General features: G+C 30.3%; 66 protein-coding genes and 2 pseudogenes. 45 read left to right on the plus strand and 23 right to left on the minus strand.

The window, feature by feature from the left end:
* Positions 1-146 precede the first annotated feature (146 nt).
* Entirely contained in the window at positions 147-335 is a 189-nt protein-coding gene (locus tag G9F71_RS26690) for a hypothetical protein (RefSeq protein WP_207712091.1), read from the plus strand.
* Positions 336-936: 601 nt separating this feature from the next.
* On the opposite strand, the gene G9F71_RS26695 is transcribed toward G9F71_RS26690, so the two are convergent.
* Entirely contained in the window at positions 937-1,542 is a 606-nt protein-coding gene (locus G9F71_RS26695) for a hypothetical protein (RefSeq protein ID WP_164952224.1), read from the minus strand.
* A gap of 1,599 nt (positions 1,543-3,141) precedes the next feature.
* Here G9F71_RS26695 and G9F71_RS26700 point away from each other — a divergent pair.
* The 4 genes and pseudogenes from G9F71_RS26700 (at position 3,142) to G9F71_RS26715 (ending at position 6,186) form a co-directional block, all read left to right on the plus strand.
* A complete protein-coding gene (locus G9F71_RS26700) occupies positions 3,142-4,095 on the plus strand; it encodes an Ig-like domain-containing protein (RefSeq protein WP_164952223.1) in 954 nt (317 codons plus the stop codon).
* Between the two features lie 493 nt (positions 4,096-4,588).
* A pseudogene (locus G9F71_RS26705) lies at positions 4,589-4,948 on the plus strand (SAM-dependent methyltransferase); the annotation flags it as partial.
* A gap of 130 nt (positions 4,949-5,078) precedes the next feature.
* On the plus strand, positions 5,079-5,288 hold the full coding sequence (locus tag G9F71_RS26710; protein WP_164952222.1) for a hypothetical protein: 210 nt from the start codon (positions 5,079-5,081) through the stop codon (positions 5,286-5,288).
* Positions 5,289-5,445: 157 nt separating this feature from the next.
* Positions 5,446-6,186, plus strand: coding sequence for a hypothetical protein (locus G9F71_RS26715; protein WP_164952221.1), 741 nt, complete (start codon positions 5,446-5,448; stop codon positions 6,184-6,186).
* Between the two features lie 381 nt (positions 6,187-6,567).
* Here the strand turns inward: G9F71_RS26715 and G9F71_RS26720 are convergent, their stop codons facing one another.
* Positions 6,568-6,786 (minus strand): hypothetical protein, encoded by a 219-nt coding sequence (locus G9F71_RS26720; protein ID WP_164952220.1) that lies wholly within the window; start codon positions 6,784-6,786, stop codon positions 6,568-6,570.
* A gap of 531 nt (positions 6,787-7,317) precedes the next feature.
* On the opposite strand from G9F71_RS26720, the gene tenpIN reads away from it, so the two are divergent.
* Positions 7,318-7,749 (plus strand): type III toxin-antitoxin system TenpIN family toxin, encoded by a 432-nt coding sequence (tenpIN, locus tag G9F71_RS26725; protein ID WP_164952219.1) that lies wholly within the window; start codon positions 7,318-7,320, stop codon positions 7,747-7,749.
* Positions 7,750-8,090: 341 nt separating this feature from the next.
* On the opposite strand, the gene G9F71_RS26730 is transcribed toward tenpIN, so the two are convergent.
* Entirely contained in the window at positions 8,091-8,594 is a 504-nt protein-coding gene (locus tag G9F71_RS26730; RefSeq protein WP_164952218.1) for a GNAT family N-acetyltransferase, read from the minus strand.
* A 327-nt stretch (positions 8,595-8,921) separates the two neighbouring features.
* On the opposite strand from G9F71_RS26730, the gene G9F71_RS26735 reads away from it, so the two are divergent.
* From G9F71_RS26735 to G9F71_RS26750, 4 genes are all read left to right on the plus strand, one after another.
* Entirely contained in the window at positions 8,922-9,071 is a 150-nt protein-coding gene (locus tag G9F71_RS26735) for a hypothetical protein (RefSeq protein WP_164952217.1), read from the plus strand.
* A 335-nt stretch (positions 9,072-9,406) separates the two neighbouring features.
* On the plus strand, positions 9,407-10,846 hold the full coding sequence (locus G9F71_RS26740) for a DNA-binding response regulator (RefSeq protein ID WP_164952216.1): 1,440 nt from the start codon (positions 9,407-9,409) through the stop codon (positions 10,844-10,846).
* Between the two features lie 371 nt (positions 10,847-11,217).
* Entirely contained in the window at positions 11,218-11,487 is a 270-nt protein-coding gene (locus G9F71_RS26745) for a TPR end-of-group domain-containing protein (RefSeq protein ID WP_164952215.1), read from the plus strand.
* A gap of 57 nt (positions 11,488-11,544) precedes the next feature.
* Positions 11,545-12,372 carry a polysaccharide deacetylase family protein gene (locus tag G9F71_RS26750; RefSeq protein ID WP_164952214.1) on the plus strand — a complete coding sequence of 276 codons (828 nt, stop codon included), beginning with the start codon at positions 11,545-11,547 and terminating at the stop codon, positions 12,370-12,372.
* A 120-nt stretch (positions 12,373-12,492) separates the two neighbouring features.
* Here G9F71_RS26750 and G9F71_RS26755 read toward each other — a convergent pair whose 3' ends face one another.
* From G9F71_RS26755 to G9F71_RS26770, 4 genes are all read right to left on the minus strand, one after another.
* Positions 12,493-15,078 carry an ABC transporter permease gene (locus G9F71_RS26755; RefSeq protein ID WP_164952213.1) on the minus strand — a complete coding sequence of 862 codons (2,586 nt, stop codon included), beginning with the start codon at positions 15,076-15,078 and terminating at the stop codon, positions 12,493-12,495.
* Positions 15,075-15,758 carry an ABC transporter ATP-binding protein gene (locus G9F71_RS26760; RefSeq protein ID WP_164952212.1) on the minus strand — a complete coding sequence of 228 codons (684 nt, stop codon included), beginning with the start codon at positions 15,756-15,758 and terminating at the stop codon, positions 15,075-15,077. The genes G9F71_RS26755 and G9F71_RS26760 overlap by 4 nt, the downstream gene beginning before the upstream one ends.
* Before the next feature lie 82 nt (positions 15,759-15,840).
* Positions 15,841-16,830, minus strand: coding sequence for a sensor histidine kinase (locus G9F71_RS26765; protein WP_164952211.1), 990 nt, complete (start codon positions 16,828-16,830; stop codon positions 15,841-15,843).
* On the minus strand, positions 16,817-17,503 hold the full coding sequence (locus G9F71_RS26770; protein ID WP_164952210.1) for a response regulator transcription factor: 687 nt from the start codon (positions 17,501-17,503) through the stop codon (positions 16,817-16,819). The genes G9F71_RS26765 and G9F71_RS26770 overlap by 14 nt, the downstream gene beginning before the upstream one ends.
* Positions 17,504-17,681: 178 nt before the next feature.
* Here G9F71_RS26770 and G9F71_RS26775 point away from each other — a divergent pair, with 178 nt between their 5' ends.
* A complete protein-coding gene (locus G9F71_RS26775) occupies positions 17,682-17,906 on the plus strand; it encodes a TetR-like C-terminal domain-containing protein (RefSeq protein WP_224626970.1) in 225 nt (74 codons plus the stop codon).
* Between the two features lie 109 nt (positions 17,907-18,015).
* Positions 18,016-18,294, plus strand: a complete 279-nt coding sequence (locus G9F71_RS26780) for a hypothetical protein (protein WP_164952208.1) — start codon at positions 18,016-18,018, stop codon at positions 18,292-18,294.
* 106 nt (positions 18,295-18,400) lie between these two features.
* Here the strand turns inward: G9F71_RS26780 and G9F71_RS26785 are convergent, their stop codons facing one another.
* Positions 18,401-18,859 (minus strand): stage III sporulation protein AH, encoded by a 459-nt coding sequence (locus tag G9F71_RS26785; RefSeq protein WP_187353511.1) that lies wholly within the window; start codon positions 18,857-18,859, stop codon positions 18,401-18,403.
* A 245-nt stretch (positions 18,860-19,104) separates the two neighbouring features.
* Between G9F71_RS26785 and G9F71_RS26790 the strand changes: the two genes are divergently transcribed.
* From G9F71_RS26790 to G9F71_RS26805, 4 genes are all read left to right on the plus strand, one after another.
* On the plus strand, positions 19,105-19,896 hold the full coding sequence (locus G9F71_RS26790) for a ParA family protein (RefSeq protein WP_185732853.1): 792 nt from the start codon (positions 19,105-19,107) through the stop codon (positions 19,894-19,896).
* Entirely contained in the window at positions 19,896-20,183 is a 288-nt protein-coding gene (locus tag G9F71_RS26795; RefSeq protein WP_164952484.1) for a hypothetical protein, read from the plus strand. The genes G9F71_RS26790 and G9F71_RS26795 overlap by 1 nt, the downstream gene beginning before the upstream one ends.
* 705 nt (positions 20,184-20,888) lie before the next feature.
* On the plus strand, positions 20,889-21,887 hold the full coding sequence (locus G9F71_RS26800) for a replication initiation protein (protein WP_164952483.1): 999 nt from the start codon (positions 20,889-20,891) through the stop codon (positions 21,885-21,887).
* Between the two features lie 167 nt (positions 21,888-22,054).
* Complete coding sequence (locus G9F71_RS26805; RefSeq protein ID WP_207712095.1) at positions 22,055-22,726, plus strand: hypothetical protein; 672 nt, start codon at positions 22,055-22,057, stop codon at positions 22,724-22,726.
* Between the two features lie 217 nt (positions 22,727-22,943).
* Here the strand turns inward: G9F71_RS26805 and G9F71_RS26810 are convergent, their stop codons facing one another.
* Complete coding sequence (locus G9F71_RS26810) at positions 22,944-23,345, minus strand: hypothetical protein (RefSeq protein ID WP_164952481.1); 402 nt, start codon at positions 23,343-23,345, stop codon at positions 22,944-22,946.
* Between the two features lie 126 nt (positions 23,346-23,471).
* Here G9F71_RS26810 and G9F71_RS26815 point away from each other — a divergent pair, with 126 nt between their 5' ends.
* Positions 23,472-23,777: a hypothetical protein gene (locus tag G9F71_RS26815; RefSeq protein ID WP_164952480.1), complete on the plus strand. Its 306-nt coding sequence runs from the start codon at positions 23,472-23,474 to the stop codon at positions 23,775-23,777.
* A gap of 118 nt (positions 23,778-23,895) precedes the next feature.
* Here the strand turns inward: G9F71_RS26815 and G9F71_RS26820 are convergent, their stop codons facing one another.
* Positions 23,896-24,585 carry a hypothetical protein gene (locus tag G9F71_RS26820; RefSeq protein WP_164952479.1) on the minus strand — a complete coding sequence of 230 codons (690 nt, stop codon included), beginning with the start codon at positions 24,583-24,585 and terminating at the stop codon, positions 23,896-23,898.
* 279 nt (positions 24,586-24,864) lie between these two features.
* Between G9F71_RS26820 and G9F71_RS26825 the strand changes: the two genes are divergently transcribed.
* Positions 24,865-25,077 carry a helix-turn-helix transcriptional regulator gene (locus G9F71_RS26825; protein ID WP_164947343.1) on the plus strand — a complete coding sequence of 71 codons (213 nt, stop codon included), beginning with the start codon at positions 24,865-24,867 and terminating at the stop codon, positions 25,075-25,077.
* A gap of 1 nt (position 25,078) precedes the next feature.
* A complete protein-coding gene (locus G9F71_RS27690) occupies positions 25,079-25,822 on the plus strand; it encodes a hypothetical protein (RefSeq protein ID WP_318011127.1) in 744 nt (247 codons plus the stop codon).
* 358 nt (positions 25,823-26,180) lie between these two features.
* On the opposite strand, the gene G9F71_RS26835 is transcribed toward G9F71_RS27690, so the two are convergent.
* The 4 genes from G9F71_RS26835 to G9F71_RS26850 form a co-directional block, all read right to left on the minus strand.
* Positions 26,181-27,023: a hypothetical protein gene (locus G9F71_RS26835; RefSeq protein ID WP_164952478.1), complete on the minus strand. Its 843-nt coding sequence runs from the start codon at positions 27,021-27,023 to the stop codon at positions 26,181-26,183.
* A 259-nt stretch (positions 27,024-27,282) separates the two neighbouring features.
* Positions 27,283-27,477, minus strand: a complete 195-nt coding sequence (locus G9F71_RS26840; RefSeq protein ID WP_164947344.1) for a hypothetical protein — start codon at positions 27,475-27,477, stop codon at positions 27,283-27,285.
* A 208-nt stretch (positions 27,478-27,685) separates the two neighbouring features.
* Positions 27,686-29,278, minus strand: coding sequence for an ATPase (locus tag G9F71_RS26845; protein ID WP_164952477.1), 1,593 nt, complete (start codon positions 29,276-29,278; stop codon positions 27,686-27,688).
* The gene (locus G9F71_RS26850; protein WP_164947346.1) at positions 29,268-30,446 is read right to left on the minus strand and encodes an ATP-binding protein; all 1,179 of its coding nucleotides are present in this window, start codon (positions 30,444-30,446) and stop codon (positions 29,268-29,270) included. Before G9F71_RS26850 ends, G9F71_RS26845 begins: the two co-directional genes overlap by 11 nt.
* Positions 30,447-31,874: 1,428 nt before the next feature.
* On the opposite strand from G9F71_RS26850, the gene G9F71_RS26855 reads away from it, so the two are divergent.
* The 4 genes from G9F71_RS26855 (at position 31,875) to G9F71_RS26865 (ending at position 34,278) form a co-directional block, all read left to right on the plus strand.
* A complete protein-coding gene (locus G9F71_RS26855; RefSeq protein ID WP_164952476.1) occupies positions 31,875-32,084 on the plus strand; it encodes a hypothetical protein in 210 nt (69 codons plus the stop codon).
* Between the two features lie 190 nt (positions 32,085-32,274).
* Positions 32,275-33,228: a lysine exporter LysO family protein gene (locus G9F71_RS26860; RefSeq protein WP_224626953.1), complete on the plus strand. Its 954-nt coding sequence runs from the start codon at positions 32,275-32,277 to the stop codon at positions 33,226-33,228.
* 339 nt (positions 33,229-33,567) lie between these two features.
* A complete protein-coding gene (locus G9F71_RS27835) occupies positions 33,568-33,732 on the plus strand; it encodes a glucosaminidase domain-containing protein (protein ID WP_411956146.1) in 165 nt (54 codons plus the stop codon).
* A 387-nt stretch (positions 33,733-34,119) separates the two neighbouring features.
* Entirely contained in the window at positions 34,120-34,278 is a 159-nt protein-coding gene (locus G9F71_RS26865) for a hypothetical protein (protein WP_164952537.1), read from the plus strand.
* A gap of 233 nt (positions 34,279-34,511) precedes the next feature.
* On the opposite strand, the gene G9F71_RS26870 is transcribed toward G9F71_RS26865, so the two are convergent.
* Complete coding sequence (locus G9F71_RS26870) at positions 34,512-35,543, minus strand: replication initiation protein (RefSeq protein WP_164952538.1); 1,032 nt, start codon at positions 35,541-35,543, stop codon at positions 34,512-34,514.
* Between the two features lie 575 nt (positions 35,544-36,118).
* Between G9F71_RS26870 and G9F71_RS26875 the strand changes: the two genes are divergently transcribed.
* On the plus strand, positions 36,119-36,688 hold the full coding sequence (locus G9F71_RS26875; protein ID WP_224626956.1) for a ParA family protein: 570 nt from the start codon (positions 36,119-36,121) through the stop codon (positions 36,686-36,688).
* Complete coding sequence (locus tag G9F71_RS26880) at positions 36,688-36,975, plus strand: hypothetical protein (RefSeq protein ID WP_224626959.1); 288 nt, start codon at positions 36,688-36,690, stop codon at positions 36,973-36,975. Before G9F71_RS26875 ends, G9F71_RS26880 begins: the two co-directional genes overlap by 1 nt.
* 271 nt (positions 36,976-37,246) lie before the next feature.
* Here G9F71_RS26880 and G9F71_RS27500 read toward each other — a convergent pair whose 3' ends face one another.
* On the minus strand, positions 37,247-37,369 hold the full coding sequence (locus G9F71_RS27500) for a hypothetical protein (protein ID WP_258881217.1): 123 nt from the start codon (positions 37,367-37,369) through the stop codon (positions 37,247-37,249).
* Between the two features lie 505 nt (positions 37,370-37,874).
* Positions 37,875-37,985 carry a BhlA/UviB family holin-like peptide gene (locus G9F71_RS27840; RefSeq protein WP_164952345.1) on the minus strand — a complete coding sequence of 37 codons (111 nt, stop codon included), beginning with the start codon at positions 37,983-37,985 and terminating at the stop codon, positions 37,875-37,877.
* On the opposite strand from G9F71_RS27840, the pseudogene G9F71_RS26890 reads away from it, so the two are divergent.
* From G9F71_RS26890 to G9F71_RS26905, 4 genes and pseudogenes are all read left to right on the plus strand, one after another.
* Positions 37,975-38,229 (plus strand): annotated as a pseudogene (locus tag G9F71_RS26890) (IS1595 family transposase); the annotation flags it as partial. The gene G9F71_RS27840 and the pseudogene G9F71_RS26890 sit on opposite strands and share 11 nt — an antisense overlap.
* 166 nt (positions 38,230-38,395) lie before the next feature.
* The gene (locus G9F71_RS26895) at positions 38,396-38,689 is read left to right on the plus strand and encodes a hypothetical protein (protein WP_164952346.1); all 294 of its coding nucleotides are present in this window, start codon (positions 38,396-38,398) and stop codon (positions 38,687-38,689) included.
* A complete protein-coding gene (locus tag G9F71_RS26900; protein ID WP_164952347.1) occupies positions 38,686-39,090 on the plus strand; it encodes a hypothetical protein in 405 nt (134 codons plus the stop codon). Before G9F71_RS26895 ends, G9F71_RS26900 begins: the two co-directional genes overlap by 4 nt.
* A gap of 131 nt (positions 39,091-39,221) precedes the next feature.
* Positions 39,222-39,371, plus strand: a complete 150-nt coding sequence (locus tag G9F71_RS26905; RefSeq protein WP_224626961.1) for a peptidoglycan-binding domain-containing protein — start codon at positions 39,222-39,224, stop codon at positions 39,369-39,371.
* Between the two features lie 67 nt (positions 39,372-39,438).
* Here the strand turns inward: G9F71_RS26905 and G9F71_RS26910 are convergent, their stop codons facing one another.
* Complete coding sequence (locus tag G9F71_RS26910) at positions 39,439-40,077, minus strand: hypothetical protein (protein ID WP_164952348.1); 639 nt, start codon at positions 40,075-40,077, stop codon at positions 39,439-39,441.
* Between the two features lie 547 nt (positions 40,078-40,624).
* Between G9F71_RS26910 and G9F71_RS26915 the strand changes: the two genes are divergently transcribed.
* Together G9F71_RS26915 and G9F71_RS26920 are read left to right on the plus strand one after the other, a co-directional pair.
* Positions 40,625-40,888, plus strand: a complete 264-nt coding sequence (locus tag G9F71_RS26915; protein WP_164952349.1) for a hypothetical protein — start codon at positions 40,625-40,627, stop codon at positions 40,886-40,888.
* 281 nt (positions 40,889-41,169) lie between these two features.
* Complete coding sequence (locus G9F71_RS26920) at positions 41,170-41,628, plus strand: GNAT family N-acetyltransferase (RefSeq protein ID WP_164952350.1); 459 nt, start codon at positions 41,170-41,172, stop codon at positions 41,626-41,628.
* A gap of 588 nt (positions 41,629-42,216) precedes the next feature.
* Here G9F71_RS26920 and G9F71_RS26925 read toward each other — a convergent pair.
* Entirely contained in the window at positions 42,217-42,384 is a 168-nt protein-coding gene (locus G9F71_RS26925; protein ID WP_164952351.1) for a hypothetical protein, read from the minus strand.
* Between the two features lie 75 nt (positions 42,385-42,459).
* Positions 42,460-42,711, minus strand: a complete 252-nt coding sequence (locus G9F71_RS26930) for a hypothetical protein (RefSeq protein WP_224626965.1) — start codon at positions 42,709-42,711, stop codon at positions 42,460-42,462.
* A 442-nt stretch (positions 42,712-43,153) separates the two neighbouring features.
* Between G9F71_RS26930 and G9F71_RS26935 the strand changes: the two genes are divergently transcribed.
* The 3 genes from G9F71_RS26935 to G9F71_RS26945 all read left to right on the plus strand — a co-directional run bounded on the left by G9F71_RS26935 (position 43,154) and on the right by G9F71_RS26945 (position 46,166).
* Positions 43,154-43,639 (plus strand): MarR family transcriptional regulator, encoded by a 486-nt coding sequence (locus G9F71_RS26935; RefSeq protein ID WP_164952352.1) that lies wholly within the window; start codon positions 43,154-43,156, stop codon positions 43,637-43,639.
* 161 nt (positions 43,640-43,800) lie between these two features.
* Positions 43,801-44,985, plus strand: coding sequence for an MFS transporter (locus G9F71_RS26940; RefSeq protein WP_164952353.1), 1,185 nt, complete (start codon positions 43,801-43,803; stop codon positions 44,983-44,985).
* Positions 44,986-45,308: 323 nt separating this feature from the next.
* Positions 45,309-46,166, plus strand: a complete 858-nt coding sequence (locus G9F71_RS26945) for an AraC family transcriptional regulator (RefSeq protein WP_164952364.1) — start codon at positions 45,309-45,311, stop codon at positions 46,164-46,166.
* A gap of 150 nt (positions 46,167-46,316) precedes the next feature.
* Here G9F71_RS26945 and G9F71_RS26950 read toward each other — a convergent pair whose 3' ends face one another.
* The gene (locus tag G9F71_RS26950; RefSeq protein ID WP_164952354.1) at positions 46,317-46,802 is read right to left on the minus strand and encodes a DUF3888 domain-containing protein; all 486 of its coding nucleotides are present in this window, start codon (positions 46,800-46,802) and stop codon (positions 46,317-46,319) included.
* A 331-nt stretch (positions 46,803-47,133) separates the two neighbouring features.
* Here G9F71_RS26950 and G9F71_RS26955 point away from each other — a divergent pair, with 331 nt between their 5' ends.
* The 3 genes from G9F71_RS26955 (at position 47,134) to G9F71_RS26960 (ending at position 49,413) form a co-directional block, all read left to right on the plus strand.
* The gene (locus G9F71_RS26955; RefSeq protein WP_164952355.1) at positions 47,134-47,739 is read left to right on the plus strand and encodes a type IV toxin-antitoxin system AbiEi family antitoxin domain-containing protein; all 606 of its coding nucleotides are present in this window, start codon (positions 47,134-47,136) and stop codon (positions 47,737-47,739) included.
* Positions 47,736-47,867 carry a hypothetical protein gene (locus G9F71_RS27505; RefSeq protein ID WP_258881182.1) on the plus strand — a complete coding sequence of 44 codons (132 nt, stop codon included), beginning with the start codon at positions 47,736-47,738 and terminating at the stop codon, positions 47,865-47,867. Before G9F71_RS26955 ends, G9F71_RS27505 begins: the two co-directional genes overlap by 4 nt.
* A 403-nt stretch (positions 47,868-48,270) precedes the next feature.
* Positions 48,271-49,413 (plus strand): Fic family protein, encoded by a 1,143-nt coding sequence (locus G9F71_RS26960; RefSeq protein WP_164952356.1) that lies wholly within the window; start codon positions 48,271-48,273, stop codon positions 49,411-49,413.
* 510 nt (positions 49,414-49,923) lie between these two features.
* Here the strand turns inward: G9F71_RS26960 and G9F71_RS26965 are convergent.
* On the minus strand, positions 49,924-50,532 hold the full coding sequence (locus G9F71_RS26965; RefSeq protein ID WP_164952357.1) for a tyrosine-type recombinase/integrase: 609 nt from the start codon (positions 50,530-50,532) through the stop codon (positions 49,924-49,926).
* A gap of 450 nt (positions 50,533-50,982) precedes the next feature.
* On the opposite strand from G9F71_RS26965, the gene G9F71_RS26970 reads away from it, so the two are divergent.
* From G9F71_RS26970 to G9F71_RS26990, 5 genes are all read left to right on the plus strand, one after another.
* Positions 50,983-51,525 carry a sigma-70 family RNA polymerase sigma factor gene (locus tag G9F71_RS26970; protein WP_318011128.1) on the plus strand — a complete coding sequence of 181 codons (543 nt, stop codon included), beginning with the start codon at positions 50,983-50,985 and terminating at the stop codon, positions 51,523-51,525.
* 66 nt (positions 51,526-51,591) lie between these two features.
* A complete protein-coding gene (locus G9F71_RS26975) occupies positions 51,592-51,753 on the plus strand; it encodes a YvrJ family protein (RefSeq protein ID WP_164952358.1) in 162 nt (53 codons plus the stop codon).
* A gap of 381 nt (positions 51,754-52,134) precedes the next feature.
* Positions 52,135-53,163 carry a replication initiation protein gene (locus tag G9F71_RS26980; protein WP_164952359.1) on the plus strand — a complete coding sequence of 343 codons (1,029 nt, stop codon included), beginning with the start codon at positions 52,135-52,137 and terminating at the stop codon, positions 53,161-53,163.
* Positions 53,164-53,320: 157 nt separating this feature from the next.
* Complete coding sequence (locus G9F71_RS26985; protein WP_164952360.1) at positions 53,321-53,545, plus strand: DUF1659 domain-containing protein; 225 nt, start codon at positions 53,321-53,323, stop codon at positions 53,543-53,545.
* A gap of 70 nt (positions 53,546-53,615) precedes the next feature.
* Entirely contained in the window at positions 53,616-53,852 is a 237-nt protein-coding gene (locus G9F71_RS26990) for a DUF2922 domain-containing protein (RefSeq protein ID WP_164952361.1), read from the plus strand.
* A gap of 35 nt (positions 53,853-53,887) precedes the next feature.
* On the opposite strand, the gene G9F71_RS26995 is transcribed toward G9F71_RS26990, so the two are convergent.
* A complete protein-coding gene (locus G9F71_RS26995; RefSeq protein ID WP_164952362.1) occupies positions 53,888-54,751 on the minus strand; it encodes a glucosaminidase domain-containing protein in 864 nt (287 codons plus the stop codon).
* A 297-nt stretch (positions 54,752-55,048) separates the two neighbouring features.
* On the opposite strand from G9F71_RS26995, the gene G9F71_RS27000 reads away from it, so the two are divergent.
* The 3 genes from G9F71_RS27000 to G9F71_RS27010 all read left to right on the plus strand — a co-directional run bounded on the left by G9F71_RS27000 (position 55,049) and on the right by G9F71_RS27010 (position 57,645).
* Positions 55,049-55,714, plus strand: coding sequence for a class I SAM-dependent methyltransferase (locus G9F71_RS27000; RefSeq protein ID WP_164952363.1), 666 nt, complete (start codon positions 55,049-55,051; stop codon positions 55,712-55,714).
* Positions 55,715-55,813: 99 nt separating this feature from the next.
* Positions 55,814-56,416 (plus strand): YdcF family protein, encoded by a 603-nt coding sequence (locus G9F71_RS27005; RefSeq protein WP_202018026.1) that lies wholly within the window; start codon positions 55,814-55,816, stop codon positions 56,414-56,416.
* Positions 56,417-57,342: 926 nt separating this feature from the next.
* The gene (locus tag G9F71_RS27010) at positions 57,343-57,645 is read left to right on the plus strand and encodes a hypothetical protein (protein WP_164952433.1); all 303 of its coding nucleotides are present in this window, start codon (positions 57,343-57,345) and stop codon (positions 57,643-57,645) included.
* Positions 57,646-57,671: the final 26 nt, after the last annotated feature.

Raw genomic sequence — 57,671 nt, forward strand, 5'->3', positions numbered from 1 at the left:
GAACTATTGAACGATGCCGCGTTAGCTCTACTATGGAGATTCAATCATTCACCTCTTTCTGAAATTAGCTTTAACATTAAGATTATTAACTATAATTTCCACAATTGTATCAATAATTCTTAGAATTTTATATTCTCTTCTAAAAATTGGAATATATTTTAGAAAATAAAGAGTTTGATAAGGATTTTCATGAAGAAATATTTTGTATAAACCATGAGGTAGCAAAAAATGCACTGAAAATAAGTTCTCCTGCAATAATCAATATAATTAAAAAATTAGCGAGTAAATGTAAGATAATCAAAATTAAGAGAGGTATTTGGAAAATAAAAACTTAAACAAAGTAATTGATACATAATAGTAGGTTATTTTAATAAAAAAGTTTTTCTTCATAATGTTATATAGTACGTCATAACAGCCATAAGAAAGTAGTTCATCAAAAATGGAACTACTTTCTTATGGCTGTTTTTTACACGAATCGTTGCCGTACACCAACATTAAAATCATAGAATTTAAGTTCATGAATAATCCGGGATTACTTTTTCGATAGTTCCATTTTTAAGTTCATCGCTAGAGCTAAAATATTAAGTAGCAATTTACTAAGCTCTTGGAGTTGCACCTGAAATCTAGCAATATCCGCTTCAATTTTAGTTGTTAAGGTTTTTTAATCATGCCATTTAGATATTTGATTCTCATATAAACATATAAAATCTAATTGTTCTGTAAATACCTTAATAACTCTTTCTACTATTTCATCATTCAAAACATATGGTTTAGATTAACATGTAATAATATATTCAAAATCTTAATCACTTAACTAAATTTAACTAAATGCTTAACAACATATATAACTCAAGGCTCCATTCAAAATATGAATGTAATCTTTTATCTGAAATTGCATATTCAGTTGTGACGCAAAATAAGAAGATTCCGAATCAGTTAATTCTCTTCAATATCACCTAAAAGTAAATTTACATCTTGTTCTAAATCACTTTTTTCTAACTTTATTGCACCGTCATTTAGTTCCTTCAAAGTCGGGTATGTTGTTTGGTAATTTAAATAATATTTAAGTTTGAGAAAACTACTGATGGGAAAATCCTGCAAATACCAAGTATTTTTATATCCTACAAAACCATGCTTTTTTAATAACTGTTCCAATGATTTAATAACTTCATTTAAAAAGTCTAAAAGATTGCACGTTACATCAAATCCTATTTTCCCTTTATCAGCAAATTCATCTTCAAACTCATCTTCAAATTCCTCAATAACAATCTTCAATTTCAAGTCATCTGTTAACTCTAAAGTCCATTTATCAGCTGCTGGCTCCAGATACCATTTAAATGCAATCATAGATTTTAATTCATCTTCAGGAACGCAACTTGGTATTATGCTTAATAGACCTTCCAGCAAATCTTTTAATGGATCTGATAAGCAACTTGGAACTGAAAAATATTTTCTGTCGTCAACTTCTATCTCCATCTCTGCCCAACCTAATCCTAGCTCGAAGCTATGTTGTGCTAACCCCTTCCCTCCAACTGCTTTCACAGATTTCTATGGTACTATGAGTTAGTCGGACTTCCTATAATACATTTGTTCGTCTTGCTCGTTCCCTTGCTTGATTTCGCATACTGATTTCTCAGACATTATAGGACCTCAGCTGTTCTAATAACATACTTATCGTCAGACTCGCCAAGCACTCAGACCCCGGAAGAGTTATATACCTCTTACCATTACGATGTATATAATGCTGTCTGCTACAATAAACACAGTATCGACCTCTTCATTTTGATAATCATTTCGTGGCTCAATAACTTCACTTTCGTTTCGGCTCGTTTGTTCCCCGCCCTACGCTTAAACCTAATGTTACCACTTCGGCTCCAAGGACTAGGTACAGGTGGTTGGTTAGACCTTTCCTGATAGGGTTTCCCTACTGTATGTTAATAACTTACTAATGAAAATAGAATTACTTCCACTTCCAAGAGGAAACATCACGCATTTGCGTGCTGCTTCGCAGCTCGCACATTTATTTAATTATATCATTATTACTTAAAATTGTAGTACAAAAAATGTATGTATGATATTACTCAAAAGATTACAATCGGTTAGAATGTAATATAACTTATGTACTCATAAGCAGGAGCAATCAAAGGCTAGTTCACATCAGATTTTCTCCTTCATACTTCATGCGAAAATCTGATGTGGCACAAGCGCTTTCACTGCTCCTGGTCCAAAAGGAAGCTTTGGACAATCTTACTCACTGCAAGTAAATAAAATATTCTATTTAGCTAACGCAACATGTATCTTTCTATTTAGACTTAGTAGCAGTCAGTAAACTTGTCCAAAGCAAAGAAATTAACTCCCCTTTCCCCAGGGGTAACAAAACCTGCGGCATTGCCGCAGGTTTTGTTTTCTTCTTCGTCATACTACTATCTTAAAAAACTAAATACTTTTTTCATGTACCTTGGGGTTAGCTATGTGTTTAAATTAATTTATTAACATTAAATAACTTACATAATATTTTTATTAAATATTATATTAAGTAAGTTTAGTTTTCAGATAATTACTTCACCCCTATAGCTAGCATACTGATTTTTGATAGTACAAACTCTTTTTCTTTCCTCGGAAATAAAGATGGTCTAGTAGTTGTCTAAAGTGTATAGGTTTCCTGCGCCAGCTAACGGTTTTCTCATAAAATAGCTACTCGTAGGTTTTGGGACAATTATTAAATTTTTGATTTGCTATTTTAATGAAAACGCGAGCTTTATTATGGAAATGTTCTAAGGTTTTTACCGCAAGTGGTCCTTATCTAGAGCCATCAAGGAAATGGCAAGCAATTCAAGTATATAAAATAATTTGTTTTTTTTGAATTAAAATTACTTTAATAAAAAATGATATAATACCAAAGGGAGATGATGGAATTGAAGAAAATAACAAAAAATAAAATATTATCATTATTAGTATTATTTTTATTCCTAGCAACTACAATACAATTTAAAAGTACATTATATTGATGTTGGTCAAGCTGATTCAATAAATGTAATCTACCTAAATAATTATTGTAAAAATATATTAAAGTTATTTTAAATATACGCAATGTAGGAATACGATCTAGTAGAGTATAAGAAGAATAGGAGGTATTTTATTATGAAAATTAAGAAAGTAGCAATCATATTTATTTGTCTCTTAGTGTTTGGTGCATTTAATAGTAATGTTTATGCAGCAGCTAAGAAGACAAGTCCACAAATTAAGTCTATAGCTAATCTAGAGGTTACACTTACTCAAACAGATTCATTTAACTTACCTATAGCATTAAAATCTAAAATGAGTAATGGTAGCAATAAAAGTGTTCCTGTGACATGGGACAAGAAGGTTGATTATAACAAGATAGGAATACAACGGTTTAATGGTACTGTGAAGGGCTACAAAAACAAGGTGCTATTAACGTTAAACATTAAAGATGAAGCAAATTTGGATAAGATAAAGGAAATGAGTTTGTATACATTTGAATTAAAAGATGAAAATGATGAGCTTTATAATGTTTATGTTTATCAAGTTAACAGTAAAAATCAGATAGCTTCATTTGAAGGTGGAACTGTATGGGCTGGAGCTAGTGAAGGTGATGTTCTTTATAGTGGAAATGTGAAAATAGCATTTTCAAAGGCTGATAGTAAATACGCTAAAGTTATTCAGCCTTCATCTAAATATGCAGATGGAACATACCCTCAAACTATTAATGCAAGTAGAGAATTAATTAAGAAGATAGAAAATCAATATGAGGGTGAGCCTGATCTTTTATTAATAGGTGATATATTATGTTCTAATGCATCGGGGATAAATATTTATTATATAAACAATGGAGTTTTAAAACAAATTCAAGGACAACTAAGTACTTGTAATGCATATGATCTATTTTTCAGGCAAGTTGATACCAACATATTTGAAAGGTCTGCCTACGACAACACCGAAGGCTATTTTTATATTATGAAAAATAAATTTGATTTTAATACTGGAGCAATTATGGATATAAGTGAGGACAAAATGACAATTGAAGAATACAGAAAGTATGTAAAAAATATAAATACTAATGAGATAAATTAAAACATATCAATATTTGATCTCTCATGGGCATTCCTCTGGGGTTAAGGAAGCCATAGCCCATCCTTTAACCTTCGTACCTCAGCTAAAAGTCTAGTCTACAGCTAACTAATTGAAAATGGGATGCTCCGCCCCAAACCCAGGAAGTAGGTCTCTGAGGGGCTTTGAAGCCTCGCTTCGCTTGGGCGGTAACATACATCTTTTATATAGGCTTAGTTTCAGTCAGTAAACTTGTCCAAAGCAAAGAAATTAATGCCCCCTTCCCCCAAGGGTAACAAGTCCTGCTGCAATGCAGCAGGACTTGTTTTTGGCTTCCACACACTTTAATTTTAAAAAACTTAATATTTTTTTTGGATATCTTTGTATTGATTACATTTTATAATAATTTTATAGTTATAGTTATAGTTATAGTTATAGTTATAGTTATAGTTATAGTTAGATTTTAATAATTAGTAAATACATAATATACTTATATACCTAGTATTATGAAGATAATACCTTTGATTCAATAATTTTATTTGCAGTATTAACTTGTATAGTTGATGATAAAGAACAAGTTTTTCTTATGGATGAAATTAAAAGAGTATTGATGCCCAATGGGATATTATATATAAATGATTTCTTGTTAAATACAGACGAAAGAAATGTAAAGAGATATAAAATATATGAAGATAAATATAACAAATATGGTGTCTTTGAATTGCCAGAGGGAGTTGTACTTAGACATCATGATTTAAGTTGGATAGAATCAATTACCTTAGACTTTAATAATATAAAGGTAGAGACAGTTACACATACAACGATGAATGGTAATAAATCAAATGGATTTTTTTACTTGGGTAAGAATGTTAAATAGTGAAATTACGTCACAATTTTCTTAAAGGGTTCACTATTCATGTCTTTAAGTGTATTCTTACCTTGTAAGAAAGAATGAATTAGTTATAACTATGTGAAGGTTGTTTATATAACTGGAAGTTGAGGATGGTATGATGAAAAGGAAAGAAATAATTGAAATATTAAAACAGATAAACCATTTAATAATAGAAAATAATGGACCGACTTCGATTTTTATTGCTGGTAAAAATAGTAAAAAGGTAAATATATCTGCTTTGTCAGTAGATAAGGATTTTATTATTGTTACAACGGGGAAATACCTGTTTAAGCGTAAATACCGAATTAACAGAAACGAACTATAAGCATTCCATGTACCAGATGAAATTAATAGGCTGTTGTGTTTAATCCACATTTTCCATAAGTTACGTCAAAACCGTAATTTGTTGCGTATTAAATTAAGTATAGCAAATTTAAAATAACTAATACTATTCTTAAACAAATAAGAATAGTAGGTGATATATGAATAAAAAATCAGCATTATTCCAGATTTCACTTGTATTTTTATTAATCTTTTCTATATTTAGTGGTGTTAATGTGAGAGCATACGACAATCCCACACAAAACTGTGACAGTGATTTCTGGGATAATATATATAATGTAGATGAAAAAAAACTTGTTGCTGAAATATCAAATTCTAATATTAAACTTTACTATGTTAATGATGATAAGGATTTTGGGATGTATGAGGGTTTTATATTGCAAATAAATGGTGGAAAAAAATATTTCAGATGGGAAAATGTAAATAACAACACTACCTATGCACCTCAATTAACACTTGCTGATTTAGACAAAGATGGAAAGAAAGAAATTATTGTTCAGTTATGCAAAGGATATGGTACTGGCGTGTATGATGGAGAAGTTCATGTAATTAGGCAGGAATTTTTTGATGAAGTATTAGTTGAAAATCCTATCATTATTCTTCATAAGAATAAAATAACATTAAGGGAATTTCCAGAACATTTTGAAGTAACCTTGAAGCATAAAAAGATTACGATAAATAAGAAGGGAAGATTGACACCGCCTTATTCAAAAATTGGCATAGGATGTGGTAATGATAATACAAGGTATGAAGTTAAAAACAATACTTTATTTGCAATAGTACCATTGGGAATTGGAGTTACAAGTGCTGGTGAATTTGTAGTTAAGTATAAATTTAAAGATGCTATATTACAAATGGAAAGTATAGATTTTTTTGATTAAAAAGATAATATATGTTTATACAAAACTTCGCAACATTCATATATTGTTCAACAACTAAAGCCACGTATTGGAATTAATATCCATCACGTGGCCGGTTTTTACACGTATGTCGCCTGTACCCGTACATTAGGCATTTATAGTTATTTTTTATTTAGAAACCTTAATTTACTTTTGTAATACCTTTGTCCATTGCCTACATGGGGTAGTAGCCGCGAAACGGGGATTTTATACGTTAATACATATATTACCAAAACACCGATATATTCAAAGAATTTTTTGAATATATCGGTGTTTTAATTACTTTAAAATATATTTTAAACATATTCCTTAAAAATGAAAAATGTAGGATTTGAATCATACTATAAGGATATTTTGTACCGATTAAATATTTTCTTTAGAATTGTTGTCTTTATTTTTATGTGATTTATAGTTTGAAATACCACTACTACAAAAAATGATAATAACAGAAACTAATATAATCCCCTCAGTCCAACTTGGCATTCCTTTAATTCTTGCATATACAAAGGTTATTAAAGCAATAATAATTGTAAATACAGAAATAATTAGTCCTACTTTTGAACTCTTCATATTATCTTTCATTTTAATCCCTCCTTGTACACAAATATATAAATAACCCTCATTACACAGTTAAATACAACAACTACAACCTATTTATAAGTATATCATTATAATGAATATAATTCTAAATTTTATAAATTATTGTAATATATCCCTAGCTGCAAGGTGTGACATAGCGTTAATAAAAGAAAAATATAAAATTTCAAATAGCAAAGGTAAAAAAGCAGCCTAAAATTAATAATTTCACACCAAAAAACATTCATACCAAATTAAAAAAAGTTGTACTTTTTTTAATGAAAATGATATACTATAATAGTAACAGAATAGTAATAGCTTTAATTGTTAATAATATTAAAGAAGATTTGCTCATACAGAGCGTGAGCAGTTTAAAATAAAAAAAGCTCAATTAAAGAAGATTTGCTCATACAGAGCGTGAGCAGTTTAAAATAAAGAAAGCTCAATTAAAAGAAGATTTAACAAGTTTAAAATAAAAAAAAGATTCAAAATTAGCGCCTTTATATAAAGGCGCTAATTTTATTATGGGGGATAAATGTGGATTTTATATATTTAACTAAACAATTTTATTTAGATTACACGCACTGCACAGAAATTGAGCGGAAACTAGAAAGACCATATATTATGTTTAAAATTAAAATAGATGAAATAGAATTTGCAATTCCATTGAGATCAAATATAAATCATAAACATGTTTACTGGACAGATGAAATAAACAATTGTGGTTTAGATTTTTCTAAAACGATTATAATAACTGATTCTAATTACATAAACACATCAACGGTTCCGCATATAAGGCAAAACGAATATGATTGTTTAATAGGAAAAGGATATATAATTAAAAATCAACTTAAAGCTTATATTAGAATTTATAAAAAAGCATTGAAACATACTCATATCTATAAAAATGCTATTCTGTGTGATTATTCTACTTTGCAATACTTTCATGAAGAACTTAATATAAACTAGGGACAAGTTTATATTATAAAGACCCTATTTTTAAATTAATTTAACGAGAAAAAATTGCTAATGTTGCATTAACGTGAGCATTTTTTTAAATTTTCTTCCTACGTTCTATTAATATGATAAAAGTTTTCCTATATAGGGGGTACAGGTAGTAACGGAACCAAAAACGGCTATGAGCGTGTAAAAAAATGGATTTTAAATTTAAATACCTGTTTATCATCAATCTTAAGAAAAAGAAAAAAGGCATTGCTGCCTTTTGGATTGTTGAACAATATATGAAAATTCCGAAATTATAATTATGTTGTTACTCTTAAATCAGTATTTTATTATTTGTCATTAGATGTTCAAATAATATATTTATATAAGTTTTCATTTTCCTCTTCATCAAAAATAGTCCCTAATAATTTACCATTATTCTTTTCAATAATTTTTCTCGAAAATTCATTATCTATGTTACAAGTAACCATTACCTCTTTTATACCAATTTTTTCTGCTTCAACTAATGCTAATTTTAAAATTTGAGTACCATAACCTTTATTTCTATAACCTGGTGATATATCATAACCTATATGCCCATCTGTACCTACATCTTTATGCCTAACTCTTACTATTCCTACAACTTCATTATTATCAATTAACCAAAGTGTTGAGGTTATAACCCATCCTTGCGGTAAATCTATTCCTTTAGAATAATTGTGTAAGTCGTTTAAATATTCATCAAAATTTTCCATTCCTTTTTTATATTTAGTAAAATAATAATTATCATCTGCATTTTTATATGCTATAACATAATCTTCAAAACTCTTTTTATATTCTTTGCTTGGCATAGATAAAAATAAATCTTTCATAAGTTGCACTCCTTTTTTACATATACTGGTTTGCCATAAGTTACCAATTCGATTTAACTCATAAGAAAAGTATAAATTTAAATTTAAGTAGACACAATGGAAAGAAAAATTATAACTATTCTTTCCACTGTATATTAAGTATTTGCACGTTTGATATAAATAGAAAAGATTATATAGAAACAACTAAAGGTACAGGAATAGCATATAATAGATCTACTTTTTTATATGATATTCTTGAAAAAGTAGCGGAAAAAGAGGAGAAAAAATCTAGTAACACCAGTTAAAGAGCATGACAATAATACGTCGGTAGTACTTAAAACAGAAGTTATGGAAGCAGTAAAAACTACTATAAAAATGGAGTATCCTGAAATTGAAGAAATGATTCGATGGTACAAAAATCAAAAGGGGAATGAAAATATAGAAGATGATTTTACGGAAGAAAAAACGACTATATATTATAAAAACTTGAAATTATAGGTAATCCATAGTAAAATTAAAACAGATAAAATTACAATAAACAAAATAAAATTACAAATATTTACAAACAGAAAACGATCAGGGTTTATATATATCCAAAAAATAAAACAACTCTTGAATATCAAAAGTTTGGACGACTTAATTCAAGAGTTTCAATAAATACTGATATTTTCCTCAAATAAGAGAATTATATCTTTAAATATTTTATTTAATTTATATACTTAGTTTAATATATCTGTTAACAATAGTCAAGATATGTGTAAGCTAAATAAAATATTTAATTGGTATAATGAGCACTCTTTATTTGGGTTACTAAAAATAGGAGGGCTTTTTTTATGCTGGCCGAAGAAAATCAGATTGATGACTTAAGTGAGATTATAAGAAATTTAACTATAGTACCAATAGAAACTGTAATCAATAGTTCGGAAGTATCAAGGGCACAAATGCAAATAGATCTTTTACATAGAAATGATGATGGATACATAACTATAGCCATTAAAAAGGGTAGTCTATGGAAGCAGCATCACTATAAAGTGGACGAGCTTAAAGAAAATATAGGTAAGGTTGTAGGTATAACTGATGCAAATATATATTTAAGTCCCAATAGTTTTTATAAACCTATGAGACGGATAGAAAACATAAGAAAACTAAATTCATTATTTATAGATTTAGATTATTACACAATGGAAGAATGCAAAGGGTTGAGTGCAGAACAAATTTTATGGCTACTAGAGAAGGATTATTTTAAAAAATCTGTTCCACCACCTAGTTTTATAGTTATTTCAGGTCAAGGCATGGTTATTTATTGGCTTATAGAGCCGTTGCCGTATATGGCTCTTCCCCTTTGGAATGCAACGCAAAAATTTTTTTTAGAAAAGTTAAAGGAAATAGGTGCTGATGCTAAATCAATTGATGCAGCTAGAGTATCGAGACTCTCGGGAACTATTAATCAAAAAAATGGACAAGCAACTGAAATATTAGTTTTTAATGAGGATAGATACGTACTTCGCGATATTCAAGAACTTTATCTTCCAGAACTAAATGATTATGTTAAAAATCCAAATGTAAAGAAACCTAGAAGAAAATCAAAGGTTCTAAAATTATATAATCTTTATAGTCTTCACCATGCAAGACTCATGGATTTAGTAGAGCTTCAGACTTTTAGAAAAGGATATTGTAGAGACGCTCAAGGGAGCTTAGTAGAAAAGGGTCAAAGAGAACTTATGTGTTTTTTATATAGATACTTGGCTTGTTGTTTTACGAGTGACCTTAACAAGGCTTTAGAGGACACTTTAGAGTTTAACAAGGGATTTATATGCCCACTACCTGAAAATGAGGTTAGAAGTCAAACCTCGCAGGCGGAAAAGGCATATAAGGAGTGGCTGGAGAATGTATTTGATAATAAAGAAAAAGAAGATTTAGAGCAATTAAAAATTGCGATTAAAGATGATGAAAAGACAAAGGAAAATAGGTCTGGATATAAATATAAGGGTTACAACTATAAAAATACAACGCTTATAGGGCTATTAAAAATTATTGAAGAAGAGATGAGACTTCTTAAGACTATTATTAATACGAAGGAAATTAAGAGAAGAAATAATCAGAATCATAAGGTTAAGAGAAGAGATGAAGATGGGTTAACTAGCAGAGGAAAGGCTAAATCAGAAAAAGTAAAGGCAATAAAAGAACTAAAATTAAAAGGATTAACATGTAGGGAAATAGCAGTGCAAATTAAGGTTAATTTAAGCACGGTGAGCAGGTATTTAAAGGAATAAATTCCAATTATTTTGTATGCATGAAACGTCCGATAAGATTATGGGTGTAACCTGGTTCCTTTTTTTTTAGCCTTAAACTTATGGAATTTAATGTTTTGTTTTTATAAAAATGAGAAAAGGGTAACAAAACCACACCTTCTCAGACTATTGCTTTTTTACGTTTAAAACAGTACAAATTAGGGTATGACCTGTTTTTTGCGAATAAATATGCAGCTGCAATAGCAGCGGAAAATCAAGTAATAAAGCAGGATCTCTCATTTTATAAAGCATATGCAGTAAAAGGTATCGCATTAGCATATAGTAAAGACTATAAAGGTGCATTAGCACAGATTAATCATTCTTTACAGTTAAAGCCTACTTATGGGTATGCAATGTTCAATAAAGCCTTAACTTACGAATTATTCGGCTATTACGACGATGCTATTGTATGGTATAAAAAAGATTTACAAGTAGAAAAGAACTTTGAATGGAGCTATTATGGTATAGCAAGTATTTATGGAAGAAAAGGCGATGTTACTAATACTGTAAAGTATCTAAAATTAGCCATTCATATTAACCCAAATGTTAAAACTATAGCAAAAAGTGAATCAGATTTTAACAATGTAAAACAATATGTAACTTTTAAGCAGCTATTAAAATAGCAAATTTTATGCGTTCCACATGACAAAGGTTTATTAAAATAAACGGAGGTAAAATCAATGAAAAACACAAAATTAAAACTATTAACCGTGGCAATATCCGCTATTACAATCTTAACACTTTTGACAACACCTAACATAACCGTGTCTAATTCTAAGTCAACAAAGCAAGGTGTAAATACTACAAATATTAAATTATTTTCGACTGCGGTAGCAACACCAAAAATTCCTGTGTTAATGTATCACTCAGTTACAACAGATAAATCCAATAAAAATGAACTCAAAATAAACCAATCAACATTAAAAGCCCAGTTAGAGTATCTAAAAGTTAATCATTATAATACAATATCACTTGACCAGTTATACAGTCATATGTATAACCACACAGCATTACCAACAAAACCAGTTATACTGACATTTGATGATGGTTATGCTGATAACTATACTCTAGCTTACCCATTACTGAAAGCGAATAACCAAAAAGCTACTGTATTCATGATAGCCAGTAGCTTAAACAGTCCAAACTTTTTAACTTCAGAACAACTTAAGATAATGGATAAAAACAACTTTGCAGTAGAAAGCCATACAACTAATCATGATAACTTATCAAAATTAACATATGCAAAGCAGGTAGCTACATTGAAAACATCCAGAACTATACTAGAAAATTTACTTCAAAAGAAAGTTACGTACGTAGCATACCCAGGTGGAAAATATAACAGTTCAACTTTAGATGCATGTAAAGCATCAGGATTTAATCTAGGAATTAGCACTGACAATGGATTTACGGGTTTAACTGACTCTCGATATACTGTTAACAGAATTTATGTTAATGCATTTTATAGCATGGAAACATTCAAGTACAAATTAACAGTTCCTATGAAATAGAGGTATGGCCAAGGAAATGGACTAGCCAAGGATGGCTTGTCAATTTCCTTGAGGACCCCAGCAAATATCACTTGAACTAGATGTTTTTTTATTTTCTATCAAGTCAATATCGGTTTTGAATTAATTCATGTCATCCCGAAGCGCATCAATAATATTTTCTTTTTTTATCTTGCGAGTGGAATACAGCATTGTAATGAATACTACAAAGAGCACGCTAAGCACGCTGATTGCCATACTGCCCCATGGGAACGTAAACCCGATGTCCGCCCCGCCTCCAACCATCCCTTTGTAAATCAGCCAAGAAGAGATTGCCGCTATGGGAAGCCCGAAGAGCAACGCCTTAATGCCATAAAAGGCACATTCGAAATTCATCATCTTTTGGAAATCACGGTCAGACATCCCCATAGAGCGTAGCATGGCAAGCTCTCGCCGACGCAGCTTGATATTCGTTGAAATCGTGTTGAACACATTGGCAACCGCAATCAGCGAAATCATAATGATAAAAGTATAAGCGAACACGTTGGCAATGAATATCATATTGCGGCTCTCATCAAGCATTTTATGAAAATTGTACAGGGTATACTTGGATTTAATTCCCGCACCCTTAATCATCGCTTCCATTTTAGTCGCCGACTGCGAGGGATTCTTTGACCTAAAGGTCAATCCCTTAATAACCACATGGGTATCGTGGGTTTCAAACTTCTCTTTGAGCGAATAGGGGACCATCACCCTAAAAAAGAAGGGATTCTTCGACCCGGAGTTTCCTAGAACCTGTAGTGTATCAGGCGGCACGGTACTTACAAACTTAATGCTTACGTTTCGCCCCTGCTTTATCTTCGGCTTGCCATTTGTTTCGGGAGCGATGGTAAAATTCATGGAAGAACTCTTGAACATATCAATAATCTTGTCAACCTTCTCCTCCCGATTGTCTTTCATGTGGCTTGTCATTTTGGCAACGGCGATCATTTTCGCATTTTGCCCGGTATATTCCTCTGCGGGAAGGCCTAAGCCTTTGATAATATTCAGATAGGCGCTGTCATCAAGAAACTGGATTTCCATTGGCAGATTAACTGTTTCGCCTGGCAAATGTGAACCCGCGTATTTCCGGTAATAGTCTGAAAGATCGCTTGCTTTGGCAGCGCATGAATACTTCATAAGCGCTTGATACGAGCTTTCGTAAACACCGCCTGAGGTTTTTAGTTTGTCGTAAAGCTGCAACATTTTGCTATCCTCCATGTCCTGCGTGGCAAAACCGATGTCATAGGTAGTAGACTCTACTGCCCGCTCCGACATCTGTTTCAAATCCGTTACAAAAGCACTGGTGGATATAAACAGCACTACACTCAAAACAAGTGATAGCACAATGCTACGATAGCGTTTCTTGTTTCTTTTAAAGTTCTTTAACGCAAGAGTTCCCTCCAAACCGTAAATACGCTGCGCCAGTTTTGACGTTTTCACGGCTTTGGATTCAATTTTGACCTCGCTTGTCTGGCGAATACTCTCCATAACGGGTGTGCTTGCAGCCTTCCTGGCCGGGATATAGGCCGAAATCAGAATCGTAACCATGCTGACCGCCGCCGCAACCAGAATTACGGGGATGGACACTGTCAATGTTAAAGGTACGTTGCTATACATAACGCTGCCGAAATTCCCGGCCACAACGGAAATCACAAGCCCGATACTGCCTATGCCAACGATAACGCCAATAGGTATGCCCACCGCACCAATGCAAAGTCCTTCAAACAGCACCGAATTTCGCAGCTGCCTCGCGGTGGCTCCCACCGACGAGAGAAGCCCGAACTGGTGTGTGCGTTCGTTCATCGATATGTTGAAGGAATTATAAATCAGAAAAATCGAGCCTATCATTATCAAGGCAATTAAAATGCCGCCAATCGAGTATAGAATCGTGTTGAACAACTTATTCTCCGAAAGACCCATAAAGCGCAACACATTATCGTTAAAGATATAGCTATGGCTTTGGGCTGTGCTGCTTGCGTAAGTGTGAACCACACGCGGGTTTTTAAGCGTTACAAATAGGTTTAAGCTGTCCGCTTTGTCTTGTGCATCTGCTTTCGTTATCAAGGTATATCCCGGCGCGGAAGATTCATCAAAACCGGGTTTTTCGCAGATTCCGACAACCTTGTAGGTTTTCTTGGCTTTTGGCATAAGCGTTTCTTTTCCGGAAATGTAAGGGTTCTGTTGACCGAGATTCTTGCTTCCCTCCATGCGGCTGCCTATAGCAAGTGAAAGCGTGTCACCTGCCGCGAATTGAACGCCGCCGTTTGCTTCGACGCTCAGCGGAACAAGAATCTCCCCACTGTTTTTCGGCAATCTACCTGAAACCAGGGTTATGGGCAAGGTATCAAAAGCATTCTTGCTAAATCCGGCTATAAATAGATACGGCCTTTTGGGGTTTTTCCCCACATCAAGTTTTGCGTAGCCGATATTTTCAAATGTTGCGGTGTTGTAAACTTCATTGTCACGAGTTCGTTCCTCTGCGAAAGAGGAATTAACGTTCAAATACTCCACGTGCCAACCGCCGTATGTCTGAGCCGCGCCTTTTGCCATATAGCTTAGCATGGAAACACCCAAGGTAGCGACTGCCGTAATCATGGCGGCGGACAGGATAACTCCGATAACCGTTACAATCGTTCGTGTTTGGCTTTTTTTCATGCCTTGTAGGGTAACTTTATTGAAAATATTCATGGCTGCGTCCTCTCGTCTCGCACTACTTTGCCGTCTGATATGCCGATAATGCGGTCTGCTTGCAGGGCGATACTTTCGTCATGGGTGACGAGGAGCAGAGTCTGACTGTATTTTTTATTGCTTGCTTTCAGTAGCTTTATAATTTCATGTCCATTTCGGCTGTCCAAACTGCCCGTGGGTTCGTCGGCAAGCATAACCGCCGGGGCATTCATCAAAGCGCGTCCTATGGAAACGCGCTGTTGCTGACCACCCGAAAGCTGATTGGGTAAATGTGTTTTTCGGTCTTTTAGCCCAAGCAGTTCGAGCAGGTCATTCAGCCGTTCCTCGTTGACCTTCCGCTTGTCCATCAGTATAGGCAAGGTGATGTTTTCCACCACATTCAGAGTGGGAATGAGGTTGTGAAACTGGTAAATCAGCCCAACCTGCCGCCTGCGGAAAATGGCGAGTTTTTCATTGTTTTGGGCATATACATCCTGCCCGTCCAAATACACCCTTCCGCTTGTCGGCACGTCTACGCCGCCGATGATATGAAGCAATGTGGATTTGCCGGAGCCGGAGGAGCCGATGATTGCGGTAAACTCTCCCTTTTCGATTGTAAGCGAAACATGGTCAAGTGCGGTAACTTGGTTTTCGCCCTTGCCGTAGACCTTACATAGATTTTCAATTTTTAAAAATTCCATTATGTGAGTCTCCTTTCTCATGGTTTACCCATATAATAGCACCTTCAACTTACATCTGTGTGACTTTCAGGTGAGAGATTAGTCACTTTGGGAAACGAATGGCAAATATCGCGCCGCCCTGCGAGTGATTTTTTGCGGTAATCGTCCCTCCCTGCCGTGTTATAATCATCTTGCAAAGAGAAAGTCCAATCCCGTATCCTGTAGCGTTTGGGTTTTTCCCACGATAAAACCTGTCAAACAGGCAGGATAAATCTTCTTTTTCAAAGCCCGCGCCGCTGTCGTGGATGGCAATCTCGGTAAACAGTGGGTTGTCCGTGCAGACAATCTCAATCTTCCCGTTCTCGCCTGCGCTCTCCATGCAATTTTTGAGGATGTTTTGAATTGCTTCCGAAAGCCAACCTGAATCGCCCTGAATGATTATCCCTTTTGGCACGTCTATTTGCAAAACAATATCATGCAGTTCCATTGGGATTAGAAACGGGCGAAGTGCGGTGCATATCAAGTTGTTGACATCTATCTGCTCGCTTTTAAACACCACAATGCCTGCGTCCAGGCGAGATAATTTCAACAGGGAAGTAAGCAGCCAATCCATCTGTACAAACAATTCCTTTGTTTCCCGCACAAATGCTTTCCGCTGGTTTTCGCCTGGGTTATTCTCTAACAATGACAGAATAAGGTTCACGGATGTGAGAGGGGTTCGGAGTTGGTGGGCTATGTCAGCCAGCGAACTTGCAAGATGTTCTTTTTCTTTTTTCAGTGCGTCGTTTTGCTCTCGAATACGCAGCGTCATTTTTGTTATTTCGCTTTGCAAAATAGAAAGTTCGCCCTCGTCCGATTCACCAATATACAGATGGTCAGCGTTATGAAGCACAAGATCGATTTGATCTGAAATTTGCGCAATGCTTTTATATCTGGCTTTGGTAAACGCAAAAAACGCTGTTCCAAAGGCGGCGGCAGAAGAAATGGCAAGGATTCCAGCCAACCTATTGATTGCAAATCCCAGCGTTACAGTGGTGCCAGCTATTAAGGAGAACAAAATGGCAAACTGCCGAAACTCTTTATTCCGAAGCATACCCGTCCCCCAATCTATATCCCGTCCCGCGAACGGTCAGAATGATTTGCGGATTTACTGGGGTGCTTTCTATCTTATCCCGCAGGCGTTTGATGTACACGGTCAATGTATTGTCATTGACAAACTCGCCCGCCGCGTCCCACAATTCGTCAAGCAGACTGCTCCTTGTGATAATACTTTTGGGGCTTCCAATAAACACCAACAGCAAGCGATATTCTAATGCTGAAAGAAAAACCTCATTGCCGTTTTTTTTCACAACGCCGCTTGCCATATCTACATGAAGTCCGCAGATTTCAAAAGCCGATGGAGAACGTCCGCTTTTTCGCAGGGCGGTTCTGATTCGTGCGATCAGTTCACGCGGACGAAAAGGCTTTATGATATAGTCGTCCGCGCCCATGTTCAGTCCGGTAACAACACTTGCTTCATCGCCGGAAGCCGTCAGAAAGATAACGGGAACATCTTGCGTTTCTTTGATTTCCGTGCAAACCGTAAAACCATTTCCATCAGGCAAAGAAATATCAATAAGCGCCAAGTCAAATTTATTCCCGGCAAGTGCGGCAAGGGCTTCAATCCGCGTAGGGGCGTGAGTAACTGTAAATCCCTCCGAGCGGAGTAAAAGCACAAGGTTTCTGGCGATTGCCTTATCGTCCTCAACCAAAAATATCCGTTTCATTTATTTTCACCATCCTCCTTATATTTAACTGAATGTCTCACTTGTGTCTCTTAACAATTATTAGTATAATGCCTCTTATAAGGGCTGGTCAATAGATGCGGTTTAAGTGCTACAAATATAAAAGAATTGTGCCACTAAATTATATGGAGGCGTTTTATGAACAAAAGTAACAAAGTTAATCCAATATCTATACAATCTAAGGAATGAGTATTTACCTATGATTCATAAAAAATTTATGAAGAATGAATATGGAGATAATAACACACTAGAATATGTATTAGCCTTTAGTGCAGGAGGTTTTTTGAATATGCTTATTAAATGGGTACATGAGGGCGCAAAGAAAAACCCTACTGAAATGGCGGAGTTAACAACTATAATATTAAAAAGTGAATTGTTGGATTAGAAATCTATACTATATATTCCATGTAAAAAGAGCCGCAAGGCTACCTACCCGGCAATTCAGTATGTTCAATTCTACACATAAAATTAATGAAAGAAGGGAATGTTTTTCTATGTTTAAAATAATTAGAGAAAAATTGTATTTATTAGGCTATATTATAATTATGTATAGCATTGGGCAATTTGGATATATTGGTTTCAATCTTGCACACGATATTTCAAATAATAAAGAACGTACAGTTATAGATTCAAACAGTATAACAACTATTGGTAAAATGCATTTTAACCATATAAATATATTTTTGTGGCTTATTTATAGTATTGCTCTTATTTTGTTAGGTGTTTTTATAATAAAAAAACGAAATAAGAATAGGTTAAATAACACCATTTAATAAAGTATTCTATAAGAATCAGACTTGCTAAAAAGAATAATTCATAAAGGCAAATGTATTAATTAAATTTTGTAATATTAACTTCGGAATATTCTTAAAGCCCGAATTAACGATAAATACACCTAATACTTAAACCTTTTATTTGTGTAATTTTATCAATTTCTTCTTTGTTTTCTGTAATTATATAACTTTCAAATTCATGAGAAGTATTAATTAACCAAGGCTTACCATTCTTAATAAAAGATAAATCCTCTGGTAAGTCTGGATGTACCCACGAATGTAATGAGCTTGTAACTGTTTTTATTATCTCCCTTGCCTTATTGTCAGTATTGTAATAATATATTTGACCAGGCGCTCCACCGGCCAAAAACGTTCCAGGCCAGTCCCATTGATCTTTAACTTCAATTAGTGAATATTTTAATTCTTCCAATAGATAATCTACATTCTGATTAAAAAACATACTCTTTCTAACTACCAAGATGAAAGTATCACAAGCTTCAAAAGCAAAGTCAATTAAATCTCTATAAGTCTTATCTTTAGCATCCTTCTCTATAGATATAAACATAAAATCCCCCCCAATAGCTTCATCATATTCTACAAGTGCGCCGCAACTTGTGTATATATTATACCATTACTTTTTCGTTCCTCAAAAACCTATAGTTAATTGCAACAACAATAATTCATAATAAAACATGCTTATTTTATATTAGAAAAGTATTTACTATTATAAAATATAATAGTATTGTTAATATATAAATTAATATAATTTCTAATGTATTAGTTAATATATTATTATAAGGAGGGGTTACATTGAAAATAATATCTTTTAGCACCCTAAAGGGCGGTGTTGGAAAAAGTTCTAGTTTATTTAATATAGCGGGGTTACTTGCAGAAGAGGGTAAAAAAATACTTGTTATTGATATAGATCCTCAAGGCAATAGTACCAATAATTTTGGTATAGATAGAACCGTCGATAATTTTAAAAGCATTAAAAATATTTTAGAAGATGATATTGAATTTGAAAACGTAGTTATTAAATCACCGGTTAAAGAACTCCAATCTCTTGATGTTATTCCAAGTTCTATATTTTTAACTGCTACGGAATTAAAACTTGTTAGTTTAGCTGGTAGGGAAAATATACTTATTAACTATATTGAGGATAATTTAAAGCATTTTAATACATATGATTACATTCTTATAGATACAAACCCTTCCATGAGTATAATAAATCAAAATGCTTTTGTGGCTGCAACTGATATTATACTTGTATCTGATATTAGCATGAATTCAGTAGAAGGTTCTGAGCTATTTTTAGCTCTTTGGAAAGATATAAGAAAACGCTTAAAAATAGAAAATAATATAAAAGGTTTCTTGATTAACATGTACGATAAAAGAATGAATCTTTCATCACAATTTAGAGATTATTGTAAAAGAAATGATGAGGTAAAAGACATACTTTTTGATACTGTAATACCTATGAATGTTAAATTAAAAGAGGCTGAGTTAGAAGCAAAGCCTATAAATATTTATTGCAGATCATCTGCAGGATATAAATCCTATGTAGAACTTGTTAATGAAATGAAGGAAAGAGGTATTTTATAATGGCAAATAAATTTGATAAGGCTGTACAAAATCGCAGCTATGAAATATTAGATTCTGGAAAAAAACAAAAAAATGATGATGTGGTTTTAGTAGAAGATAAAGCAATTGAACCCACTAGTTTTAATCTTGATGATATTATAGATAAAAGTTCTAAAAACTCTAAAAATAAAACATATTATTTAGAAACAAGTGCGATTGATGAAGTAAAAAAAATAGCTAAAAAGCAGAAGATAAGCGAAAGTAAGCTTGTAAATGATATATTAAAACATGTATTAGGTATTAAATAAGTTAATATATTTTATAATATAATAACTAATATATTAGAAATTATGCTAGTTATTATATTAATGATAAATTTAACTATATGATCTATAATTTTTAATGACTTCAGTAGTATATATATTTTGAGTTATATTTGGATTTGAAATTTTTCCACCAGCGCAACAATAATCTAAAATATAGAATTGAAATCCTGTTTAAGCTGTCTTTGGAAGTGCATTATAATTTTTTAACTATGTCTTTTTCATAGTGAATATAATTATCTTCCGTATACCCTGTAATTTTTTAAATAAAAGTTTTTTAAGTATACTGGGTTTAAAGGTATTAACTATGTCTTTTTCATAGTTAATTTAATATTTTTAATTACATATGAATTTTAAAGTAAACAACAACAGTCTTCCTTGTTGTTGTTGTTTATTTGTTTATATACTAATGTTTATATGTTTAACTGTTTAGGACGGGTTGCAGGTGTTGATATGACTTGCTTTAAAAGTGTAACTATGTCATTTTCATAGTGAACTATGTCATTTTCATAGTGAACTATGTCATTTTCATAGTGCGAACTATGTCATTTTCATAGTGAACTATGTCATTTTCATAGTGAACTATGTCATTTTCATAGCGAACTATGTCATTTTCATAGTGAACTATGTCGTTGAATAAAGAATTGACATAGTTATGTTGGCAGTGTAACATTATTTTGGGGTGATAATGTGAAGAAGGGGTATGTAGTTACTAAAAGCAATAGATTAATAAGTTCTGGTTATGATTTATCATCACAGGAACAGAAAATAATATTAACATTAGCTAGTTTTGTTCAACCGACAGATGTTGAGTTTAAAGAATATACATTTAAAATAAAAGATTTCATAGAGCTCCTAGGTTTAAAGGATCAAAGTAAATATACAGAAATACCAAAAATCACAAAAGAATTGATGAAAAAGGTTTTTGAAATAAAAGATGGTAAAAAGATAATTCAGTTAGCATGGTTATGTAGTGTAGTTTATGAAACGGGTGAAGGGACAGTAACATTAAAATTCGCACCTGATTTAAAACCTTATTTACTCCAATTAAAAGAGTTATACACTAGTTATCGCTTAGAAAACATATTAAGTTTAAAAAGTAAGTACTCAATAAGACTTTATGAGATATTAAAGTCTTTTCAATATAAAAAGCAAGCTAATATTAATTTAGAAGAATTGAAAACAATGGTAGGCGCAAGTGCAAATTATTTTAGTAGTTATGCAGATTTTAAAAGAAGAGTGTTAAATAAAGCTCAGGAAGAGATTAATGAAAAAACAGATATTACTTTTAAATATAGTGATCAGAAAGTAGGTAGAAAAGTTACAAGTATTGCATTTAATATTAAGGATAAGAGTTCTTTAGCACACGAGGAGGTTGCTGTAACTACGGTTAATGCATCTTCGGATATTGAGATAGTAAAACAAATAATAAAGGAAGATATTTTAGAGTTAGAGGCACAGAGGATACTTGATGTTGCTAATTATGATATCAATAACATAAAAGAAAAGTACGACATTGTTAGCCAATTGAGTACCGTAAATAATCTTGTTGGAATAATGATTACCGCATTGAAAGAGAATTGGCAGGTTCCAAAGGGTAAGCATAAGGTTTCAACTTTTAATGATTATGAACAGAGAGCGTATGATTTTGATGAGTTAGAAAAGAAGTTATTAGGTTGGGATAAATAGTAACAGCATTTTAAGAGGCCTAATCTGTCCGTTGTTTGAGTTTTATGTAATAGGTATATAATTAGTCTAGCACTTCTTATTTTGCGCACCTGAGGTAGATTAAAGGGTCTCAGTGATGATGTGGTACAACCTAATAATCCAAATAGGATTATTAGGGGGCTCGAAATATGTGTATGCTTCAAAAATTTATGGAGGAAAAAATGAGGAGATTAAATAATAGAAAATTATATGCAATAGTAATAATATTAATTGTCATTATAAGCTGTATTTCAGTAGTATCATATAATCAATATAAAAAAATAAAGAGATATGAAGATGCGTTGCAAAATCCACTATCTAGTGCCTTATCAAATCTAGGTATAGGAATAAATGAGAATACATATAAAATTTTAACTAATGCTATAAATAATAAATATATTAATAAAAGAGATGCGTGTTTTATAGGCGATGCATTTTATCAGGCAAGTATTTCATCTCAACAATTATTTGGTATGGCACTGCCGGTTTCTGGCTATAATGAAAGTTTCAATAATCAAACTTCGGTTATTTCAAGAGATTTTTCTGAGTATGTAAGAAGTATAATAGCAAGACAAGAATCTCTTGCTTATTCAAAAAATGATGCTTCAATTTTAATCAGATTGACAGATGATAAAATTATAAAATTTGAAAAAATGAAAGAAATAACTAATAATTGGTTGAAAATATTAAAAATTTACATTCCGAGTTCAAGAAGTATCGTTCTTGTAAAAGATAATAGATGGATAAATTTAGTTAATGATTTTTCTGATTATGCAAATAAATTGAAATGGAAGCCTGGTGAGATGATCAGTAATAAGTAATTTAAGGTTTATCGTAATATATGTTTTTTACTCATCAACTACACTATAATAGCTCAATAAAGTAGAAATTATAAAAATCTAGCATCTATTTTAATAGGTTCCAGATTTTTATGATTTTTTTAGAATAGGAAAATGGCTCTTCCATTTTTTTATTATCCTTAAGTAGTTTTATAATAGACGATTTGTTTAATAAATTACCAGAATATGAAAATTTCTATCAATGGCTATTATTTTTGAAATAACTAGTAAGTTTAATCGAGATATTTTCAAAATTAGATACTTGAATATTGAAATCACGGTCACCAATGCTTTGTCCATACAGCATATTTCCATAGCAACCAACTTCATCTCTTAAAAAACCAATTAGTTCATCTTCTTTTTTTGTAGTTTTTATTGGTGGCATATATTTATTATAAAAACGATATCCATTTTTAAATAAATCCATATCGACAGTACAATTTTCATTGAAATTATTCACAGCGGTGATTAACAGTTCATTATATTTCTTAGTATTATCGTAAATATCTGCTCTAACTTTAGAATCAATATAATTTTTACCGACGCAAACAGATATAATTAGCAGTAATAAGCTAACAACAATAACAACTTTTTTTTTCATTCAACATACCTCCGAATATATTTATTAAATTATTTATAAACGAACAAAATTTCAAACATTCATTTATCTATATTAATAGTAATATATGGGAAATACCCATTTATAATTATAATAACATTATTTGTATTGAAAGTAAAAACAAAGTATATAATTTCATTCTACGTACGTACTTTTTTTAGTATCGGATTTATATTTTATATTAGAGATTATTGTAAAAGAAGTGATGTAATTGTAGTAGAAGATAAAGCAATTGAACCGACTAGTTTTAATCTTGATGATATTATAGATAAAAGTTGTAAAAACTCTAAAAATAAAACATATTTTTTAGAAACAAGTGCGATTGATGAAGTGAAAAAAATAGCTAAAAAGCAGAAGATAAGCGAAAGTAAGCTTGTAAATGATATATTAAAACATGTATTAGGTATTAAATAAGTTAATATAATTTTTAATATAATAACTAATATATTAGAAATTATACTAGTTATTATATTAATGATAAATTTAACTATTTGATCTATAATTTTTAATGAGTTCAGTAGTATATATATTTTTATATGTTTGTTATATAGATTTCCTTGTATGAATTTTGATCAATAATATTACCTTTTATTTCTGAATTTAAAAAAAATTGTATATCTGTCATATCAATCTTATTTAGATCATCTAATGAAACTACTTTTTTTATACTTTTTAATCCATATTCTAGGTATTTTTTTGATAAGAATATATTATCTAATTTTTTATATTTGTTGGATAGCAATAAATAACTATTTGTAGCATTTTTATCAGCTTTAATAGAAAGTTTTAATAATTCTATTAAGTCTTCTGAGTCTTTATCCAATAAATAGTTATAAGCTAATGCTTTTAAATAATAAATCATAGATTTTATACATGAATCATTAGAATTTAGCAATATATTATCTAATTTTTTTCTAGTAAAATCAGATCTCTTACTAAAACCGTCCTCAATCCAAGATAATAATATTGTAAAATATGCATTATACTTATTATTATCTATAATATATTTCTCTAATAAATATTTAAGAATACTTATACATTTTTCATCATCACATAATGGAACATTATGTTCTAATAATATAAATCTACAAATTAATTCATAGTTTAAATTATTATCACATTTTATATGATTTTCTATGTGTTTTTCTATTTCGTTTATTATATTTAAATCTATGGTATGTTTATTTCCTTGATCAATAATTTTATTTAATATATTATTCATATGCTTCACATCCTATTAGGGGTTCTAAGCCCAAAACCCCGCATTTTTTGAAATTTTAATATAGGAGTGTCGAACATTTCCGACAAATACCACGTTAAGGAATATAGGTCGATTTACATTTGGAGAAAAAAATACTAGAGAACAACCAAATTAATACTTTATAAGTATTAATATTAAAAAATGGATTAATTTTTCAATAATTACTTGAACTCCCTCCCTATGTATACTAAACTATACATAGGGAGGGAGTTCATTATATTATAGTTAAGAGGTATTAAAATGAAAAACACTGTTTTTAATAAGGTTAAATATAAGCGTACTAGTTTTAATTTCACACAAGAACAATTAGCAAATATTGTAGGTGTGACACGTCTTACGATTATTTCTATTGAAAAACAAAAATATGAACCATCTATAGGGTTAGCAATTAAACTTTCTAAAGCATTAAATTGTAATGTTGAAGACTTATTTATGTTAGAAGGAGAAAGTTAAAATGACTTATTTATTTCGTTTTTTATTAAAGATAATTTTACTAGTTATTCTACTTTTAAAAAGCTTTTCTATGTTTAATTATCACTTATATATTAGTGGAAAGGGTGGAACTCAGGTATTACCATTATTATCAATTATTTTACTGATTAACTTAATATATGAATGCATTTTATTAAAGAAAAAGAATAATTGGTATTATTTAACAAAAGATAGTGATGAAAGAACTCAAAAGTTTACTTTCAAGGCTGGGTATATTACATTTTGGATAAATATGATTGGAATTTCGCTTATATTTATTTTGTATTCTTCTCAGAATACTAACACAGTAAAACCTCTTAATCTTGTAGGAGGTTTATTGATACTAGAGATTCTAATATATAATATTATTAAATATTATTATATTCATAACGAATTAAGTTTAGGTATGAATATTGATAGCGATATCAATGATAAAAATAAAGTATGTGAAATAAAATCAGTAAATGGAAAAATTTCAATAGGTATATCAATTATTCTTATACTTCTTATACTAAATCTAATTTTTGAAATTATGCCTATAAGAAAAATAGAGGGTCTTCCTATATTACTGCCTTTATTTATAAGTCCAATTGGAATTTTATTAGGTATTATTCCATTAAGGATTCATAAAGATAAACTTGCTTTAATTGGGGTAATAACAAATATGTTACTATGGTTGGTTCCAATTGCATACTTTACTATTGGTACACTTATATTTGGACCTTAAGTCTATAGATTTAATCTACTATACTCTGATATGTATTTTATTTAGGGGTACGGCAACATAGCCATCAAGCTAAGAAAACTCCATTCAAATAATGGGTTATCACCCAATCAATTCTTCCCTTATGCACTCCTTTTGGGCACATAAAGAATATTATTCTTTATGTGCCTCGCTAACTAGATGACATCTATACCCCCTTCAACCAACAATAAGAAGCCAAAATAATAAAAACACTAATAATTAGTATAAATACTTTGTTGCTAAGTTTTATTTTATTATATTTAATGTGTTCGCTAAAAAACTGAAATATTAGATCAATTAGTATAATATAAATCCCTTCTCCCATAATATTAAAATTTATTTAAACATCCAAATTCATTGTTTTCAATCTTGTCCATTCATTCCCGATTTTTTTGTTTGTTATAATCATAGGTAGTAACATTAAACCAAAGAAAATAGGTGATAAAAAACTCATGTGGAAGTACTTTTGTACAACATTTAAAACTAATAAATTGCTATGTGAAAAATAGAAGGCTATTAATATATTTATAATTAAAATTATATTGTCAAAAAATAATACTCTCTTTGGGTTTACAATTTTATATTTGTCAATCAACTTAACTTTTATATAATTCAATAGTAATACGCTAATAAAAAATGGAGCTATTATTACTAATGCTATAATATTTTTACCCCCAATCACTATTCCTGTAAAAATAAAGAAGCATAAAATAAAAGCTAAAAGTCCAAAAATAGTTGCATTTTGAAATGTTAATTCTAATATTTTATTTTCATTTTCATAGGGTAAATTGTTAGTTTCCTTATATATTTCATCTGAAAAATACTTTGTAAGTAATATTGCCACTCCTATTATAGTTATACTCACTATAAAACTACTTTTAGATAAAGTTTTATTAATTGTACTAATATAAATAGTTATAAAATATACAATTATATGAATCCAAAAATGATATCCTATAAAATCAGTAACTTTGCCAGTAATAATTTTATATTCGTTTTTAATAAAAAATGTAGAAAATAAAAACAGTGGTATTACTACTAAAGTACATAATATTGCCATCAATATTATATCTTTATTATTATTATAAGCCATATAAACAACAAAATTATAAAATGCCAAAATTAAATAATAAAATAAACTAAGAATTAAAGAAATTATAGTTCTTTTTTTAGTGTCTTGCATTATATTTCGCTCCTTTGATATTTTTCTTCCTTATTAGTTATGCTACCACCTGCTAGAATATAAGCCCCGTGGGGACGCTCATGTATGTCGGCTCAACCCTTCAAAAGCCTATAGTTCTATTTTCACGTAAAAACAGCCACAAGACAATAGCCTCATTTTTGATTTATAGTTCATCAAAAATGAAAAATGCTGTCTTGTGGCTGTTTTTTTACATGTTATCTATACTAAGAGAGCCTGAAATGAATAATCCAGACTGAATCTACCTAAAGATAGTAGTATTCTCTGCATAAAGACTTATATATCCACAGTCTAAACATACATATTTAATTATTTTTGAACTTGGTGGATTCAATGAGAATTTATTTCCAGTATCTATTACGGTAAATGCTCCTTTTGTTACAATATTTACTTCTTTTAATTCTTCAGATTGACAAGCAATACACTTTTTATTCATATGAATATCCTCCCTCATTAATATAATTAGGATTAGCATACAACAAAACAATATCATCTACATTAACATATGTATAGGATAATTAAGCGAACAACATAAAAATCGTATTATTCGGTACTTAATATGCTTATATGCCATTCAATACAATTTTTATGTCTTTCAATACAATTCTATTGACAATTAATTAATTGTTAGATTTAACATATTTTTACTTGTATTTTTCTTCTATCTTCTTAACTTCTTCAATAATCTCTTCAACAGTTTCCTCTAATTCCTCAGCAACTTTTTTATACTCAATTTCAAATTCTTGATTCTGATTTTTCATAAAATACATTAAAGCATAATAAGTGGGTTTAAATTTATCCTTTAGTTTAAATTCAATTTCATTAAAGAGTTTAAATAAGGAGTTGTATTGTTTTTTAGCCATTAAGAATATTAAGTATTCATTAATAATCTTATTATATTCCTCTGTACTATTAGCCAACTGTAAAAATAAATGGGCTTTTTCTAAAGATTCTTCTATTAGATCATTACAAAGTAAGCTTGCAGCTAAAGTATAAGTAACATCAAACTCATTTTCATATACTTCTTTAGTTTTTAATGTATTCATATAAATAAGTGCTATTTCCTCTCTACTGCACCAAGTTTCAAGAAAATGTACAAGCCATTGCACCTTATGTTTTTCTTTTTTTCCGCCAAACCTCATTAGATACCATATGTTAAAGAATCGTTCTGTGATTTGGTACATATAATTTTTCTTATTTATAGCGATTTTAGTTATTACTCCGTTTTTCTCTAATTGATTAAGTTGGGCTGATACTTCTTTGCTTTGCATTCTTATTTTGCCCGCTATCTCTTTTGTAGTTATGGCATCCCATTTTAAGGCTATAACATCAGCAATCTCCTGCTGCACTGGAGATAAATTATCCATTCTGTGTTTATAAAGAGGCGTTACCCTATCTAATAATGTTTCTAGTTCTTTAAAAGCATTTCCACCGCTATCTACAAAAATATCAAAAAGTAATATCATGGTTCTTGGCACACCACCGGTTAGCCGTCTTAGAGCTTCTATTTTTCCTTTATTACTTTTAAGTACCTCATTTATATCCTTCTTATCGAAAATTTCACCTAATTTCCCAAGAAATTCTTTGGTTTCTTCTGCATTTAAGCCTTTTAATCTTATGGGCTTAAAGAAGTCATAGAAGGGTTTACCGTAATCAAAAGTAAATTCTAAAACCTCAGAGGATGCTCCTATAATTCGAATTTCTGCAGAAGTTAAGAGGATTTCTCTAAGTTTTTGCTGCTCCTTAAGTTTAAACTTCTTTAATATATCGGAAATATTATCTATTAAAAGTATTAATTTTTTATTTTTTTCTTTAAGTTTTTGCTCAAGGATTTTAAAGCATATATCTTCGTAGTCATCGAATTCTGAATATTTTTCCATTTCATCATAAAGTCCTAAAAACTCACTACCCTCCATTTCAAGATGCTGTGCTGCTACCTCCCAAAGTTTAAATAGTTTACGGATATTGTACTGCTCCTCAGGAAATATAACAGGAATAAGCCTCTCTTTTAATTCCTTATCTCTTTTTATTTCAAAGTATATTCTTTTTAACAAGGTTGTTTTACCATAGCCTCTTTGAGCTTCTATGATGTAATGTTGTTCTGGGTATTTCATCTCAGAATTTTTTATATCTTTAAAAATTCTTTGAAACTCTTTTTTCCTTACTACAAACCTATCAACTAATTCCTGCTCTGTTAGACTATTAGGATTATAAAGACTTAAACTATTAGTTTGCAATTTTTTTACACCACCACATTCTTAATATAGGAGAAGTAAATGTATATATTTTTACATCCTCATCATTATTATTTATATATCCGTCATCTACGAGAGCATTTATAAGCTCTTTATATGTTTGTTCAAGATTATATTTCACAGCTAAATCATGTATTTCATTATAGGTTATCTTCTTAGTTTCACCCATAGATATTATGTTTAATAGTTCTATAATGAACTTGTAATCATTATTTTTGTACACGCTAAGCCTCTCATGCCAACTGCTAAATTTATTATTTTCCTCTATCATACGTTTAATTGCTATATCAACTGATTTATTATATATAGCAGGTGATTTCTCCTCATCATAAATGTCCTGAATTTTATCCATAGCAAGTTGAATATAAAAAGGGTTTAACCATTTAATTTCGTAAAGCATATGGTTTATAGTATTATCGTCCATTGTAAAATCAAGCCCTTTAAGTAGTATATTTATAAAATCTTTTCCTTCTGATAGGCTTAGCGGGGTGACTTTTAATATATCCAGATCATTTATAGACTTTGAAGAGTCCATTCGTCTTGCAATGCTCTCAAGACTTATTGAGCCAGTATATATGAATTGAAATTTAGTATTTATATCACCGTTTTGTCTTAAGGCCCTATTACTTTGAAGAAGTTTAACTGCATATATGGTGCCTTCTTTTTCTTGAATATTTTGTATGGTTTGAGCAAATTCATCTATCATTATAATTAATTTATGTCCTTCTAAATCAATAGATTTCATAATTTCTATAAATTTTTCATAATAATTGAATTCAACTTTTTTGCCAAACTTAACGGAGTCTATACCAATTTCATCTATGCTTTTAGCAAAATTTTTTATTGCATCTTTAAATATGTTTAAAGCTTTATCCTTAATCTTTATAGAATCACAATTTAAAATAGCCTTTACAATTTCCTCATAATACTTATTTTCACTATATACTGACTCAGTAATTATATAGACTACATAGTATTTATCATTAGGATTATCTTCTATATGCCTCATCAAAGATGTTTTTCCAACTCTTCTTGGAGCTGAAATTATAATACTGCTTTCGGAATCAATTTTTCTCCATAATTTATCTATTAAAATAGATCTTTTAAAAAAATTATCTCCTCTTGCAGCTTGGCCTGTTATAATTTTCATAATTAGCACCCCTATCGTTATTCCTTATATTTACAATACTACTTGACAAAAATTATTTTGTCAAGTGCTTTAACAAAAATTTTCTTGTCAGATTTATATTGTGATCTTAAGATAAGTCCTAATAACCAGTTAGGGGATTCTAAAGAGTTTTGATTTTACTAATTATAATAATTAAGAAGAATTTCTATTCGCAAAAGAAAACTCTTCCCCACATCAACCATCTACATGATATAAATCCTATGTAGAACTTGTTAATTAAGTGAAGGAAAGAGGTATTTTATAATGGCAAATAAATTTGATAAGGCTGTACAAAATCGCAGCTATGAAATATTAGATTCTGGAAAAAAATGATGATGTGGTTGTAGTAAATGATAAAGCACTAGCTTTAATCTTGATGATATTATAGATAAAAATTCTAAAAATTCTAAAAATTCTAAAAACTCTAGAAATAAATGCAATTAATGAAGTGAAAAAAATAGCTGAAAAGCAGAATATAAGCGAAAGTAAACTTGCAAATGATATATTAAAACATGCATTAGGTATTACATAAATTAATATAGTTTTTAATATAATATATAATATATTAGAAATTATATTACAAATTATATTAGTTATTATATTAATTATAAATTTTAACTAAGCAATTATGCTTTTTAATGGAACCACTTGTGGTAAAAACCTTAGAACATCTCACATAATAAAGCTCGAGTTTTCATTAAAATAGCGTATCTAAATTAAATCATTAGTCCAAAACCTACGAGTAGCTGTTTTATGAGAAAACCGTTAGCTGGCGTAAGGGGGAATTATTATTTTTGCTTTAAACAAGTTCACTGACTGCTGCTCATACTAAATAGAAAGATTCATGTTACCCCCATTAATAAAAGGTTTTACTTCGAGGCAGTGAGTAAGATTGTCCAAAGCTTCCTTTTTGACAAGGAGCAGTGAAAGAATTTATGCCACATCAGATTTTCGCATGAAGTAGAAAATCTGATGTGGACTAGCCTTTGACTGCGATTCCAATTTACGGTAATAATGATATAATTAAATAAAGGGTTTATGTCGTCTCAGTATAATGTTGCGACTTAATTAATTAAACTTCAAATAATATTTTGAGGGGGTAACAATATGATAAATAATTTTAAAGTATTGAGGGGAGACGTTGAAACTGCTATTAATATAATAAGAAAAAGTTATGCAATTTATATGCAAGTTTAGGTTTTGAATTGGTTGGCAAAATCCTATTAGATGACAGAGGTGAATTTGCGCTATTTGAGATGAAAATACAGTAGTAAGAAAAGATAAAGCAAAAGGTATCTTTAAGTTATTTTGTATCGTAATCTTCTTAAAGGGTTCACTATTCATGTCTTTAAGGGTATTCTTACCTTGTAAGAAAGAATGAATTAGTTATAACTGGAAGTTGAGGATGGTATGATGAAAAGGAAAGAAATAATTGAAATATTAAAACAGATAAACCCTTTAATAATAGAAAATAATGGACCGACTTCGATTTTTATTGCTGGTAAAGATAGTAAAAAGGTAAATATATCTGCTTTGTCAGTAGATAAGGATTTTATTATTGTTACAACGGGGAAATACCTGTTTAAGCGTAAATACCGAATTAACAGAAACGAACTATAAGCATTCCATGTACCGGATGAAATTAATAGGCTGTTGTGTTTAATCCACATTTTCCATAAGTTACGTCAAAACCGTAAAAAATAGCGAAGCAATAATTATATAATCTTGAGTGGATGAACAGGAGATATTTAAATAGGGATAGCATAGCAATTTTAGCTAGTGATAGTATTAATAAATTGGAGGTAGTATAATGACTTGGCTACCATTTTTTTGTTTAGGAGCAGGTTTATTGCTTGGTATAAGGAAATTGTCGGATAATGTATTAAAACTTGTGGACTGGATAATTAACATTGCTTTGATTGTATTAATGCTTACAATAGGTATGAATATTGGAATAAATGATTCTGTAATGCTTAATTTAGGGACAATCGGTATTAATTGTGCAGTCATCGCTATAAGCGCTATAGCCTTTAGCGTAGCATTAGTGTTACTTGTAGAGAAAACAATTTTGCCGCTTGATATACTTAGAGAAAAACTTTATGCAGAAAACCTAAATGTAAACAAAGAAGTTGATATTGATAAAGAAAAAGAGAAAAAGACATCGCCTTTAGTTTGGATAATGCCTATTAGTATTGTTGCAGGAATTATTGTGGGATATTTCTTGTTGTCGGATAAACAGGTTGGCCTATTAGGTTATACTTTAATGGGGTCACTTATTTTTCTTTATATTGGTGTTGGCATTAGTCTCGGAACTAATCGTAAAGTATTTGGTTATATAAAGATATTAGGCTTTAAAGTTGTATATATTTCAATTGCAATATTTGTTGGAAGCATATTAGGCGGTTTATTAGCAGGATTAGTATTACATGTTCCCATACATATCTCTGTAATTTCTGCTAGTGGAATGAGCTATTATAGCATTACAGGCGCATACATGACACAAGGGTATGGAATAGAATCTGGTACATATGGTTTTGTAGTGAACGTAATGCGAGAATTTTTTACTGTACTTCTTTTGCCGTTGTTAATTAGAATCAGTAAAGGCAGTCCAATCGCAGGTGGTGCAGCAGGAAATATGGATACTATGTTAGTTCCAGTAACTAAGTTTGTTGGTGCAGAGTTAGGACTTGTAGCTTTGATAACTGGTGTAATACTTACATTTGCTGTTCCATTTATCTTGCCATTTCTTTATGGAATACTATGAACATAATATGTAGATGTATTAATTCACAGTCTTCATAAACTATGGCCTAAATAAATGTACGATTTTACTTAAAACATTACATTCATATTTTTGAATGAAGTCTTGAGTTATATAGCTTGTTAAGCATTCAGTTAAATTTAGTTAAGCGATTAAGATTTTGAATGTATTATTTTATGTGCTCTATTACATTTATTTTGTGTTTCCAGTAGCCACCTTTTAGAAATAAATTTATCACAGTAATACCCCAAGTATAATTTTTTGTGGCACTATGTTATAAAAAATAAAGTACTTGAAAGGATTAAATAATGGATAAGAAGCAACAAAATTGGCACCATATCACTGTTTAGAAAATATGACTCTCTAGATGATAGCTTACTTGATCACAGAAAGCTTTTAAGCTTCAATAGGTACAAATCTGTAACAACATCTAAAGACTACAAGGATGCCTGCTATAGCGTCTATAATTTTGGTTACTGCACCGATACTGAGTACCTAAAAAACTAATTGCCATAATTAAAGGAAATAAGAGATGCAAATAATAATGCTTTATCTATCGATGGATTCATTGGTCCACTAACCGTTAAAAAGCTTCAGTACATACTTGGCCTTTCTATATATGGCATGTGTGGACCTGAAATATTATCTGAAGAAAAAAGTATTATGGAAATGAAACTATAAGAATTGTTAAGGCCTATCAGCAAAATAATAAATTGGATTTACTGAAACTCCCACACCTGAAAGAGTGGGCTTTCCGCACAAATTCTTGTAATATTTCTATTTATACTTATGGTAATATTTGTAAATATGTGTTATAATAATTATTGTGTTACATAAAAAATTTGATTATCTACAAGCTTATTTTATGTAACGCAAATATTATGAGGTGATATTATGGCAAGAGGCAGAAAGAAAATTGAAAACTCTAAAAGTGAATTGATCCATATACGAATAAGTGAAGAATTATCCAAATCCTTAGAAAGCTTCAAAAATGCTAACAACATAACTAAAAGTGAAGCCGTAAGACTTCTCCTGGACAATGTTCTTAAATAATAACAAACCCATTGCTTCTCCTGTAGTTTTGTATATCTGTTGAAAGTAAAATCAGTAAATCTACTCCACCTATGCTGGCAATTATTTAAATGGAAAAAGATTCCATCAAATTAGCCTTAGTGGAATCTTTTTACTATGTTATCTCTAGTGGGGATCACAAAGTATAACAAAAAAGGTATAGCTAATATATCGCTACACCCTTGATTATTCTAAACTACTTATACCCCCTTCATCTATTCCCATCCAAGTAATTTCTTCTCCAATTTATCAAAATCATATTCCCTTTGCGCGTAATCATTGAATTTACCAACTTTAACTTTGCTTATAGGCGGCTGATAATCTTTTTTTATTGCATCAATAAGCCAACCAACCATATTTGTAATTTTAGCTGCTCTTTGAGAACATCTATACTTTTCTTTGATTATATTTATATCTCCATTAGCACTAATCCATATGCTTTGTGCTTCCTTATCTGTTATTTCTTCTTTTATAATCTCTTTTATAAGTTTAATATGGTCAATATTTTGTTGTGGCTTTGGTTTAGGCTCTGCCAGGGTAGCTGCTATTTCACTTTTACAAGTATTTTTATTACTAGTTATGTAAAATTTAATTGAAGTTACTTTTCTACTTTCTTTCAGCTCTTCACACTCAATATGTAAATCAGTGTTATTATTTATTTCATTAATCGCAATTTTTATAACCTTTTGTTTTAAATTTGAATACTTTGGATATTGACTTGTATTAATATCTAAGGCACTTCTCAAATTATAAATAGTAACTATTCTATTACCTATTTTTTCATACTGTTTCAATAATTCGTAAATCCTAAATGAATAGGTACTTTTAAATTGCATAATATTTCTAAGCTGATATTTAGTATATTGTTTAAGTTCTAAGTAAAATTCTTTCATTTCTTCATCAATTTTCATAGTTAATATTCCATTTTCAAAGTCCGCATTTTTTATTAAATGGTATTTTTTGAATTTTTCAGCTTGGTTATTTTTAACTTTTATAACTCTTAACATTAATTTATCCGTAACTTTATCCAATTCCTTATAAATATTCTTTCGATGAATACCTAGTATCTCACTTAAATCAATTGCTTTGAATTGATATTTTTTTAAGTCAACATCATCTTTTTTTATCATACTTGCGAGTAAACGAATCAACTTCTGTTCCAATACGCTAAATGAATGGGATGCTTCAATTAATTTATTACTTTGATATATCCAATTATCATTTATATTTTGTAAATCTGTTGCCATTTATTATCACCTCCACCATTAATGTAAGTCTTTTTATATAAGTTGTCTATAACTTTTTTTAAGCGAGTTGCCTTTGACCATAAATGAGTTGCCTTTAACCATAAATGAGTTGCCTTTAGAGTGAGTTTTGACCATAAATAGGTTGCCTTTAACCATAAATAGGTTGCCTTTAGAATTTTAAGGCTAGTCATACCAATGCTTTGAGGTACTCATAAAACTATTAAAACTATGTTGTTTATAAAACTATTAAAACAACAACAAGGAACCTAACCATAAATAAGTTATATTTGTTGTTGTTTTGAAGGTATATACCAAACTTCTCCACAGAGTATCCACAAACATTAGGGCAATCTATATCCTAAGCTCAAATCGAACTAGTATGGGAATTATATTTTATATTAGAAAAGCATTTACTATTATAAAATATAATAGTATTGTTAATATATAAATTAATATAATTTCTAATGTATTAGTTAATATATTATTAGGAGGAGTTACATTGAAAATAATATCTTTTAGCACCCTAAAGGGCGGTGCTTGAAAAAGTTCTAGTTTATTTAATATAGCGGGATTACTTGCAGAAGAGGGTAAAAAAACTCCAATCTCTTGATGTTATTCCAAGTTCTATATTTTTAACTGCTACGGAATTAAAACTTGCTTGTTTAGCTGGTAGGGAAAATATACTTATTAATTATATTGAGGATAATTTAAAGCATTTTAATACATATGATTACATTATTATAGATACAAACCCTTCCATGAGTATAATCAATCAAAATGCTTTTGTGGCTGCAACTGATATTATACTTGTATCTGATATTAGCATGAATTCAGTAGAAGGTTCTGAGCTATTTTTAGCTCTTTGGAAAGATATAAGAAAACGCTTAAAAATAGAAAATAATATAAAAGGTTTCTTGATTAACATGTACGATAAAAGAATGAATCTTTCATCACAATTTAGAGATTATTGTAAAAGAAATGATGAGGTAAAAGACATACTTTTTGATACTGTAATACCTATGAATGTTAAATTAAAAGAGGCTGAGTTAGAAGCAAAGCCTATAAATATTTATTGCAGATCATCTGCAGGATATAAATCCTATGTAGAACTTGTTAATGAAATGAAGGAAAGAGGTATTTTATAATGGCAAATAAATTTGATAAGGCTGTACAAAATCGCAGCTATGAAATATTAGATTCTGGAAAAAAACAAAAAAATGATGATGTGGTTTTAGTAGAAGATAAAGCAATTGAACCCACTAGTTTTAATCTTGATGATATTATAGATAAAAGTTCTAAAAACTCTAAAAATAAAACATATTATTTAGAAACAAGTGCGATTGATGAAGTAAAAAAAATAGCTAAAAAGCAGAAGATAAGCGAAAGCAAGCTTATAAATGATATATTAAAACATGTATTAGGTATTAAATAAGTTAATATTTTTTTTAATATAATTTTTAATATAATAACTAATATATTAGAAATTATACTAGTTATTATATTAATGATAAATTTAACTAAGCAATTATGCTTTTTAATGGAATTACTTGTTGTAAAAAATCTTGGAACATCTACATAACAAAGCTCGAGTTTTCATTAAAATAGCGTATCTAAATTAAATCATTGGTCCAAAACCTAGGAGTAGCTATTTTATGAGAAAACCGTTAGCAGGCGTAAGGAAGCCTCTGCACTTAAGACAGCCACTACACCATTTTTATCTCCTTAGTATTTATATTTTTTACATACTCTCTATATTCTTCAATTGTCCTTTTGTCATGACTTATATCTTTAATTGCAACAGTATTGAAGTCGAATTCACTTTTCATAACATGAAAATAGCCTTCGGTGTTGAGGTAGGAAATAACACTTGAGATAAATTATTATCCTAAAACAAAAATTTATCAAAACACCTTGTCCTTGTCCAAATCCTGCACCATTCATCTTACCTATAGAAGAGCTACCTGTTCCATAACAATTTGCCTGATTAGTTTTAATAGAATTATAAATTTCATCTGCTTTATCTTTTGTAACTTGCTGCACTGTCTTTTCTGTTAATCCAGCTATTATATCCGCTGGCGTCTTAGTAGTTACAGCAAAATTATAATTGAACTAAGTACGCTTACCACTGCAATTAGATTATCTATAAGCTTATTTTATGTAACACAAATATTATGGCAAGAGGCAGAAAAAATTGAAAACTCTAAAAGTGAATTGATCCATATAAGAATAAGTGAGGAATTATCTAAATCCTTATAGAGCTTCAAAAATGCTAACAACATAACTAAAAGTATAATACTAATCTTTTATATTCCATATCCATTTTATCTACCTCTATTTATAATTATTTTTAAGCATATGCTTTTTAATTTCTTCAACATTTTTTTTTACATTTTCAATAATATTAAATTTATCTGCTAATTCTGATATATTTGGGAAGCACAATGAAGGTATATATCATATACAACATATTAATGCGTTTCATAGCAAACTAAAAGAATGGATGTATGGATTTCACAGTGTTGCTACGAAATACCCTGCTAACTACATGTACTGGTTTAAATGGTTACAGTTTTTTAATACAGAGAAGGATACTGTAAAAACCAAACATTTATTAGTTCAGTCGCATACATCTCATTCTGATACAAAGTTAAAAAATTTTAAAATTAGGGAAGCGATTTATATTTAATTATGTTAAATATTTGAATAATTACATTGCTATGATGTATAATTAAATACGGACACAATAGTAAAATATTGTTCATCAGTTCCTTTGTATAATTGCAGAGCTAATAAGATGAATTTTTAGTAATCTATTAACGATAAAAATAAAGAATGTCGGGGGACAAATAGAAATGAAAAAAAATAAAATAATTGTGGTAGTTATAATTATTATTTTTTCTCTTTTTATTGCATGGTTTTACGTAGGTATGAATGGATTACCTTGGAAAATTAGACAAACAGGAGTTACTTCTCAAAAGTATCTAAGGGAAAAGTATCCAGACTTAAAATATAAAGTGGATAAAGCATATTACAATTCAAAATTTGGATGTTATTATTGCAGTGTTGTTACTGAAGGTGATTTACCAATAAGCTTTGAAGTTATTGTAAGAGAAAATGAAACCATTGAGATAATTACTTTGAAATGAAGGTAAATACCGAAGCGAAAAATATAATAGTAGGGTTAATAAAAAACAGCGTACCTAATATAAAGTATATTTCTGTATTAGAGGATGCTGGTCCTAGTTCGGTAGCTGGAAGTTATAAAAAGTACACAAGGTTTACACCTGGAAAGGTATATCCATTAAAAATAGATATTACATGGAATGGTGATAAAATGTCATTAGACAGTTTTATTGATAAAACTTTAAATATTAGAGAAATTTTAGAAAGTAAAAATATTTCTGTTTGTGGTCTTTATATTCAAGATGAAACAAATAAGTATGTAATTGATTTAAATGGAGGAATAGTGAATGGAAAAAAGGAAGGTAACTATAATCTTACGAAGGATGAAATTATAAAAAGTAAAACTGCATATATAATGAAATAATTATTAATTAAGAAAAAATCAAAATAATATGACGGAATATTCTTTAAATATAAATTAAGGGAAGCTATTTTTGGCTTCCCTTAAAAATTGTCATATTATCAACACTAGTTACTGCAGCTGAAATTCTAGTAATGTTATGGGGATATAATTCAAATGGTGTAGAATATCAAGGAACATTTGGTTCAGGCCTTAAAGGAGCAATAAATTCCTTTAAAAGTGCTCATGGTTTATCTGCAAATGGAATATGTGATCGTTCTACATTCCTTTCACTGATTAGCTAATAAAGCCAAAATATTTATAATAATAATCATTTTTATAATATAAATATACCAAGTATTTATTTTACGATCATTTATGTCCTGGTATCTTGTTATTAGCATAAGTATTACCTTGTAATGGTTTAAATCCAGATATCTCTATAGTTGTTACATAGGGAAATGTAAAGTTAAGAGTATACTTATGTCCATAAAAAGTAGCTTGCGTTCCATCTCCTGTAAAAACTGCTGTATTTCTAAGGAAAATAACCTTTTTATTTTTTGTTTTTCTATCTATTTCATGAACAGTAAAATCAAAAGAAGTATTAGTTACATTAGAAATTACAACCTCACAATAATTTTTTGTTGATTCTCCAAGATCACCTACGAAATATCTATCATCCAAATAATTACCTTGATATAATTTAATTTTCATATTTACCTTAGTTATTTTTTGAGAGACATTATTTTTATCTTTTACTACTTGTTTATTGGGACTTATTTTAGTAGACTGTATAGAATTTGTATTATTTGAATCTGTTTCTTTTTTTTCATCAATACTATTTTGCTCATTAGTAGCTTGTATCGGATTATTAATATCTTTTGAACCATCTTCTAAAGTTTGGTTTTCATTAGTATATTTTATAGGTTTATTTGCTTTTTTATCACTATTACAACCAACTAAAATGAAAATCAAACTTAAACATAATATCAAAACTAAATTCTTTTTCATAATTCAAATCCCTTTCTCTTTAATTTTATAATTATAATAATATCATAGCATAATTATCTCTTTTATCTATATAATAACTGTAAAAAATTTAAATCATTACTATATAAGGGGGACTATTCCTATTACACCTCCCATATTTTTTGTATCCTATTTGGGCATATGAAAGTAGTGAAAAGGAAGATTTAAAAATACTTTTGCCTTTATAATGCAATAAAAAGCCACTTAGTAGAGATGACTTCTACAAAGTGGCTTATCTTCACATTATATACCTATAGATTGCAACAACTATTTTTGCTTATAAATTATATCACAATTTGTACTTATTAATTTTTCATCAGGTGAAACTAACATAATAGTATAATGTCTTTATTTTGGAGATGAGGAAAGTATATCTATTTTTAGAAAACAATCAAAGATTAGAAGGATTATAGATACATTTGTGGAATTACAGTTAATAGTTTTAATCGGCTACCATCTGAATACAAACCTATTCATTATGCGAAGCAAGAATACTTTATATTAATTTGTATTTGGGGGTGAAAGTTATATGAAGAAAATATTGAGAGTTTGCACTTTAATTGCTGCTTTTTTTGCTATGGTACTAGGATTTTTGAATCTAATAGGGATTATTACAACTCAATGGGCTTGGATAAGTTTTGCCGGGATTTTACTAGCGATTTTAATGAGTCGTGAACAATTTTCAATAAAGGGAGAGCCAAATAAAACAAAGAATGTTCGTATTCTCGGAATCGTTTGGTTGCTGACTGGTGCTGTGAGTCTTTTAGCGTTTATAAAGAGTGTTTTAAGATAAAAATTATAATCATTATCTTTAGCAATTAATATGTCATATTCTTATATGTCGGTGCGACAAGAAGTCGCTAAACGTATCGCCGTTCGAAACTGCACTCCCAGTAGCAACAAAAACTGTTTCAATTTTTGTAAGGGGTCTGCCTAGCCAACAAATCCGACAACTCAGATATGTAATAGTTTTCAAAAATGGTGTTTAATTATATGATTTTTCTACTGATTAAGTCGCAACTGTAAATAATTGCTACTTAATTACAAAATAATTTTTTTGGGGGGGGAAATATTATGTATCAATATTATAAGGGTTTGATTATTAGAGAAGGAGCAGATGGGCTTAAATCGGATATGATTAAGAGAATGTACACCGAGGTTGGTTGGGTGGCTTCAAATCAACCACAATGGCAAGATGAAAAGTACGAAATCTGCTTTAAAAATTCATCATGGGTTTTCACTGTATGGGATAATGAAGATATATTAGCAATGGTAAGGGTTGTCTCAGATAGAGTTATGACTGCAACTATTCAAGACCTTGCTGTTAAAGAGGCCTATAGAGGAAAAGGCATTGGTAAAAAATTAGTAGACTTATGCTTACAAAAGTTACCGCATGGAAATTGGTGGGTACATACAACTCCTGAAAATTATGATTTCTATAAAAAGTGTGGATTTGAGGTTTCTCAAATATCTGAAAGTTCAACACTAACATATATGGGGTTCATAAAGGCACGATTAGAAGGACATAGATAATACTTCGTATTTTTAATATTATGAAAAATTTATATCCTTATTTTGCATATATTTTTATAATCTATAAATGAGCGAAAACGCTAACATTTATTTATATGCAAAGTAAAATCAACGCTTTAAGTATTGTATGTACTAATCAAAATTAAAATTCAAAAGACATATAAAGTATTGATATTACTTATGTTGTTAATTAATGGATGCAAAAACGCTCATTTATAGTATAATCTAAAATATACAAGAATATAAAAGATACAACTATCATACCTATTATGGCTCCAGTTAAAAAAGAAACTAAGTATACTTGATAAAATATAACCATAGATTTAAACCCAAAGATTCCCACGACCGTATGTACATTATATACAGTTGGTACTATCCCCATAATGCATATTATGCCCCACTGAAACTCCCACTCATAAATGAATGGGGTTCTTGAATACTAAATAACTTCTTTTATACTCTCATTTATAATAAAAACTATAAATTACAACATATAAAAACTAATTATTTTCTTCAAGAATTTCACTATCAAGCATCACAATTGACACATTAACGATAGTATATGGCTCGTTTCAAAACCTAAGTATATTATATCGCACTAAAATAATCATGTCTAATGGTATATTTTAGTAGTGCTATCCATTCCACACCTAAAGAGAGTGGGCTTTCCGCAAAAATTCTTTGTAAATTAAACATATTAGGTTTTTTATTTTTCAAAGATAGTATTACTGCGGGATGAGCTAATGTAAATGTCACATATAAGACCTCCCTATTTAATTAACATAACCGTGTATTTGAAGGTTGCGTACTAATTTTGTTCATTATTATTTTTTAGCCTATCTGTTCTAATTTATTCATCCACCAATCTTTATCAAAATATAAATGTCTAACTGGAACCATAACAATATATTCACTGTTCACTTCTATAATCTGAGATGTGCCTGTATATACTAGATCTATATATAAGTTAAATGGTTTAACTTTTCTTTGCACTATATTTTCAAACTCATTAATATATGTATAGATTCTTTCATCATCAAATCCTTCAAGATATGAAAGTGCATTTTTGCCTCCACCAACCATTTCCCACCATTGTATAAAAAGTTGCCATGAATTTTTACAGTATTCTCTTAATTCACAATAATATATATTCGATTATACCGTTATTACCATAAATTATGTATATTTACAATTGTTTTAAAATGTGTAATAGCCTCACACTGAAAGTAACTCAATTGGTATTGTGTAAATTTAGTATGGTTTTATTTAAATAAATTATCATTTTGCTTTTTAGCTTTTGAGTCCCTATATGCAAGAAAACCTGTAGCAATTTAAGGATAAGCTGATTCTTGTGTTTGATCAGGGTAATCCTGATTCCAGCCTGTTTCAGAAGTATTATGATTACACGAAAAAAATGTTTCAGAGATGTAGCTCAATTCTTAAAATAATCACTTTAACATTGTTGAAATAGAAACAAAAGTATACTATAATATTGTTAATACACCAACGGGTGGGAGGACAAGATATGAACAAACAAGAACAGGTTTTAATGGGTTTCAGAGACATATACAACAAGACGGTTTCGCTTAATAAGCCTAAGATGAAAGACAGTTTTAAGGGTTATAACTCTTTTGAAGTGCATTGCATAGAATACATTGAAAGAAATGTAGATTCCAACGTGACAAAACTTGCGGAGTCCTTTTATGTGACTAGGGGTGCCATAAGTAAACTAACTAAGAAGCTCATAAAAAAAGGCATTATCGAAAGCTACCAGAAGCCAAATAACAAAAAAGAAATCTATTTTAGATTGACTTCGCAAGGTAAAGTAATTAACAAAGTCCACGAGGAACTGCATAAAGAGTTTCAAGAGCGGGATAAAGCCGTATTTGAGCAGGTAACAGAGAAGCAATTTGATATCATGCTTAGCTTCGTGGAAAAGTATAATAGGCATTTGGATGAAGAAATAAAGAAGCAAGGTATAGATATAACAAATCGAAATGATTTTGAATAATGGGCTTGTATCAAAAATTAGCCTAAACGGGGCTGTATCAAAACGCTGAAACATCAGCATATGATACAGCTCCATTTTATTGTTGACAAAGAAACAATAAAATGATAAAGTAGTTATGTTTCCTAGGAAACATATTCTTTTTTAGAGAGGTGGAATTTTAAATGCGTAAAAATTTTTTGTGGATCATTGTGGGAATTGTACTTATGAATGGAATCGGGATGACAGTGGTGTTCCCGCTATTGCCATTTTTACTCGGCAATTACTTGCCCGCTTCGCAAATAGTTGTAGGAATGAGTGCCCTGGCATCAGTTTTTGCGGCTTGCACTTTTTTTGCAGCGCCAATATTTGGGGCATTAAGCGATCGCTACGGTAGAAAAAAGATTTTAATCATTAGTTTACTCGGATCTGCTATAGGATATATTCTGTTTGGTATCGGTGGAGCGCTGTGGGTGCTATTTCTGGGTCGCATAATTGATGGATTAACAGCAGGCAATATCAGTACGTTGTTTGCTTACATTGCTGATAGCACAGAGCCACAGGAGCGCACAAAATGGTTTAGCTATATAGGTGCTGCCATGGGAATAGGATGCATGATAGGGCCTGCACTGGGAGGTCCGCTTGGCGCCATTTCAATTACACTACCGTTTTTCGTTACTGCAGGTATAATGTTCCTCTCCACTATTTGTACCTATTTCTTTCTGCCGGAATCACTGTCTCCTGAAAAACGATCAACCCATTTTTCCATAAAAAGTTTCAATATTTTCGGTCAGTTCAAAGATATTTTTACCATGAAAGAGGCCAGATCGCTTATCATCGTCGGAGGATTCTTCTATGTTGGACTCGGAATCTATCAATTCAATTTCAGCATCTTCTTAAAAGATATTTTCTCCTGGGGGCCTGCGCTTATCGGTGGTATCTTTACTATTATTGGAGCCTGCGATATTATTTCGCGAGCTGTGTTATTACCGCTTCTTCTTAAGAAGTTCAGTGAGCGAAATATTGGTATTGTTGGTCTTTTCGGACTAGCACTGGGACTTAGTCTAATAATTCTTAGCACTTATATCACGTCTCCAGTAATTATTATTGCTGCGGTTATGAGTATCACGCTAGGCGAAGGATTGTTCGATTCGTCCTACAACGGACGACTCTCAAAGTCTGTAGATGAAAATAGCCAAGGAAAATTACAGGGTGTAAATCAAAGTTTGCAGTCCGCTTACAGAGTTCTTGTTCCTCTTACAGCTGCTGCTATATATTCATTCAGTCCCGGCATTCTATATGGAGTGGCAACTTGTGTTATGATTGGATCGCTGATTTTATTCTCGAAATTACAACCGCAATATACTTAAAAATTTTATACAATCTAAGAAGTAAAATTGCATACAACAAGGTTATATGCAATTTTAAAGACTTTGATGATAGTTCTGATTACAATTTAATAGATAATATGAGACCTTTGAGGGAGATATTGCAATAATTTATAAAAATTAGAATTGTATTTACTATAATGATATACTAATAAATAGGTCGTAGATGTAAAACAATTTAATAAATAGTAATTTGATGTACAGGTTATTTAATAATCTTTCAGACAAGACAAAACATAACACAAAAAGTCGGGAACAACCGCTTGAAAAGAGATAAGATATATGTACAGACAGGGGTGATGATTATGGGGTGGATTGAAGGAATCGGTGAAGCTATCAAATATATTGAGGAGAATATCACTGAAGAAATCGGAATAAAAAATATTGCAAAAAAAGTACTTATGTCGACCTTCTATTTCCAAAAAGGCTTTGCAACGCTTTGTGGTTTTACGGTGGGAGAGTACATCAGACAACGCAGGCTTACCCTTGCCGGCAGTGAGCTTGTTTCTACTGATGAAAAAATCATTGATATTGCACTGAAATATGGCTATGCCTCACCAGATAGTTTCACAAAAGCTTTTACTCGATTTCATGCTTGCACACCTACTGCTGTTCGAAAAGATGGAGCAATGATTAAATCGTTTGCTCCGCTGAAAATCAAATTTTCATTGGAAGGCGGTTATATTATGGATTACAAAATTGTTAAAAAAGATTCGTTTACTGTAATGGGCGTATCAAAGGTATTTAAATATGATAGTGCAACTACAGAAATTCCACAGTTTTGGACAGAGCATTATCAAACAGGAAATGGGAAATTTGTATGCGGAATGTACGGAGTATGCATAGATGATAGCATGGGTTCAGATGAGTTCGAATATTTGATTGCAGATAATTATAATCCGTCCATAGAAATATCTAATGGTTTTGTTACAAAAATTATTCCTAAACACACCTGGGCTGTTTTTACTTGCAATGGCGCAATGCCTAAAACTCTGCAAGATGTGAACAGAAAGATCTTCTCAGAATGGCTGCCTAATTGCAGTGATTATGAAATTGCAGCAGGTTATAATATTGAAATGTACACCAATACGGCTGATTATCCGCAAGGTAATCAAGACGAAAACTACTACAGTGAAATTTGGATTCCTGTTAAGAAAAAATAACTACGTAAAGGATCACAATTCGGAGTTCATCAAATTCCAATTTGTAAAGTTGATGTAGAACAATTTTAGATTTAGTTTTTGTCGTATCTTTCGCATAGTGTGACTTAAATCCTACCTTTTTCATTTTTAAGGAATATGTTTAAAATATATTTAAGGAATTGGATTTTTGTATCCTTTCTTAATAAGATTCTGATAATTAGGTGGTAATTCATAACTTTTTATATGTTCAAATTTTTTTATTTCAACATCTCCAGTGCCTCCAACTATAACAGTGATATAATCAAGCCCAACACCTAAATGTGGTCCTATATAAGAATTAACTCGCAATTTTATATTAAAAACAAATGAGCGATAGCCCTTAGGTCTTTCAGCACTCAATACGTATACTGTATATGGAGCAACCATTGGGGTGTCCGTTAGATACTTTGAATAATAGTTATCAACTTCTTTCTGAATATAAGGCAATAGTAATGATATAAAAATATCTTGATATAATTCTTCTCTTGACTGTTTTGGTGGATAATATGGTAAATCAACAGGATCTTGTGTATTAGCATAAACAAGAGTATTAACTGTAAATTGTAATCCTAATATCAAAATAATTAACATTAAAATAGGCTTTTTAGACTTTTTCATCTTTATCTCCCTTTTAAGTATGAAATTAATATTACTATCTGCATTAATAGTAATTTTATACTGAAAAAGTAGCAGAATGTTAAGTATAAATGAAAATAGAAATAGCATTGATGTTGTTAATATCAATGCTATTTTTTCGTTATTTTTAAAGTTGATAACAAAAGCGAGTATCCTAACATTTTTTTAATTTAACAAAAACAATACATATATGAATTATTGAAGTAGTTTTGTTAAATTAATATTGAAAAAAATTATAAATAATGTATAATTAATTTAACACATATACTGCATATTAGAATAAGTGAAAAATATTTGTTAGAGAGGTGAGAGTATGAATGAAATAATAAAACAGAAAATCAAAGAGTTATTTTTCAAGAATAAAGGCTATGCTACAACAAAAGAAATTTCAGACAAGGGTATAAATAGGTATTATGTTAGTACCCTTGAAAAATCAGGTTTTATTTTAAAAATAAAAACAGGATTATATAAGTGGGTAGATTATGATTTTCAATACAATTTCGAATTAGTTGATGTATTTAAAATAGTTCCTAAAGGGATATTGTGCCTTACTTCTGCATTAGCTCATCATGATTTAACAACTATTAACCCTAGGCAGTATGAGATTGCTATAGAAAGAAGCAGCAAAGTTATAATACCTGAGTATCCGCCAATTAAACTTCTATATTTTTCACAAAAACAGCTAAATATAGGTATAACCAATATAGAAGTAGATGGACATTTAATTAAGATATATGATATAGAAAAGACAATCTGTGATTGCATAAGATATAGAAATAAAATTGGAATTGATATTGTGAAAGAAGGAATTAATGAGTATATAAAAAGAAAAGATAGAAACTTTAGCAAATTAATGAAATATGCTGAAGTTTGTAGAGTTCAAAAAATACTAAAACAGTATTTGGAGGTGCTTGTATGAGTAAGAAAATAAAAGACATTATTGCATCGGCAAGAGCAAGACTTGCGATTATAGCAAAAAAGGAACAAAGAAGTTTTGATTCAGTATTATTGTTATACATGCAAGAAAGAATATTGGGGTATAGGTAGTAATGGAACAGAAATCGGCTATAAGCCTGTAAATATATGGTGATAACTAACCCTAACGTGTACACAGTAGGTGTTTTAGAATACCAATTATTTAATATGAACGTTCAAAAACACAAAAATTAAATATATTGAACGCACTATATAAAATGACAAGGTATATTTTATATGTAAATAAATAATATTAAGTTGTAACTTTCTGTTCCATTACTACAGATACCCTAATACCCGGAAAAAGACCACAGAGAATGATTCAGACGCCCTTGATGGTTTTGTTGAATAAGTTTGTTTAAATTTTGAAATATTAATAGGACAAAAAAGCATATTTTTTCGTTTTAAATGGTATAATTTATTATGATAATAACGATAATATTAATAAAAATGTTTTAGATAAGGAGATTTAACAATGAAAAACCCATATGTACCATTCACATTACCTAATGATGAATTAATTGATAAGGTAAGATTATTTAATAAAGTAATAAAAGCAAATAAAGAAATTGCTATCTATAATGAAAAATTGAAAAATTCAAAAATAAGACCTGACCTTTTAATGGATTTATTTTCATTAAAAGAAGCTTTAGAATCTTCTAAAATTGAAGGGACTCAAGCAACTATGGATCAAATGTTAGAATATAGATCAGATGAGAAAAATGTTACGGATGATATTAAAGAGGTAATAAACTATCATATTGCTCTACAAGAAGGAGTATATGGGCTAGAAAGATTGCCTATAAGCAGTAGATTAATAAAAGATTTGCATAAAACATTACTTGGTGGTGGTGTGAGAGGTGGAAGTAAAACACCAGGACAATTTAGAACTATTCAAAATTATATAGGAACACAAGGTTGCACGCTGCAAAACGCTTCGTTTATTCCACCAGAGCCACAGCTTGTAGATAGTTATATGAGCAATTTAGACAAATTTATAAATGAAGATGATGAAACTAATGATTTAATTAAAATAGCATTAATTCATTCACAGTTTGAGACTATTCATCCCTTTTTAGATGGTAATGGTAGAATAGGAAGGATACTAATTCCTTTATATTTATACAATAAGGGATTCATAAGTAGTGCTAACTTATTTGTTAGTGAAAGCTTAGAAAAAGATAAATATAAATATTATGATCTTTTAAATGCAACTAGAGTTATTATAACCCATAAAGAAGATGATGAAGATCAATATAAAAAAGATATTGCAGTAGCACGAAAAAATTACTCTGATTGGATAGACTTCTTTTTATCTGCATGTATAAATGAATCAACTAAATTAATTGACAAAATAGAAAAAATAAATGAACTATATAGTATAACTATAGATAAAAGCATAGAGATAATAGATAGTAGCAAAATGAGAGAGGTTATAGATGTTATATTTGAATTTCCTATTTTTACAAAAAATAAAATAAGCAGTAAAGTAACGATTCCAACAACAACTTTAGATGGTTATTTAAGAAAATTAGTGGAAGCAAAAATAATTTATTCGGATAAAAGACCTAGAAATAGAAAATATTACTTTTATGACCTAATTAATATTCTAAAATAAGTGTTCTTGACCACATAAAAATGATTTACAAAAGCTTATGGAACAAACAGTGCTTTGTTCCATAAGCTTTTATTTTTTTCTTTGGTAGGGGTTGTAAGCCCTAACCGGGGTAGTGATAACATGGTACTATCTATTTAAGTCGTAAGCGATGGAACAAACACCGTAATGCAAGTTAACCTCCCTTTTGATATACTTTAATAAAGTAATCGAGGGGAGGTTTTATTTGGGAAAGGCAGACCAAGACATAGAAAACATATAATAAGTACGACAGTTATTTATTTGTAAAAGTAATTTTGATCATTCTCTACATATAAGGTGACGTAATAAGTCTATATTTTTTTGATGAATTTATAGAATGTTCTTTAAAATGCAATTTTCATTGCAATATATAATTTGAGATATCCTCTCATAAAAATGATATTTTAAAAACAAATCCTTTATTTTAAACATGAAGGATTTGTTTCATTTTTATACTGCAAGTCTAGTCTCGCAATACTGCAAACCCTCTCCCTACCCCAAATTACTCTGCATATAAACTTCCTTTTTTTGATCCTCAGTTATTCCTATATACCTTAAAGTTTGTGTTTTAGAGGAATGATTAAATATATCCATTAACAGCTCTATGGTTGTTCCTCCAGTATAGGCGTGGTAACCGAACGTCTTCCTCATAGTATGGGTCCCAACCTCTCCGGATATTATATTTCCTTTATGATCCCTTTCAACCAGGCCTATCATTTCCGCAGCATTATTTAATATGTACCAGGCATGTTGACGAGATATTGGTTTGTTTTCTGCTTTTTTACTACAAAACACATACATATCTGGCAGCACTTCAACTAAACTGCTCGCATAGCCTTCAATTAGTTTACTAACTATGGATCCTATGTAAAACTTTTTGGTTTTTGAAGTTTTCTTTTCTGTTATTGTTACATATTCTTTGGCACTCATGCTTTTGAAGTTTATAACATCATCAAAGGTTAATTTTAAAATATCACTTATACGAAGTCCAACATTTATTCCAAGGATGAATAGCAGCTCATTTCGAAGACTCTGATCTCTTAAATAGGATCTCATAATTCTTATGGTTTTTAAATCTCTTATAGGTTCTACAGTTTTCATTTTACATCTTCCTTTTCATATTACTTTGTTAAATAGTTAACAATAACTGAGTTTATATCTAAATTTGTTAAATATGGTCGTATATATTAGGTTTTCAAGGCAAATTTATATCATACCTTGTCGCAAATTAGAATTCCCAGTTTTTATATTACACAACAATGTATAAATAGTCAATATGTCATATTAGAACAAATTGGAAAATACCATTTTTTTACAACGTAAGTATTTGAGCCATTTATAATCTGACACAACGCGGTTGTGTCAGATTATAAATTTATTACAAAGTGCTGATATATTTGTAATATATGTAAATACATTAATTGGAATTATTTTTTAGAGGGTATTTTTTATGTATTGTTATTTTTAAAACAGAAGTTTTAAAGAGATTAAAAAAACCGTTTAAAATTTATTACAAAATATGTATAATAGATATATAAAATAAAAAGGGTGGTGTTTATACTGGAGAGTTTAGTTGAAAAAGCAAAGAACGGAGACAGAAACTCTTTGATGGATATTATTGAAAGGTATAAGTTTTTGATAATTAAGTTAGCTGGAAGTTACCACATACCTTCCTATGAAATTGACGATCTTGTGCAGCATGGATATCTTTCTGTTATAAAAGCAGTTAATCTTTATAAATTAGGTAGCAATACTTTTGATGGTTATTGTATACATGCTATTAGAACTAATTTCAAAGCTCTTCTAAAGGGAGAAATAAAACACTATAGAGAAGTTCCAAATCCGCAGCCTACAAGTAGCAGTGCCTCTTGCGAGTATGAATTCACCTTAGAGGATGAAGTAATAGCTTACGAGGAGACCCAAAGGCTTTATAATGCCTTGAAAAAATTAGATCCAGTTGAAAAAGACGTTGTTTCGAGATTTTACTTACACTACGATAGTCTTCGGGAAATAGCTTGTGATGGTGATAACAGTTATGCTCATTATAGAAAGATTAAAGATAAAGCTTTAAAAAAGCTTAAAAAATATATTTAAAAAATTTTAGAAACCAATTGAAATAAGCATATATATTATCTATAGCGGTGAGGGAGGTGGTGCGTCATGTATGATGCATTTGTTAAACTGGTTAATACAGTTGGCTTCCCTATAAGTGTGACGATATATCTGCTTGTTCGATTTGAGAAGAAAATTGAAGATCTCAATAAATCTATTTCTGATTTAACTGCAACTATATCCACCGTTATAGGAAAATCTCAAAAATAAGGGTACCTAACTTTGGTATTCTTATTTTTTATAGGCAATATAGATTGCCATAATGTTTGTGGATAATCTGTGGAGAATTTTGGTATATACCTTCAAAACAACAACAAATATAACTTATTTATGGTTAGGTTCATTGTTGTTGTTTTAGATGTTTTAACATCTTTTTGTTTTAAGTGTTTTAGAAACACCTCAAAGTGTTGATATGACTAGGTTTGAAAAATCTATTACGAGCTTTCCATACCCAACTACGAGATTTCCATACCTAAAAATAATCTAACTACGAGCTTTTCATACCTAACTACGAGTTTTTCATACCTAAATACGGAGTAGTGCATTGACTATTCGTATTAATATGGTAATATATGTTCATGAGGTGATTGTATGAACAAGAACTATTTAATAACTAAATCAAATTATTTTATTATGAATAGTAGTTATGATTTAAGTTTGCAAGAGCAAAAAATAATACTTACACTAGCTAGTATGGTACAACCAAATGACGAAGAATTTAAACCTTATAAATTTAAAATATCAGATTTTATGGAGCTTGTAGGGATTGTAGATAAATCAAAATATATTGAAGTACCTAAAATTACAAAAGAATTAATGAAAAAAGTGTTTGAAATTGAAGAAGGCAATACAATAATTCAAACTGCTTGGCTTAGTGGTGTAAGATATGAAAAAGGTTCGGGTATGGTAACATTAAAATTTAATCCTGATTTAAAACCTTACATGCTAAAACTTAGTAATATGTTTACTCAATATAAATTAGCAAATATATTAAACATGAAAAGTAAATATTCAATAAGAATGTATGAAATACTTAAAGCTAATGAATTTAAAAAACAGAGATACATAGAAATTGAAGTTGAAGAATTAAGAAAATTAGTGAAAGCTGATAATGTATATCCTTTATATAATGATTTTAAAAGGTTTGTTATAGAGAGAACTCAAAAAGAATTAAAAAAATTAAGTGATATAAGTTTTGAATTTGAAGAAAAAAAGACCGGTAGAAAAGTAACTTCAATTAAATTTTACATAACCAGTAATAAAAATACTTGTAAAAGTGAAATAGCAGCTTCACTGGCAGAGCCTAAACCAAAGCTTAAACCAAAGCCACAAATAAACATTGACCATATTAAAATTGTAAAAGAGATTATAAAAGAAGAAATAACAGACCAGGAGGCACAAAGCATATTGACTAGTGCCAATGGAGATATACATATAATCAAAGAAAAGTATAGATGTTCTCAAAGAGCAGCTAAAATTACAAATATGGTTGGATGGCTTATTGATGCAATAAAAAAAGATTATCAGGCTCCTATAAGCAAAGTTAAAGTTGATAAATTCAATGACTACGCGCAAAGGGAATATGATTTTGATAAATTGGAGAAGAAATTACTTGGATGAAAATAAATGGATGAAATATAAATAGCCTAGAGTAATCAAGGGTGTAGCGATGTTTTAGCTATACTTTTTTTGTTTTTATTTTTATTTTCAAAAAAACCGCAAAACTTCTGGAGGAGCATATATATTCAGTGAAAACAAATTGAAAGGAGTGATTAACATGGCAGTTAAATCAACAAAGGTAGCTAGTTCCTTAAAACTTACTATGGTAGTAGGAGTTGACATCAAAGGTAAAGAGAAACATGGAACAAAAAAATTAAGTAATTTAAAAGTTACTGCAGTAGACGAGGACATTTTTGCTGTAGGACAAGCTATTTCCAACATTAAAAATTATCCATTAGTCGGATTAGACAGAGAAGATCAATATAGCTTAGTTAATGCGTAACTTTTAGCTAACTATTGAAAGTGAAGAATTTAAAAACCTAAGTAAAATAATTTAAAGGAGGAAAAATGATATGAATAAATTAACTATGAGATTTTTAACTTCTACAGAAGGTAAGTATTTTACCTTAACTGTAGATGACGTTAAGGCTGATGAAAAAGGAGTCCCAACTGTTACAAAAGCTGAAGTAAATTCTCTTATGGATTTAGTTATTGCAAAAAACATTTTTGCAGCAGCTAACGGTAACTTAATTGGCAAGAAAGATGCAAAGATAAGTACTACTGATACTAGTACAGTTGACATAGCATAGTAAAATAGTGCCGAATTTCGGCACTATTTTTTATTCTAAGAGAATAATTTAGCCCAGGTATTTTCCCCGCAAGCTCCATCAGCTGCTAAATTATTATTTTTCTGATATTCCCTAACGCATCTCTGCGTTTCATCTCCATAAATGCCATCCATACTAGCCTTAAATCTATATTGAAGGTACCTTATAGCTATCTTATTTTTACTACTATTAATACTACAAATAGGCTTTCTCATAATGATTTCTAATGCATTTAAGGTCTCGGGGCCACATATGCCATCAGCAGTAATACCTACTATATTTTGAAAATTTTTAACAGCAGTAATGGTTAATGCTCCACTGGCTCCATCTACCACTAAAATATTATTATTGATGTCTTTAATCTTCATCTTATTTAATGAACTCTGCAGGTATTTGATATTTTCTAAGTTACTACTAGTTGGGATTTTACCTCGAAACACAGGATCATATTGATAGAGCTTATTTTCCTGGATTATGGCCACAAGTTTTTCAGGGTACTCATTATCCGTACAGTAACCACAGTTATATAGATTTTGGCAGGCCTGTTTGTAGTCTTTAGATTCTATAACAGCGCGGTATCTGCTAAAACTTAAAAGCTTTCCATGGTCTAGGATGCTATCGACTAAAGAGTCATATTTTCTAAACTTGCATACCATGGGGGTTTTGACTCCATTTATCCATTCGTGAGTGTTAAGCTCTTGGTCTTCATAGCCACAACCATTTGTCCATTTGATTCCGAAGATGTTATTGCCTTCAACATGCTGCAGCCATCCGGTTTCTAATATGGCTTGGGCTATGGTTACTGAGGGAAGGGTGTTGTATTTTTTGTAGGATAGTAGGGCACCGGTGGTTAGGGTTTTTATTATTTGGTTTTTGTTCATGGGTGATTCCTCCTTTGGGGTTTTAATTTATATATATGGAGGAGGAGAGGGGTTTTTAAGATTTAGGGAAAAATATTTTATTTTTTTGATTAAAGCATTGATTTATATGTGTTGTTAAGCAGTTAGTTAAATTTAACTAAGCAATTACGCGGTTGAATGTATTGGTTTTATTCACTATAACCTTTAGTATATTGAATGTTATTTTATGGTATTAAATGGTACAATCTATTTATGAGTTGTTTCGCAGTCGTATAAAAAGGTGAAGTAAAGTTTATCAATATTATTGGGGGGATGTGCATGAATAACAATATAGAAATTGTAAAAAAATTATACTCTGATGAACATGCAATAGGAGATATGCGAGATTACACCAAGAAAAAATTAAAAGTTTGGGAAAATGAAGTAGTTTCACATTTTCCTGTTAAATCATGGGTTCTTGATATAGGTTGTGGCATGGGTAGAGAAGCGTTTTGTTTATATGATAAGGGGTTTAAAATTACGGCTACTGACATTTCTGAAAAGGTTATAGAACCCGCAAAACAATTTGCTATAGAAAGTAAACGAAATATTGAGTTTTTATTAACGAATGGACTAGACTTACCCTTTGAAAGTAATACTTTTGATGTTGTAATAATATGGTCACAGACTTTCGGCCTTTTTTACGAAGAGGAGAATAAAATACATATTTTAAAAGAATGCAATCGTGTTTTGAAAAGTAAAGGAATACTTAGTTTTTCTGGTCACGATAAAAAATTTTTAGAAGCAAACTACTCTCAATATCTTGATGGTAAAAAGTTCTTTGCTTATGCAAATACAGATTGTTATTGGGAAAGTTTTACCATTAATGAAATGATAGATTTTGCACAAAAAACAGGATTTACAGTTATGGAGTGTAGAAGAGGTATGGTTTATAAAGAAGAAGATGGGCAGGTGCTTCATTGTATATGCAGAAAACGAGTATAATAAAGTGTTAAGTTAGTTCACTTTATTCTTAAAATGCGAAGAATAGGTTATATATTGGTAGATGATAGTAATAGACACATATAAGAGGAGATATGATAAATGATAATATTATGTATTCTATGTGCAATATTAATATGCTTTATGATTGAGTATGCTGTTCTTTGTAACAGTTTAAAGAAAGCAACCTATAATAATGGGCAAAAAAAAGATGTGATTATTGTACTTGGTTATCCCGCAAAAAAAGATGGAAGCGTGTCACCAATTCTGCGAGAACGAATAAATAAAGCAGCAAAACTATATCATGAAGGAATTGCTGAAGTGATTATTTGCACTGGTGCGGCAGTCGCTAATAACTATGTTGAGGCAGATGTCATAGCACAAACCTTGATTGAATTAGGAGTGCCTAATTGCAGTATAATTCGTGAAAAACTTGCAACGGGTACATATGAAAATTTAGTAAACTCAAAGAAAATTATGAAAGATAGAGGATTGAGAACAGCAGTTATTGTATCCTCACCTTGGCATTTACGAAAAGCCAGTTCGTATGCTTTTAGACTTGAAATTAACCATACAGTGGAAAAATCTAAATTTCCTCATGAATACCTAATAATAGGAGTGGGAATTATTTACCTTTATTTATATACTCAGATGTTCATAAAGCTCTGCGTTATCATAAAGGCAAACAATAGAGTTAAGTCATAATTTTCTTAAACTACCTACTAAGGTCAAAGGGCATTCAAGATAATTATAGGACTAAGAAACTTTATTAACTTAATATAAAAACCATGTTTTTTATTAACTTGTATTCTAGTGCATGTATTATTTCCACTAAGCCCAAAAATAAAGTGAAAATAACACAATAGCAATTGAGTTACTTTCACTTTGAAGCTATAAGCTAGATATATGGATACAACAAAAGTCGTGAAAATAACCCTTTCATGACTTTTGTTTTTTTTTGCATAATAGTACATTCATTAAAGATAATTCACTTTTAGGTCTTATTTGATCTCCAGTCATTTCTAGTAATTTTATTTTGACGCATATATGTATTAATGCAACTTCTCCTCTAACTAAACTTTCCCTCGCTTATTCTATATTTTGAAAATAAATTGGATATCTAATAATAAAAGGAATAATTACATACAAAATTTATGTTTATATATGTGAGGATTCATCAAATAAGTTTTTCAGTAAAAATTTAATCTCATAAAGTACTTCATTATGATGTGTACTAAGCAAATTTCATAGGTACTGTCAATGTATAAGTGAAAAATAAGCTTTAAATGTTGTTATATTAATTGAACATTAAGCTATTTATTAGGTAAGAAATGAAAAAAAAATTTTTTAGGATTTTTTTATATATTTAAGTATTTATTGATATATATAGTTGCCGAGGGATATTAACATAAATTTCGTATAAATTTAAGAAAATTATGGTACGGGCAAAAAAATGCAAGGAGAAATTTTTATGTTAAATGGAGGTGGATATTTTGTTTTACAATTCGGGGTAAAAAATATTGATAATAGTACGACAAGTTAGCTCTTATAAAATCTTTAGGATCTGTATATTATAATAAAAAATATGATTAAAGAGAGGTATAAACATGTTATATAAAACAATTAGTTTTTTGAATAAAACAGTAAAAAACGTTAGTCTGTCTGCTTTATTAAAAGCAGTAATAGTTTCTTATTTTCGGGATTGGATCAGGCTTGTTATAGTAAAGATAAAGGAAAAACATATTCAGGTAGAAGTACCAATTCCCCAAAAGGTGTTAACGCCATTCCCTGACAAAAAAGAACTGGCGTTAGTTGGCCCTGTTTATATAAATGATTTTGAAGAATCTTTAGTAATAACTATAAATCTACTTGTTATTAAATTATCCTTCATGAGAAAAAAACATATATCCCCAAAAGATAAGGATGATAAATAAGTATCGTCGAAATACTTATTTATTTA

Source organism: Clostridium sp. FP2, assembly GCF_011065955.2.
GTDB classification, from domain to species: domain Bacteria; phylum Bacillota; class Clostridia; order Clostridiales; family Clostridiaceae; genus Clostridium_AD; species Clostridium_AD tagluense.

Bases quoted from the DNA above. Each gene is read 5' to 3' on its own strand.
- G9F71_RS26990 (WP_164952361.1), top strand. From the start codon at position 53,616: ATGAATAAATTAACTATGAGATTTTTAACTTCTACAGAAGGTAAGTAT.
- G9F71_RS26850 (WP_164947346.1), bottom strand. From the start codon at position 30,446: ATGAAAATTATAACAGGCCAAGCTGCAAGAGGAGATAATTTTTTTAAA.
- G9F71_RS26985 (WP_164952360.1), top strand. From the start codon at position 53,321: ATGGCAGTTAAATCAACAAAGGTAGCTAGTTCCTTAAAACTTACTATG.
- G9F71_RS26805 (WP_207712095.1), top strand. From the start codon at position 22,055: ATGTGTATGCTTCAAAAATTTATGGAGGAAAAAATGAGGAGATTAAAT.
- G9F71_RS26860 (WP_224626953.1), top strand. From the start codon at position 32,275: ATGACTTGGCTACCATTTTTTTGTTTAGGAGCAGGTTTATTGCTTGGT.
- G9F71_RS27005 (WP_202018026.1), top strand. From the start codon at position 55,814: ATGATAATATTATGTATTCTATGTGCAATATTAATATGCTTTATGATT.
- G9F71_RS26865 (WP_164952537.1), top strand. From the start codon at position 34,120: ATGGCAAGAGGCAGAAAGAAAATTGAAAACTCTAAAAGTGAATTGATC.
- G9F71_RS26975 (WP_164952358.1), top strand. From the start codon at position 51,592: ATGTATGATGCATTTGTTAAACTGGTTAATACAGTTGGCTTCCCTATA.
- G9F71_RS26825 (WP_164947343.1), top strand. From the start codon at position 24,865: ATGAAAAACACTGTTTTTAATAAGGTTAAATATAAGCGTACTAGTTTT.
- G9F71_RS26745 (WP_164952215.1), top strand. From the start codon at position 11,218: ATGTTCAATAAAGCCTTAACTTACGAATTATTCGGCTATTACGACGAT.
- G9F71_RS26980 (WP_164952359.1), top strand. From the start codon at position 52,135: ATGAACAAGAACTATTTAATAACTAAATCAAATTATTTTATTATGAAT.
- G9F71_RS26915 (WP_164952349.1), top strand. From the start codon at position 40,625: ATGAAGAAAATATTGAGAGTTTGCACTTTAATTGCTGCTTTTTTTGCT.
- G9F71_RS26715 (WP_164952221.1), top strand. From the start codon at position 5,446: ATGAATAAAAAATCAGCATTATTCCAGATTTCACTTGTATTTTTATTA.
- G9F71_RS27500 (WP_258881217.1), bottom strand. From the start codon at position 37,369: ATGAAAAGTGAATTCGACTTCAATACTGTTGCAATTAAAGATATAAGT.
- G9F71_RS26820 (WP_164952479.1), bottom strand. From the start codon at position 24,585: ATGAATAATATATTAAATAAAATTATTGATCAAGGAAATAAACATACC.
- G9F71_RS26900 (WP_164952347.1), top strand. From the start codon at position 38,686: ATGAAGGTAAATACCGAAGCGAAAAATATAATAGTAGGGTTAATAAAA.
- G9F71_RS26710 (WP_164952222.1), top strand. From the start codon at position 5,079: ATGATGAAAAGGAAAGAAATAATTGAAATATTAAAACAGATAAACCAT.
- G9F71_RS26785 (WP_187353511.1), bottom strand. From the start codon at position 18,859: ATGTTTATATCTATAGAGAAGGATGCTAAAGATAAGACTTATAGAGAT.
- G9F71_RS26740 (WP_164952216.1), top strand. From the start codon at position 9,407: ATGCTGGCCGAAGAAAATCAGATTGATGACTTAAGTGAGATTATAAGA.
- G9F71_RS26880 (WP_224626959.1), top strand. From the start codon at position 36,688: ATGGCAAATAAATTTGATAAGGCTGTACAAAATCGCAGCTATGAAATA.
- G9F71_RS26700 (WP_164952223.1), top strand. From the start codon at position 3,142: ATGAAAATTAAGAAAGTAGCAATCATATTTATTTGTCTCTTAGTGTTT.
- G9F71_RS27690 (WP_318011127.1), top strand. From the start codon at position 25,079: ATGACTTATTTATTTCGTTTTTTATTAAAGATAATTTTACTAGTTATT.
- G9F71_RS27000 (WP_164952363.1), top strand. From the start codon at position 55,049: ATGAATAACAATATAGAAATTGTAAAAAAATTATACTCTGATGAACAT.
- G9F71_RS26795 (WP_164952484.1), top strand. From the start codon at position 19,896: ATGGCAAATAAATTTGATAAGGCTGTACAAAATCGCAGCTATGAAATA.
- G9F71_RS26840 (WP_164947344.1), bottom strand. From the start codon at position 27,477: ATGAATAAAAAGTGTATTGCTTGTCAATCTGAAGAATTAAAAGAAGTA.
- G9F71_RS26810 (WP_164952481.1), bottom strand. From the start codon at position 23,345: ATGAAAAAAAAAGTTGTTATTGTTGTTAGCTTATTACTGCTAATTATA.
- G9F71_RS26765 (WP_164952211.1), bottom strand. From the start codon at position 16,830: ATGCTTCGGAATAAAGAGTTTCGGCAGTTTGCCATTTTGTTCTCCTTA.
- G9F71_RS26720 (WP_164952220.1), bottom strand. From the start codon at position 6,786: ATGAAAGATAATATGAAGAGTTCAAAAGTAGGACTAATTATTTCTGTA.
- G9F71_RS26760 (WP_164952212.1), bottom strand. From the start codon at position 15,758: ATGGAATTTTTAAAAATTGAAAATCTATGTAAGGTCTACGGCAAGGGC.
- G9F71_RS26965 (WP_164952357.1), bottom strand. From the start codon at position 50,532: ATGAAAACTGTAGAACCTATAAGAGATTTAAAAACCATAAGAATTATG.
- G9F71_RS26735 (WP_164952217.1), top strand. From the start codon at position 8,922: ATGGAAGCAGTAAAAACTACTATAAAAATGGAGTATCCTGAAATTGAA.
- G9F71_RS26930 (WP_224626965.1), bottom strand. From the start codon at position 42,711: ATGGTTGGTGGAGGCAAAAATGCACTTTCATATCTTGAAGGATTTGAT.
- G9F71_RS26755 (WP_164952213.1), bottom strand. From the start codon at position 15,078: ATGAATATTTTCAATAAAGTTACCCTACAAGGCATGAAAAAAAGCCAA.
- G9F71_RS27505 (WP_258881182.1), top strand. From the start codon at position 47,736: ATGAGTAAGAAAATAAAAGACATTATTGCATCGGCAAGAGCAAGACTT.
- G9F71_RS26950 (WP_164952354.1), bottom strand. From the start codon at position 46,802: ATGAAAAAGTCTAAAAAGCCTATTTTAATGTTAATTATTTTGATATTA.
- G9F71_RS26905 (WP_224626961.1), top strand. From the start codon at position 39,222: ATGTTATGGGGATATAATTCAAATGGTGTAGAATATCAAGGAACATTT.
- G9F71_RS26960 (WP_164952356.1), top strand. From the start codon at position 48,271: ATGAAAAACCCATATGTACCATTCACATTACCTAATGATGAATTAATT.
- G9F71_RS26895 (WP_164952346.1), top strand. From the start codon at position 38,396: ATGAAAAAAAATAAAATAATTGTGGTAGTTATAATTATTATTTTTTCT.
- G9F71_RS26770 (WP_164952210.1), bottom strand. From the start codon at position 17,503: ATGAAACGGATATTTTTGGTTGAGGACGATAAGGCAATCGCCAGAAAC.
- G9F71_RS26750 (WP_164952214.1), top strand. From the start codon at position 11,545: ATGAAAAACACAAAATTAAAACTATTAACCGTGGCAATATCCGCTATT.
- G9F71_RS26920 (WP_164952350.1), top strand. From the start codon at position 41,170: ATGTATCAATATTATAAGGGTTTGATTATTAGAGAAGGAGCAGATGGG.
- G9F71_RS26995 (WP_164952362.1), bottom strand. From the start codon at position 54,751: ATGAACAAAAACCAAATAATAAAAACCCTAACCACCGGTGCCCTACTA.
- G9F71_RS26955 (WP_164952355.1), top strand. From the start codon at position 47,134: ATGAATGAAATAATAAAACAGAAAATCAAAGAGTTATTTTTCAAGAAT.
- G9F71_RS26835 (WP_164952478.1), bottom strand. From the start codon at position 27,023: ATGCAAGACACTAAAAAAAGAACTATAATTTCTTTAATTCTTAGTTTA.
- G9F71_RS26935 (WP_164952352.1), top strand. From the start codon at position 43,154: ATGAACAAACAAGAACAGGTTTTAATGGGTTTCAGAGACATATACAAC.
- G9F71_RS26730 (WP_164952218.1), bottom strand. From the start codon at position 8,594: ATGAAAGATTTATTTTTATCTATGCCAAGCAAAGAATATAAAAAGAGT.
- G9F71_RS26855 (WP_164952476.1), top strand. From the start codon at position 31,875: ATGATGAAAAGGAAAGAAATAATTGAAATATTAAAACAGATAAACCCT.
- G9F71_RS26910 (WP_164952348.1), bottom strand. From the start codon at position 40,077: ATGAAAAAGAATTTAGTTTTGATATTATGTTTAAGTTTGATTTTCATT.
- G9F71_RS26945 (WP_164952364.1), top strand. From the start codon at position 45,309: ATGGGGTGGATTGAAGGAATCGGTGAAGCTATCAAATATATTGAGGAG.
- G9F71_RS26870 (WP_164952538.1), bottom strand. From the start codon at position 35,543: ATGGCAACAGATTTACAAAATATAAATGATAATTGGATATATCAAAGT.
- G9F71_RS26780 (WP_164952208.1), top strand. From the start codon at position 18,016: ATGTTTAAAATAATTAGAGAAAAATTGTATTTATTAGGCTATATTATA.
- G9F71_RS26940 (WP_164952353.1), top strand. From the start codon at position 43,801: ATGCGTAAAAATTTTTTGTGGATCATTGTGGGAATTGTACTTATGAAT.